The sequence below is a fragment of the Anaerolineae bacterium genome (genome assembly GCA_035529315.1).
Lineage (GTDB): Bacteria > Desulfobacterota > Desulfobacteria > Desulfobacterales > ETH-SRB1 > Desulfaltia.
This window is the reverse complement of the sequence record DATKWZ010000057.1, coordinates 1-57,671: the sequence shown is the minus strand read 5'-3', so window position 1 is coordinate 57,671 and position 57,671 is coordinate 1. Positions and strand designations below refer to the sequence as shown.

The window sequence follows — 57,671 nt, the reverse complement described above, 5'->3', positions numbered from 1 at the left end:
TGCCTCGAACTTGCACAGGATAAGCTGTCTTCTTATGACACCATTGCCGGCATCAAAAATCATGAAGCAGACATCAATATCTATAAAAACATGGATTTTTTGGAGAAACCAAAGAATATCAGTATACTGGATGAAAATTGCCTGACAAATTCGGATTATGTTAGAGCGTATAAATGCATTCTTGAAGGCAGATTGTTTTCAGAACATGCTGCTGCGGGTGAGGCAACACGGCTTGGCCTTGGCACTAAATACTTGATCAATATTGCCGAAGAACTGTCTTATGAGAAAATTGCGAAAATCATGACCAGAGAAAGAGATTTTGCTGTTCTGCCGGAAGAGGTTTTGAAAAAAGCCGGCTGCCGTCCGGAAAAATTATTGCCGCTATCCCTTGGCACAAGACATATGCTGCAGTTTTCATTTGATATTTATAAACTTGCGAAAACTTATGGATATGATCCAAAAAAAGTTCTTTTAAAGCAAAAAATGCTTGTTGTGCTTAATGAAGCTACTATCGACAGGATTATCATGGAGTTTATGCTCAATAGCTTCTTCGGTTTTAAGAGGGAAAATGTGTTGTTCATGGCCCAGAAAAAATACCACGGCATAAATCTGGTTGATGGAGAGTTTGTTTATGATAAGAATGCGCCTGAACGTCTCCACAATCATGGCCAGATGGTTATACAGCAAACAATGGATGACCAGATTTTCAGAGTTGATAAGAAAGGTCGCAGGACATATCTTACAAGCTGGGAATTCGGAGAAACCTTAAAAGAAATGGACGACAAGATCTCCTATAATATAGATGACATGGGATATCTAACAGGCTCAATTGATTATGAAAGCCTGGCTTTTGCATTAAAAAAAGCCAGAGACGGCTGCAGAATGATAATGGAAGTCGTCAGCAACGATCCGGAAAATCCTCAAAAAGGCGGGATGGCGGCTTTTGATGGTCTCCTTGGAAGAAATGTGATGATCGAGGCTTTTCAGCTCAAAGGCATAAAAAATCATGAAATAAAATATCTTAACAAGAACTTTAACCATTATCCGGAGCCTTATGAGTCATGGTCGATATTAAAGGAATATGGCTTAAACATGCCTGTATCCGTTAAGAATGGCTATCTCTATTTCCAGCCTGTCCAGGGTGACATTAATTTCCTTGTAAATACTGAATTTTTCAGGAGAAAAGTATTGAAACCCATAAAAGCATGGAAGTCTCCCGCAACAACACCTATTGCGATTAAGAATATGCGCTTGCAGGATAGACAGAAAGGCTTTAAGGGATATGCTGAATTTTTTCTGGACGACAAGCTTTTCTATCCCGTACTTTTTTCGGCTTGATCAAATGGGGTGAAAATTCATAAATCATATCTTTCTTTTGTGCCTTTGTGCCTTTGTTTTTACCAAAAAAAGAGGTTTAAGATGAAGAAAATAATGATCAAAACAGATTGCCCTGAAGCTTATAATGTGTTAATTAAAAACATGAGGATGCTGTTTCCGAGGTGTGAAATACAGATACTGTCGGCGGGAATTAAAAACTTTAAAGATGCTTCAACGGCTTTGGAACTTTCGACTGCGAATAAACAAACAAGTCTTTGACAAAAAGCCCGGTATGATTCTTTAGTTGTTGAGCAAAGCACATGGGAGGCTACATATCCAATATGTGCTTTAAAAGGGTGGTTCTTTCGCTTCTTGTTACAGCGCTGTATTGAACCGCCCTTTTCTTTTTATCTCCTTAAACATCTTAAACAAAAGAAAGGAAGATTGCCATGATAAAACAACTTTCCTTTACCAGGCATGAGCACAAAATCCTTCCAAACTTCAGGCAGATGATCAGCAAGGCAGAATCTACCGAGGATGTGAAAAAGTTTTTCGTCTATACTGCCATCGAACTGTTTGGAAATATTTTTGAAGGAAAAATGGATTTTGAGTATGAGGATATCGCTCTTATGCCGGATAGCGACCATCATTACAAAGTAAGCAAGAGGCTTCTTTCTTTGGAAGATTTTAATTCTGCCTGGAATAATTCCGACCTGCCGGTCATAATTGACCACTTGGCAGAATCGGCTATACACCGGTACAAACACCTTCAAAAACATCCAGAAAAAACCGATGCCAAGATCAAGTTCCCATGAATAATTCAGACCGGATCATACAGAATCCTGCGCCTGGAACACGTGTTCTTCTGTTTCAAGGCGATACAAAGAAATTTACCCTTTTGCTGCCTCGTAAACAAGAGGGGAGCGCATGGCTTCGTACCAACATCGGACATGCCGGAATCGCCAGGCAGGAAATATTCAGGGAGGTGCTTAATGATGAACCTCCGCTGGGACGGGACTGGTTCGACATTCCCATGTCCAGTGTTGATGACCGGCGCTTTCAGGTCACCCTCCCTGTTTGTGAAACAGGATATTTTGAAGCCAAATGTTTTTTCTTGAAAAAAGGTGAAGTTGACCCGATATGGCCGGATGGGCCTAACACGGCTATAAACGTTGAGCCGGCAGACACCTGTTGTTCAAACATAATCTACAATACATTCGTGCGGCAGTTCAGCCCGTATAAAGGCGGCCGCCTTCTTGATCCGGCTGAAAAGGACCGGATCATGGCCCTTGACAGGGCTGGTTATGCAGTAATCCCGCCATCCGGAACATTTCGCGAACTTATCAAAGAGCTCGATTTTATTGTGGGGGAACTGGGGTGCAGAATTCTTCAATTGCTTCCGGTCCATCCCACGCCAACCACTTACGCTCGCATGGGACGTTTTGGAAGCCCGTATGCGGCATTAAATTTTACCTCGGTTGATCCGGCTATGGCTGAATTCGATTCACGGGCAACTCCCCTGGAGCAGTTCATCGAGCTGGTAGACGCAATCCATGAACGGAATGCCAGGGTTTTTATCGATATCGCAATCAACCATACGGGCTGGGCAGCCGAACTCCACGATACCCACCCGGAATGGCTTGTCCGGGACCAGGACGGACATATTAAGGTTCCCGGAGCATGGGGGGTAATATGGGCGGATCTGACAAATCTCGATTTCACCAACAAAGACCTGTGGCAGTATGTGGCAGATATCTTTCTCACATGGTGTCGACGGGATGTGGATGGTTTTCGCTGTGATGCAGGATACATGATTCCTGTCCATGTTTGGAAATACATTATTGCCAGGGTCCGGGACCAGTATCCTGATACGGTTTTTCTCCTCGAAGGGCTTGGCGGAAAAATTTCCGTGACCAGGGAGCTTTTAAACAAGGCCGATTTTAACTGGGCTTACTCGGAACTCTTTCAAAATTATGACCGAAACCAGATTGAAAGCTATCTTCCGGGAGCTATTGAAATCTCTCAAAATGAAGGAATCATGGTCCATTTTGCGGAAACTCATGACAACAATCGCCTGGCTGCCCGCTCAAAGACCTTTGCCAGGATGCGTACCGCTCTGTGCGCTCTTTGTTCCAGCAATGGGGCCTTTGGTTTCGCCAATGGGGTGGAATGGTACGCAACGGAAAAGATCAATGTTCACGAAGCCCCTTCTCTTAACTGGGGGGCGGCAAATAACCAGGTTAATCATATACGCAGGCTCAACACTCTGCTCAAGCTCCATCCTGCTTTTCATGACCGGACCGAACTGAAACTTATGCAGCAGGGCGAGGAAAACCATATTGTTCTGCTGCGGCACCATATACCTTCCGGAAAGAAGCTTCTAATTGTGGTGAACCTTGATGATGAGAACCAGACCCGCGGGTCATGGAATCAGGAACAGGTGGGAATGCGAGGACCGGTGTTTACGGACCTTCTTGCGGAAAAGGAAGTAGTTGTCATCGAGTCCGGAAGGCAACAGACTTATCTCCTTGATCCCGGCCAGGTTCTCTGCCTTACTTCCGATCAAAGCGATATCGATCTCATTCAAAACAGGGATGATTTGAAGTTCGGGCTTTTGGATCGAATTAAAAAACAGCGCCTGCGCGCAAACGCCCTTGATGTGTTTCAATACTACAACGCCGCCGGTGATCTTGGGGAGTTTGATCCTGATTCTGCCGCGCTGCAATTAGCTGAAGATCCTGTTGAGTACTGCCGAAAGCTCAATCCTTTCAGCATGGAGCCCCGTGTGATAACCTGGCAATGGCCCAGTGACTTGAAGCGTGAAGTAATGGTGCCCCCGGATCATTTTCTTCTGATACGCGCCAGCTATCATTTCCGCGCCAAAATTATGAACAAAGACCGGTTCATGGCATATAAAGAAAGTTTGCCCTGCATTGACGGGTCGTTTTTTGCGCTTTTTCCCCCGCTCCAGCCTCCGGCGGTTCATCGCTCTCATACCCTGAAATTATCGGTTTACACACCGGAAGGCTGTGAACATGTTGATGCGCCTCTTTTTTTTCTGTCCAATGCAAAAGATGCAAAAGTGAAAAGAATCTTTCACCGATCGGAATTGTTGCATCACCCCCTCTCGCTGCTTGGAACAAACGGCCGTGGAGGTATGCTGCGGGCCAATGTTTTGTGGGGAAAATTAGGGAGCCGGTACGATGCCCTGCTTGCCGCAAACCTGAATCCTGAATTTCCGGAAGACAGATGGATCATGTTTGCACGATGTCGGGCATGGCTCGTGTTTCAGGGCTATTCTCAGGAAATCTGCTTTGATTGTTTTGATCGTTTTTGCTTTGACTACAATTCCCGTGGATTCTGGCTATACCATATCCCTGCCGGACAGGGAGAGTATGTATCGCTCAGCATAGGAATCGAGATGACAGATGATCAGAATGCTGTTCAATTAGTCTTTTTTCGCAACAAAGCCAAAGGCCAAGCCAGGATGCTGGCCGACTGCCAGCAGGTTCAAATCATTCTCCGGCCCGACATTGAAGATCGCAATTTTCACGAAACCACAAAGGCATATCTGGGACATGAACATTTATGGCCGCAATTTGTGACGGCTAATTCTCGTGGTTTTAGCTTTGTGCCAAAACCGGAACGTCAACTTCAGATTAAGATTTCAAAGGGCTCTTTTGTGTTGGAGCCTGAATGGCATTACATGGTGCATCGCTATATGGATGCCGAAAGGAACCTTGATCCTGATTCGGATCTCTTCAGCCCCGGTTATTTTTCCTGCTTTCTGGCCGGAGGTAAGGCTGTAAAATTGACAGCCAGCGTCATGGGCTCGCTGGAGCAAGTGCCCTTACAGCATGGTTCTCTGAATAGTTCTTTTGGCCGGCAGATAAAATCTTTTGCTTTTAAGGACAAATTTTCATATAAACCGGGTGAAGCACTTAAACAGGCGCTTGATCACTACGTGGTGAAAAGAGGAGCCTTAAATACCGTGATTGCCGGATATCCCTGGTTTCTTGATTGGGGGCGGGATGCACTGATTTTTGCCCGTGGTTTGATTGCAGCAGGAAGGACGAAAGACGCGCGGGCTATCTTAAAACAGTTCGGGCAGTTTGAAATAGACGGAACTCTTCCGAATATGATACTGGGCAGGGACCCTGCAAATCGTGACACATCTGATGCGCCACTCTGGTTTTTCGTAGCATGCTCTGATCTGGTCGAAGCCGAAGCAAACAAAGACTTTCTGGAAGAAAAATGCGGCAGCCGGACAGTGCGCCAGGTTCTTCTTTCTATTGGACGCTCCATGATTGCAGGCACTCCAAATAATATCCGGATGGATCCTGAATCAGGCCTGATTTTCAGCCCGGTTCATTTTACCTGGATGGACACCAAACACCCTGCGTGCAGTCCACGCGAAGGGTATCCTGTCGAAATTCAGGCGCTCTGGTTTTTTGCTCTTTCCTTTTTAGCAAATATCGATCATAAAGAGGCTGGAAACAAATGGAAAAATATGGCCGGCCTGGTTCGATCGTCGATCCTTAACCTCTTTTTGATCAAGAAAGATGGATATTTGTCGGACTGTCTCCATGCTGGTTCAGGCAAACCAGCCGGGCTGGCTGATCAGGATGATGCTCTGCGGCCAAATCAGCTTTTAGCAATTACACTGGGAGCTGTTTCCGACACAACAGTCTGCCGCAATATCCTGGCGGCCTGCGAAGAGCTTCTGGTGCCCGGCGCCATTCGGAGTCTTGCAGATAGACCGGTTAGTCGTCCAATAACGATTATGCATAACGGAAAAGCGATTAATGACCCGCACCATCCCTATCAGGGAAAATATTTGGGAGATGAGGACACGAAACGGAAGCCTGCGTACCACAACGGCACTGCCTGGACATGGCTCTTCCCCACGTTTTGCGAGGCATGGGTCAAGACATACGGAAAGAATGCAAAAGAAACCGCCCTGGCATGGCTTAGCAGCAGTACCAGGCTTATGGATCAGGGGTGCGCAGGCCACGTGCCTGAAATTCTGGACGGCGATTTTCCTCACAAGCAAAGGGGCTGTGACGCACAGGCTTGGGGGGCAAGCGAACTCCTGAGGGTATGGGAGCAAATCAGTATGATAACAAAGTGTGAAGTGAGTAAAACCGGTTACAAGTGACTCCCGCCCCGGCGGGATTAAATGAATAAAAGAAAGTTATTATTTTAAAAAATATTGAATATTATATAGAGGATATATAAAATGGAGCACTTGCAAACCTTTCAGGTATTTCCAAACATCCCTGAGAAGCTTTCTTTTCTCGAAGAGCTCTCCAGAAATTTGTGGTGGTCATGGAAACAGGATGCTATAGGGCTCTTTCGCCGGATTGATTCAAAGCTCTGGGAAGAGTCTAAACAGAATCCAATTATTTTGTTAGCGCGCATTTCTCAGACTCGTCTTGAGGAACTGGCAAAGGATGAGAGTTTTCTTGCACACCAGAAGCGGGTGAAAGAGGATTTTGCAAAACGGGTCTGCGCCAGTGTGGATTGGTCTGAATATTTATCAGGGGAAGAAGGGGTAATTGCCTATTTTTCCATGGAGTTCGGAATTCATGAGAGCCTTCCCTTGTTTGCCGGCGGGCTTGGCATCCTTGCCGGTGACCATCTGAAAGCCTCATCCAACATGGGCCTTCCTCTGGTAGGCATATGCCTTTTCTATCGACATGGTTACTTTCACCAATTTCTTGATCTGAATGGAAGTCAGCAGGAGGAGTATCCGGAAACCGATCTTTATAGTCTTCCTGTAGAAAAGGCCAAAGATATCCTGGGAAACGAGATACATATTTCTGTGACAGGACCGGACGGGGAAATCCATGCATGTGTCTGGATGGTCAGGGTCGGCTGCATTCCTCTTTATCTGCTTGACACTAATCTGCCGCAAAATCCCCCAAAAATCCGGGATATCACCTCCAGGTTGTATACCGGCGATCCGGAAATGCGGCTGGCCCAGGAAGTGCTGCTTGGAATCGGTGGCATGCGCGCTCTTAAAGCTATGGGAATCAATCCGGCAGTATGCCATATGAACGAAGGCCATTCTGCCTTTTGCAGTCTGGAACGGCTCATTCAAATCATGTCTAAGTATAATATAGATCTAAAAACAGCTCTTGAGATCATTCCGAGGACCAATATCTTTACCACGCACACACCTGTGAACGCTGGTTACGACAGGTTTCCTGTTGATCTCGTAAAACCGTATCTTGACCCGCTGCGGGAGCGCCTGGGGGCTACAGAGGATGAAATTTTATCCTGGGGGCAACCATCGATAGAGACTCATTCGAACGAACCCTTTTCCATGTTTGTTCTGGGGCTCCGTATGGCCCAGTACTGCAACGGCGTCAGCCGGCTGCACGGAAAAGTTGCACGAAGGATGTGGTCGCATGTCTGGCCTAAGAGATCAGAAGATGAGACCCCCATTTCCCACATTACAAACGGAGTGCATCTTCAGTCGTTTGTTTCAGGTAAGTATACCACACTTTTTGAACGCTACCTCGGGCCTGACTGGTTCATGAGTTCACGCATGATGGATAATATCAAACGGATCGATGGAATATATGATGAAGAGCTGTGGCAAGCCCATGAAATGAACCGTTCCAGTCTTATCGGCACTTGTCGCGAGCTGATAACAAAGCAGCACGGGCGGCGAAATATTCCTAAATCGATTATGGAGGCCATACAATCGGTTTTAGATCATGACATATTGACTATCGGTTTTGCTCGTCGATTTGCCACTTACAAGCGTGCCAACCTGTTGATGAACGATCCCGAGCGATTCGAGGCGATCATTAATTCCACGACACATCCTGTGCAGTTTATCTTTGCGGGAAAGGCTCACCCTAAGGATAATGAAGGAAAGGAACTGATAAAAAGAGTTTTTGAGTTTTGTCAAAAAACAAGCGTGCGTCACAGGGTCGTTTTTGTTGAAGACTATGATATGCATATTGCACGATATCTTGTACAGGGGGTGGATGTCTGGCTCAATACCCCGAGACGTCCTTTGGAGGCATGCGGCACGTCCGGCATGAAAGCTGCCATAAACGGCGTTCTTAACGTGAGTATCCTCGACGGGTGGTGGGATGAGGCGTATTCCGAGAATACCGGATGGCGTATCGGCAATGGTGAAGAATATACTGATTCCAGGTATCAGGATTCTGTAGAAAGCCAGGCCCTTTATAATATATTCGAAAACGAAGTAATCCCCTGTTTTTATGAAAGAAAGTATGGGTCCTATCCTGTCAGGTGGGTTAAGATGATGAAAGAGTCGATGAAGATGGCCATGCGTGGTTTTTGCAGTACTCGGATGACAGGTGAATATAATGAACGTTTTTATATTCCGGCAAAAAAACGGCTAAAATCCCTGATTGAAAACAATGCCGAAGAGGCCCGAAACCTTGCTGTCCAACATAAACGACTTTCCGCTAACTGGAACAGCATCCAAATTGAGTCTCCTGTAAAGGATTTGGATGGTCCTTTTCGAGCAGGAGAGACATTTTCCGTAAATTCTATCGTACATCTCGGAAAACTTAGCCCGGAAGATGTGGAGGTTCAGATCTTTTACGGAGAGCTGAAATCTACAGACAAGATGCCGGAAAGCCATATAAAGGAAATGACTATAAAGGAAGATCAGGGAAATGGAAAGTACCTTTACACTTGCGCCATAACTTGCGACGCTTCAGGCAGGTATGGTTTCACGGCGCGGGTAACAGCGAGAGGCGATGACAGAACCAGGTTTACTCCCGGGTTCATTACCTGGGCGCCGTAAGACAAGGAATTTGGGGATTTAAGCATGACAACTCCTTTAAAGAGCCCTCGTATTCTTATTGTGACCCCTGAAGTCACGTATCTGCCGGATGGAATGGGCAATATCGCCAATCATCTTTCCGCCAAGGCAGGAGGGCTTGCCGATGTTTCAGCGGCCCTGGTCAGTGCTCTGTTCGACCAGGGGGCCGATGTTCACGTGGCTCTTCCGGATTATCGCACTATATTCAGCAGAGGCGGCCCTGCGCCTCCCCCTTCACTCATCATAAGGGAGCTGAACACCATCAGGAGCAGAATGCCTGATGAAAGGTTCCACCTCGCCGAAGACAGAGCCTTTTTTTATATGAACCATGTTTACTCCAATTATGGTGGAGAAAATATTAAGATAGCCCTTGCTTTTCAGCGCGAGGTTATCAACAACATTATCCCGCATGTACAGCCTGATCTTATCCATTGTAACGACTGGATGACAGGCCTGATTCCGGCAATGGCAAGAGAGTTGGGCATACCCTGTCTTTTCACGGTTCATAACATCCATACTGTGAAAAGCCTCATGTCCCACATCGAATATGAAGGTATTGATGCGGCATCATTCTGGCGACATCTTTTTTTTGAGCGCTTTCCATCCTCCTATGAGCAAAGCAGAGACTCAGACCCGATAGATTTCCTTGCAAGCGGAATATTTGCAGCCCACTTTGTCAATACAGTAAGTCCGACCTTTCTAACGGAAATAGTTGAAAACAGGCACGATTTTGTGGAAAGACCCCTGCAACAGGAATTGACCAACAAATGGAATGCCGGATGTGCTGTCGGAATACTCAACGCTCCTGACCCCTCTTTTGATCCTGCATCCGACAAGGCTCTGGCTCGCCGGTACTGCGCAAAAGATCATGTTAAAGGAAAACTGGAGAACAAGATACTTCTCCAGAAGAGATTAGGGCTTATTCAGAATACAAGCGCTCCGATTTTCTTCTGGCCTTCCCGTCTCGATATGATTCAAAAGGGATGTCAGTTGTTAGCCGAGATCCTTTATGAAATTGTTTCCCGCTACTGGGACCAGAACCTGGAAATTGTTTTTGTGGCCAATGGTGAGTTTAAGAGACATTTTGAAGATATTGTAAGATATCATCATCTGTATAACAGGGTTGTAATATGCGACTTTGATGAGGATCTGGCGCGCCTTGCCTATGGAGCGTCGGATTTTGTGCTGATGCCTTCACGTTTTGAACCATGCGGCCTTCCCCAGATGACAGGCCCGATTTACGGGTCACTTCCAGTAGCTCATGATACCGGGGGAATCCATGATACGATTATACACATGGATGTTGATAATAACAGGGGCAATGGCTTTCTTTTTAATGTATTTGATTCAAGGGGGCTGCTCTGGGCAATTGAACAAGCCATGCTTTTTTATAAATTTCCCGGGAAAATAAAAAAGCTTCAGATAGAACGGATTATGAACCAGAGCCTTGCCAGCTTCAACCATGCGGTTACTGCCCGTCAGTATATAGATCTGTATGAAAAGATGCTGCAGCGGCCCCTGGTTTAGTCGAGTGGAAAATTGGTCGAGTAGTTGAGTCGTTAACAACTTGACTGCTCAAGTGGAGGATTTCAGGCAACGTGATAATGAATAAAGGATCAGTTTTTGTTGGGATAGAGGATCTCTTGCAAAATCTTTTGAAGAGCGATCCATGGCTTAGGCCGTATGAAGAGGCCCTTAGAAAGAGGTTGGCACACGTTCAAGAGACGGAAAGCAGGCTCACTATGGGCAGGATGAGTCTGAGTGAATTTGCGTCAGGCCATGAATATTTTGGACTTCATTTCAAAGACAATCAATGGATTTTTCGGGAGTGGGCTCCGAATGCAACCGCAATTTATCTTGTCGGAGAGATATCTGACTGGCAGGAGAAAAAGAGGTTTGCTCTTGACTCTGTTGCCGGCGACGGTGTGTGGGAAATACGACTGCCTCAAAAATCTCTTAAACATGGCGATCTTTACCGGCTTCGCATACACTGGCCCGGCGGAAATGGGGATCGGATACCTGCCTATGCAAGGCGGGTGGTTCAGGACCCTGAAACATTGATTTTTAATGCTCAGGTCTGGCTGCCTCCTTCACCATATCAGTGGAAATGCAACGATTTTCAGTCTCCATCCAGCGCTCTGTTCATCTATGAAGCGCATGTAGGCATGGCCCAGGAAGAGGAGAAGGTCGGTTCATACCGGGAATTTGCCAGGCATATCCTCCCGCGGATCGTTGATAGCGGTTATAATACACTACAACTAATGGCGATCCCTGAACATCCCTACTACGGGTCGTTCGGGTACCATGTGTCGAGCTTTTTTGCTGCTTCCTCCCGGTTCGGAACACCGGAGGAACTAAAGGGGTTGATCGACGCGGCCCATACAGCAGGCCTTGCAGTGATAATGGATATAGTCCATTCCCATGCTGTATCCAATGAAGTGGAAGGCATCAGCCGCTTTGACGGTACGTACTGTCAATATTTCCACGAAGGCCCCCGTGGGTTTCACGAAGCCTGGGATTCCAGATGTTTTGACTTTGGAAAGCCTCAGGTTCTTCATTTTCTTCTTTCAAACTGTCGCTTCTGGCTCGACGAATACCATATTGACGGGTTTCGTTTTGACGGAATAACCAGTATGCTTTATTTTCACCACGGCCTGGGCAAGGCATTTACTTCGTATGCCGACTATTTTGACGACAGCGTTGACGAGGAAGCCTTGGTTTATCTCGTCCTTGCCAACCGACTCATTCATGATGTGCGTCCTGATGCGATTACAATTGCGGAAGATATAAGCGGCATGCCTGGGCTGGCTGCCCCGCTTTCAGTGGGTGGAGTCGGTTTTGACTACAGGTTTGCAATGGGGGTCCCTGATTACTGGATACGGCTGACCAAGGATACGGCAGATGAAAACTGGGATATGGGGAATCTTTGGCATGAGCTGACCAACCGGAGAGAGGATGAAAAAACCATCAGCTATGCGGAATCCCACGACCAGGCTCTCGTGGGGGACCAGACCCTTATATTCAGGCTTATCGGCTCAGGCATGTACGACCATATGGGTATTCATGATAAAAATATCAGAGTGGACAGGGGCATGGCTCTGCACAAGCTCATCCGCCTGATAACCCTTGCTACTGCCGGGAGCGGTTATCTTAATTTTATGGGCAATGAATTCGGTCATCCTGAATGGATCGATTTCCCCCGCAAAGAGAACTCATGGTCATATCGCTATGCGCGTCGCCAATGGCATCTTGTTGATGATCTTGAGCTGAAGTATACTCTTCTTGCGGGTTTTGATCGCGATATGATCTCTTTGGCACAACATTACCGGCTGTTAGAGATTCAAGTACCGGCTCTTTTGTTTGAACATTTCGATGACAAGGTAATAGCTTTTAAACGAGCAGGGCTATTGTTCGTGTTCAATTTCCATCCATCCAAATCTTATGTCGACTATCGATTCAAGACACTGCCGGGAAAATACCGCATGGTCTTTGACAGCGATGCCAAAGGATACGGCGGCCACGGACGGTTGCTTCAAGATCAACACCATGAGACATCCATTGATGTTTCAGACGGCAAAAACCAGCATCTGATCAGTCTCTATCTTCCTACACGCACAGCCATTGTTCTGGAGAAGGTTGCAAGCCCTCCCTTTCCCGGCAATACATGCCCTGCTCAATAGAGGTGACAAAGCCGTTGACATTTTATCGACCATTTCATAGACTAATTGTAAATTATCCTGGGATTTCATTCCCAGCCCCTTGGGGCGTTTAATGCTTTTGAAGATCCCCCGCTTCTTTTGGCGGAGTAGTTCATTTAATCAACCGGAGCTGTTTTTATGATTCAGACTGATTTGATCCACATGATATCCAATGCCTGCCTTATGGTGCAGTTTGTGTTGCTTGCCCTGCTTTTTTTTTCCATTACATCATGGACTATTATAATAATTAAATATCGATATATCAAAAGGGCATTTAAAGAATCGGCATATTTCACAAATTTTTTCTGGAAAAGCAGGGATCTTTCCGATGCTTTTGCAAAAGCCAAACATCTTCAAGGAAGTCCTGTTGCAAGAATCTTCCGTGTAGGATATTCTGAGCTTAAAAAACTAAGTCAGTCAGGTGTTTCAGTAACATCTCAATCTCAACAATCATCTGAGGCTGAAAGCTCATCATTGAACACCAAGTTCGCGGGCATAGATAATCTCAAGAGAGCTTTGAGACGGGCGATTAATACAGAAACAACCCGAATGACCCATCTTGTTCCTTTCCTTGCAACAACAGGGAATACAACCCCCTTTATTGGTTTGTTCGGCACAGTGTGGGGCATCATGAATTCTTTTCATGGTATCGGGCTCAAAGGTTCGGCCAGTCTGGCTGTTGTAGCTCCTGGAATTTCCGAGGCGCTCATTGCAACAGCAGCTGGTTTGGCTGTGGCAATACCTGCTGTTATTGCTTTTAATTACTTTGTGCAGAAAATAAGAATTATTGAAACCGAATTGCAAAGTTTTTCCGCAGATTTTCTTAATATTATTGAGCGGGACATATTAAGTAAAAAGGAGATTGGCAAATGACATCCGGCGATCACAACAGACTCATGTCGGATATAAATGTGACGCCGTTTGTTGATGTCATGCTCGTGCTGTTGATCATTTTTATGGTAACCGCGCCGATGATGATGCAGGGAGTAGATGTTTCTTTGCCGAAAACAACTTCGGAACCCCTTTCTTCTAAAGAAGATCACATTGTTATTACTATTGACAGCAATAATCGGGTATATATTAATGATTACCATGTAACGCTTGATTTTCTTAAAGAAAAACTTATAAAAATTTTTGAGGGCCGTATCGACCGTGAGATATACCTTCGGGCTGACGAAGAAACCCCTTATGGGGTAGTAGTTCGTGTTATGTCGGAGATAAAAGGGGCAGGGATTGATAAGGTGGGCATGGTGACAGAGCCGATTATTGATGAGAACAAAACGAAAAAAAGCTAATGGCAAATGAAAGAAAATTTAAACCATCATGCTTATTTGCTTTATATGATGGAAGAGGAGCCCCGCGCCCTGATTCTTACTTTTGCTGTTTCCGCAATATTACATATGATCTTTTTTGCTGCTTTGATTTTTGTGCCCGGCCCAAAGCCATATAAACGTTTTTCACCTTCTGTTATAAATGTCAGCATGGTTACATTACCCGGCCAAAAGAAAGCGCCGGGCGTCGGCAGGCCAACCGGTTTTGAGCTGGAAGAGAAAATCGCAAAGTCCGAAAAGGCGCAGGCTTCCAAGATTTCATCTACCGTAAAAGTGGATCAAGACACCTCGAAAGCTGTTTCTGTAGCCCCTAAACTAAAAAAATCGCTCAAGAAAAATACTTTTAAATCTTCCAGTGTTGTAAAGGGCGCTATCGCGCGGATCGAAAAAAAGATTGAAACGTCAAGACCTAATCCTGTTGCCGAAGCAATTGACCGTTTAAAAAACAAAGTGGCAACAGGCCGTCAAGAATCTCAAGCAGGAACCGGAGTTGCGTCACCTTCTACCGGGGGACAGGGTGGCTACGGCGCTGTCGGCAAAAGAGAGCTCGAAATAATGGATATATACAGAGCCCAAATTTCATATTATATTGAAAAAAACTGGGCTTTTTCAAAACAGCTGGCCGGCCAGCATACTGATTTGGCGGCTGTGGTGGTGATTAGGATTATGCAAAACGGCGACATTAAAGATGTCTGGTTTGAAAAAAAGTCAGGCAATACATATTTTGATGAGTCTGCCTATAAGGCTGTTATCAAATCGGATCCGCTTCCCATGCTTCCAAAAGCATATTTGCGCCCGGATTATAATCTTGGTCTGGTTTTTACTCCATCCGGCTTACGTTAACAGCTTATTTATAAAGGTATGATGACTGCCCAATGCATATACTTAATTTAACATCCCATTCAAAATGTTGTAAGACCTGTATATTATCCGGGTTTGTTAACAGGTTGAGGTCATGTCCTGCTTATATAATTTTTCTGCTTGCAATGGTATGCTTTTTAACTAATCCAACTTTTTGCCGTGCTGAGTATGATTATATTGATATAAATAATCCTTTTTTGAAAAAAATACCTCTTGCGATTCCATTATTTAAGACCATGACTGAAAGTCCGACTGAGAAAGACTTGTCTGCCGAGGCTTCTAATCTGCTCTCTGAAACTTTGGGGTTTACAGGTTATTTCAAAATGCTTGACAGGAATGCATTCCTTGTTGATCCTGAAAAATCGGATATAATTCCTTTAAACATTAATTTTCAGAACTGGACAGGTATCGGCGCTGAATTTTTGATAACAGGATATCTTGAGGTTAAGAATGATATAATTATCATGGAGCTCAGATTGTATGATACTTTTAAATCAAAATTGCTTATTGGTAAAAGATACAAGGGGCTTATAAATGATAAACGGAAAATGATACGTCGTTTTTGCAGCGATGTTATTTATTGCTTAACAGGCAAAAGGGGTGTTTTTGACAGTAAAATAGCTTTTGTTTCAACAGGATCAGGGAATAAGGAGATATATATATGTGAATTTGACGGTTACAATCCGATCCAAAAAACTCATAATAAAAATATCACCCTTTCTCCGGCATGGTCGTGTGACGGAAAATGGATTGCTTACACTGCTTACAAAAAGGGCGGGCCTGATCTTTACATAGAGCATTTAAAGGAAAAACGCGGCTTTGTGGTCGCAAAAAAAGGGATTAATATTACACCGGCATGGGTTCCGGGTAAATTTGCATTGGCTGCGACACTTTCATTTTCAGGTGACCCGGAAATTTATATGTTGACCGGAACCGGTAAAATTATTAAGAAATTAACCAGCAAATTGGGAATCGACGTATCTCCTTCATGGTCTCCGGACGGTAAAAAGATGGCCTTTGTATCAGACAGGTCTGGAACGCCACAGATTTATATTAAGGATATTGATTCCGGAAAGGTTGAAAGATTGACTTTCCATGGTCAATACAATACATCTCCAAGCTGGTCTCCAAATGGAGACAAGATAGCCTATTGCGGCGCGGAAAACGGAGCGTTTAATATCTATGTAATCGGTTTTGACGGCAATGATCCGCTTCAATTGACCTTTAATGAGGGAAACAATGAGTCTCCTTCATGGTCTCCGGATGGAAGCCTCATTGTTTTTAGCTCTAACAGAGAAGGTTCTTGTAGCATTTATGTTATGAGCGCCTATGGGACAGATCAGAGATGTTTGCTTTCCCTGCCTGGTGAGCAAACAAATCCAAGATGGTCGCCAAGCACGGTAAGCAATTAAAATATGACAGATTTATAATAAAGGAGGGGAAAATGCGAAAAAAATTATGGATAAGTTTGGTTTTATTGCTGGTAATTCCCGGATTACTGTGTATTGCTTCATGCGCTAAAAAGACTGTTAAGCCTGAGCCTGCTGAGGTTTTGTCAGCTGAGGATCAGGCGGCAAGAATGGCCGCCGAAGCAGATCAGAAAGAGACGGCACGGCAGCGGGTTATTGAGGAGCAGGCGGCGCGTGAGAAGATGGCCGCCAGGAATATGTTTATTAATGAAAATATTTATTTTGACTTTGACAAGTATAATCTTCTTCCTGTGGCCCAGCAGATTTTACAGAAAAAAGCAGAATGGCTGCGGAATAATCCCGACGTATCCGTGATTGTTGAGGGACATTGTGATGAACGCGGCACCAATGAGTACAACATTGCCCTTGGAGACAGGCGGGCCGAAAGCGCAAGGACATACCTGATCAATCTCGGCATTGCCGATTCTCGATTGACAACTGTAAGCTATGGTGAAGAACGTCCTGTAGATTCCGGCCACAATGAAGGTGCCTGGGCAAAAAACAGGCGCGCCCATTTTGAAATAGGATAAACTAAGGGGTCAGGGATTCAAGGGGCCGAACGTTCCAGCGCGGACCCCTTGAATCCTCGAATCCTTTGCATCCACTAATCGGGAGAAGCACCAAGGTTTAATATGTCTGCCATGAAAATTATTGTTTTATTTATTGCCTGTCTTGCCATTTTGTGCGGGTGCGCCATGCAGCAGGATGTTATAGCGCTCTATGATCGCATGGCTGTTCTTGAACAGCGCAATATTGAGCTGGAGAAGGATGAGACTCAGCTTAAATCCCTGACGCAGGAATGCATAAAAAAACAGGAAGAAAAGGAGCATTACCATAGAACCATGTCCGCAGATATCCATGTCATGTTAGACGGGCTCAGAGAGGAAATGCGGATATTAAATGGAAAACTTGAAGAGACCGGATACCTGTTAAAACGAAAAATAGCGGCGCTTGAAGATGTGGGAGCAAAGAGTAAAGATATTTTAGGTAAAGTTGAAGAAAGATCGGCTTTAAATTATGATTGCATTGTAAATATACAGCAATATCTTGATTTAGAGTCTTCAGGCTCTGATTCAAAAACCAAGGCTGTGGGCAAAACCGATCCGCCAAAGCGCTCTGGCGGATCGGAAGATGAAATTTACGCATCAGCTAAACAGGCATTTGATAATGGTGATCTTGAGGCCGCTGGTGAGGAGTTTCAAAGAATAATAAAGCAATATCCAAAGTCACAGCATGTTGATAATGCACAATTTTGGATCGGTGAAATATACTATCGTGAAAAATGGTATGAAAAAGCTATATTGGAATACCAGAAGGTAATAGAAAAATATCCGAAGGGCAATAAGGTACCCGCTTCATTTTTGAAACAAGGGCTTGCCTTTTTAAATCTCGGAGAAAAGGCAAACGCCCGTCTTGTTTTAAAGGAACTGATTCTAAAACATCCGAAATCAAATGAAGCAAAGATAGCAACAGAGAAATTAAAGGGGTTGAAATAAAAAACACAGCGATTAAGGCCATCGGAATAGATCCAGGCCTGTCATCAACCGGCATCGGCATTGTCAGGGGGACGGAGCTTAAGGTTGAAGCTTATTCCTATGGCAGCATAACTACTTCAAAAAATATTCCATTGCCAAGTCGCCTCAACAAAATCTTTTCAAAACTTATTATTATTTTAAAAGATGAAAACCCGGATCTCATGGTTGTAGAGGATATATTTTCTGTTCAAAAATATCCGAAGTCCGGTATAACTCTGGGTAAGGTGACAGGTGTAATTCTTCTTGCCGGGAACCAACTTGATTTGCCTGTTATCGAGATACAGGTGCGTGAAGCTAAGCAGATTTTGACAGGCAACGGTAATGCCAGTAAAATGCAGCTTGAAAGGGCGGCCAGACATTTTCTAAATTTGGCGACACCGATTAGGCCGTACCATGCTTCTGATGCAATTGGTTTAGCGCTTATAGGTCTTTTTCGATATCAGGACTGTTTAAAAAAACTTAAACGATGAAACCCCATAAGACAAATAAATGATAGGTTATATTGAAGGAAAGCTGCTGAAAAAAGAGGATGAGCGCATACTTCTTCTTGCCGGCCAGGTAGGATATGAGGTTTTGCTTCCTGCGTTTGTGATGGACAGTTTTAAGCCAAAGGTGATCGGTGACGAGGTTTCTCTGTATATTTATTATCAACAAACCGAACGGCAACCAAAACCTGTATTGATCGGTTTTAATCTTGAGGTAGAAAGAGAATTTTTTCAATATTTTATCTCTGTTGAAGATATAGGTCCCATGAAAGCGGTTAAAGCCCTGAGCCTTCCTGTTCGTGAAATAGCCAGGGCAATTGAATCAAAAGATGTTGCCAGGCTTAAGCAATTAAAAGGTATCGGGAACAGAACAGCACAGAAAATAATTGCAACACTTGAAGGCAAGATTAATAAGTTCGCATTAATCCGCGAAACAGAAAAGGAGCGGGAAGAGATGCCTGTTATGCGGGACTTTTCAAGACAGGTGCTTGATGTGCTTGTTGCTCAGCTGGGTTACAGGGCTGGTGATGCCAAACAGATGATTTCTGAAGCCATGAAACGCAATATAAAGATATCAACCCCTGAAGAACTTATTGAAGAGGTATATCGCGGCGAAAAAAACTAATAAACATCAAACTTCAAGCCAGATACAATTATTGCGGTAAAAATTATGGCAGATAATATACTGACACATTCTTCTGATAAAAACAGCATCCTTTCCAAATCAAGTTTGCCTGTTGATCAGGAACCGGAAATTATGACATTGCGTCCGGGAAGGCTTTCGGAATATGTTGGCCAGACAGAGCTGGTTGAAACCCTTAAAATAGCGATAGAAGCCGCTATGCAGCGTAAAGAGCCGATAGATCATGTGCTTTTCCATGGACCTCCGGGCCTTGGAAAAACCACCCTGGCCTATATTATTGCCAATGAAATGGGGAGCGATATTACCGTGACTTCAGGGCCGGCACTTGAAAAAGGCGGAGACCTGATAGGGATTCTGACCCACCTTGAAGAAGGGGATGTCCTGTTTATAGACGAGATTCATAGAATGCCAAAGACAGTAGAAGAGTTTCTGTATTCTGCAATGGAGGATTTTGCCGTTGATTTTATGTTTGATAAGGGGGCGTATGCCCGTAGTCATAGATACCGTCTAAACACTTTTACCCTTGTCGGCGCAACTACTCGTGTTGGGCTGTTATCAGCCCCTTTGCGGGATCGATTCGGCATATTAAGAAGCCTTGATTTTTATGGAAAACAGGATCTTGTGAAAATCGGCATACGTTCCGCAGAATTACTTAAAGTTAGTATTGATGATAAAGGCGCGATTGAGCTTGCAAAGAGATCCAGAGGAACTCCAAGAATTATAAACAGGCTTCTTAAACGTGTAAGAGATTATGTCCAGGTTCGGGCAGATGGAAAAATTACAAAGAAAACGGTTGAAGAGGCTCTGGCTCTGGAAGGGGTTGATGAAAAAGGGCTGACCCGTCTTGATCGCCGATACCTTAAAACAGTAATCGAGTTTTATCACGGCGGTCCGGTCGGCATTGAAGCAATTTCTGCGACACTTCAGGAAGAGGCGGATACGCTCGTTGACGTTGTTGAGCCGTATCTTCTTAAAATCGGTCTGATTATAAGGACCCCTTCAGGAAGAAAGGCTGCTGAATCAGCATACAGACACCTTGGTTTTAGTGTTCAGAAAAAAATATTTTAGTGCTATGATTGACGGCTTCGTAAAAAGTCTCGAAATCGTCATGCCGGACTTGATAAGCCTGCCCCGTACTTGATACGGGGGCATCCAGAACGCATTGAATTTACTGGATTCCTCCCGGACCTGATCCGGGATCTACCGGAATGACGGGAAAGAGAACTTTTTGACTTTTTACGAGTTCATCATGATTAGTTTGATATAAAACCATGTCAATAATTACTCTTATTACCGATTTTGGTGTTGATGATGAGTATGTCGGCGTTATAAAGGGTGTTATCCTTTCCATTAACCCTGCCGCAACTATCGTTGATATTACCCACCATATCGAGCCTCAGGACTTAATCCAGGCCGCATATATAATAAAACATTCTTTCAAATATTTTCCTGAAGGAACAGTTCATGTTGTCGTTGTAGATCCTGGAGTTGGGAGTGAGCGTGCAATAATCGCTCTTGAAGTAACAGGACATATTTTTCTTGCACCGGATAATGGAGTTTTAACCCTTTTAATGGACAAAGCTAATATCAACTCAATTGTTCGTGTTGAGGAATCACGTTATTTTTTAGAATCTGTGAGCCCAACTTTTCATGGAAGAGATATTTTTGCTCCTGTTGCCGCCCACCTGTCTAATGGGGTTGAAATTAAAGCATTAGGTGCTACAATAATAAACAAGGCGGGTTTAAAAAAGCTGTTTGTCGAACATGCCTCCATTTCAGACAGTGGCGAACTTGTGGGAGTCGTTGTATTTATTGACAGATTCGGCAACCTGATTACGAATATAGATGCAAAGAGCCTTGATAAATTTTGCAAATCATGCAAAAAAGAAAGATTGGAATTCAGGATAGGTAAAAAGAAAATTATTGGACTATCAAAAACATATGAAAACGTATTATCACAAAGCCCTCTTGCCATTATCGGCAGCAGAGGATATCTTGAAATAGCTGTAAATTGCGGCAACGCAAAGCGCTATTTTATGGCCGACAGATGGGATACCGTTACAGTGACATCGAATAACTTATAGATTTTTTTTAGAGAAGGTAATGGCTCGTTATATCAAGATGCGGATATTTTATATATGGCTTGCGGTGATTATGTTGCCGTTAATTAACTCTGGAGTTTCAGCATCACAGCATAAGGAAGCCGGGTTGAAGGCCGCAACCCATGAACCAAGCATGGTAAAAACGCCAGACGTGCTTATTTCATTTGATAATGACAGCGATACAAAATATGCGGTGGTGGTTGAAAAGGATACTCAGCAATTACTTGTCTATTCTTATGATGATTATGATGATTCCTTTAAGAAAATGTATAGTTTTAAATGTTCAACCGGCGAGACGGCCGGGAGGAAATTCCGCTCTGGAGACAAAAAAACTCCTGAGGGGCTCTACTTTTTCACCGACAAGTATAAAAAGAGGGATCTTTCGCCAATCTATGGCAGCATGGCCTTTCCGATAGATTACCCTAATTTTTTTGATCGCATTGAAGGCCGCAAAGGCCATTCAATTTGGCTTCATGGAACCAACCAGTCTATAAAAGCGATGGATTCAAACGGGTGTATTGTGCTGGCAAACCAGGATATTGATAAACTGGCAAAATATATTGTCTTGCATAAAACCCCTGTTGTCATTGTGGACAAGCTTTCGTATGCTTCTTTTGATGATAAGAGCGGGATCAAGAACTCTATCTTTAATTTTGTTGAACAATGGAACCATGCGCTTGAGAACGGCACTTATCATGAATATCTGGAGTGTTATGCTCCTGAATATTTGCCTGATATTTCCTGGTGGACAGAGTGGAACAAAGTTCAAAAGATTTATTCTGCGTCTAATCTGGATCTGTCTGTTGAAATAAAAAAAAGATCAATTTTAAGGCATAATGGGATTTATGTTATCTTGTTTGATCAGTTTGTAAGATCATCAGACAAGGAATTACATGCGGGAAGTAAAAAACTTTTTTTGACATATAAGGGGGGCTTCTTCAGAATACTCGGCGAAGAATCTCATGGAGCTCCAACAAATCAAAAGGATAGCAATCCGCTTGTTTCAGCAAGCCTTAATCTGAAAAGATTGCTTGAAGATAAGCATGAAATTACAGGCTTTGTTGACATGTGGTTGAAAGCATGGTCTACAAAGGATATTAAGCAATATGGAAGCTGTTATTCAAGCGATTTCCGTTCCCAGGGAATGAATCTTAAAGCATGGCTTAACTACAAAGAGAGCTTGAATAGTAAATACGATTTTATTCGTGTTTCAAGAGACAATCTGATTATTAAACAATTAGGAAATAAAACTACAATTTCATTTATTCAGACTTATATCTCGAACACATTCAAAGCAAAGGGAATAAAAAAACTTATATTAATACAGGGAAAAGATGGATGGAAGATCTTTCGAGAAACTTGGCAAAAGTTATAAAGGAACACATACCGCCAAAGCCGTCAAAAAGAGATAGGTCCTGGAGTATTTTGTTTTTAGAGGATCGCGGGCATATGATATCGATAAAAAAGCCCAAAATGGTGGTGATTACATTAGCGATTATACTGGTTATCGCCATAGTTTCTTTTTTCTGGTCATTAATTATTTTCAGAAGCATGATAGAAGATAATAAGAATTTGAGCAATGCTTTGGATATTTCGCGCCAGGAGGTTGTGTCTTTGCGTGATGAAAAGGATCTGCTGATGGTGCGTCTTGTTGTGGCGGAAGCCAAGATTAAAAACAGAGACGCCGATATATTAACCTCGGATTCCAAAGCGATTGACAAAACAGCTTCTTTGCCGGACAAGAAGCAGGTCGGAGAAAAAACAGATCTTGCCGGGCCTGAAAAGCTTCAGAAAACCACTATGGCGGATTTTAGTATTTTATTTGAACCAGATACCGATGTATTGAATGTTCAATTTAAAATAATAAATGCCTCTCAAAATGACCCGCCTGTTTCAGGACATGCGTTTGTAATACTAAAACAAAACAAAGATGATCAAAGTACCTGGCTGACATTCCCATCAGTATCTCTGGTTTCAGGGAAACCTGCCAATTTTAAAAAAGGGCAGTATTTTTCAATATTGCGTTTCAAAATCATCAAATTCAAAGCACAGAATGAATCTGATCCAAAACGATTTAAAACAGCCACGGTATTTGTATTTGCTACAACAGGTGAACTGCTGATTGAAAAAAGTTTCCCTGTAGAGATTAAAGAATCTGTTCCAAACCAAACATGATGGCGTCGTAAGGGTCCATATTGTTCAAGAAAAACAAACAAACCGGATTTTACTTGGGCTGCATAAGCATAATTGTTGCTTTTTTAATTATTGCTGTTTTTTTTCTACCAGGTATTGCCGCAGCACAAAAAAGAATTCATACAATATTTTTTGAGGGCACAGATCATGAACTTCATGTGTACAAAATTTACGGTGAAATTCCCGGTAAAACGCTTCTGCTTATAGGCGGCATACAGGGAGATGAACCAGGTGGCTTTCTTGCTGTTGACCATTATGCAGATATCAATCTGGCCGAAGGGAGTTTGATAGTCGTGCCAAGAGCTAATTTTCAGTCCATTGTTTTAAATCGCCGGAAAATAAATGATGATATGAATCGGAAGTTTGCAGAAGACCGTAAAAACAACTATGAGACTAAGATCGTTGAAATTTTAAAAAAACTGATAAATGAAAGTGATTGCCTGCTTAATCTGCACGATGGATCAGGTTTCTATTCTGACAAATGGGAGGGGCCTGAAAGAAATCCAACAAATTATGGTCAATCGATCATTGCTGATTGTGAGTCTCTTGTAAATTCTGAAACAGGGCAGACCATTCATCTTGGCACCATGGCAAGATCGGTAGCTACAAAGATCAATGAGGATATAAAGGATTCCTCTTATTACTTTTCTTTCAACAATCACAAAACAATCGAAAAAACCTCGTTGCATAAGGAGCAACGCAAATCTGCGACCTATTATGCTTTGTATAAACGCGGGATACCGGCATTTGGGGTTGAGACCAGCAAATCGCTGCCTCTGCAGATGCAGGTGCGACATCATCATCTTGCGATTAATGCATTTATGGAAAAATTCGGAATTGTTCCTGAGACGCCCGGCTTGAACCTTGATAAACCTGTGCTTGATTATCTGATTATTTCGGTAAATGATTCTTTTCCGATAGTTGTTAAAAATCAGCAGACGCTGAATATTAATTCAGGAGATACTGTTTTAATATCGCATATGGAGGCTAATTATGAGAGAGGCCTTTCTGTAGATATTATCGGCTGTGGAACTCTTCACGATATGCGAAAGAAAATTAGAATAACCGGGCCTACACGAGTTGTCGCAAAAAAAGATTTCTTTTCATGTGGAAGTGTTTATATAGCAATTAATAAAAGCGAAAAAAAGATGGCTCAAGGTGTATCAATCACAAAAAGGCCGTTTTTGACTACGCATATAGACTCCTTTAAAATAAAAATTAACGGCAAGGAACATATATTCTCAAATAATGATCATGTTAAACTGATCAAGGGGGATAGGTTTGAAATTGTTGATGTAATCGGTGGGCCCGGAGACCCGGCAGATATGATCGTGAATTTTAAAGGCTATGTCGGCAATACTGGCAATAATACCGGAGAAGACAGAGGGTATGTAATTAACACGGCCAGAGATCTCTGGAAACGCTATTCTCTGAACAAAAACGGGATCGCCTATCAGGTGATAGTTACCTACAATGAAAAACAGGTGGGCGAATTGATTGTCGATTTAAAAGAGCCTGTTTTACTTTTACAATAAGATACATGGCCATGGCCATGTTATATGAACATACTTTTATAAGAGTAGCCCCTACAAGCCATGTGGAATGGGCTTGCTTTTATGGTTCAGGAGAGGCGTCATGTGGAACAAATCGGATAATATATCTATTATTGATGAGGGGCTGACGGTTGAAGGTACGATTTCTGTTAAAGGGAAATTGGTTATAAAGGGGACTGTGAAGGGAAGCCTTGTAGGAGAAACCGTGATTGTTGCCGAAGGAGGGGTTGTTTGCGCTGACACTAAAGTCGCAAGCATAACAATGGGCGGAAAATTTGAAGGGAAGCTCAACGCGTCTAATGAGTTGATTATACTTTCAACAGGAAGCTGTAACGGCGAGGTCATATGTAAAAATCTTGTTGTTGAGGCCGGTGGAATATTAAATGCTAATGTAAATTGTATTTCAAAACAGGAACCAACAAAATAAAGAGTTTTTTTAGACTTCATCCTTTTCCCATTTGAATTTTGCATAAACCGGGTAGTGATCTGATGGATAAACCCCATCAATTGTATCATATATTATTTTGCACTCCTGAGGAATAATCCCGCCGCGATAAAGAATCCAGTCAATATGATTTCCGTTTTTATTTCCTGAAAACCCATGGTGTGTTCCAGGGAAAGGTTCCCTGAAGACGTTTTTAAAATAGAGCTTATTTGTTGAATTTGATTTTTTATCCTGACCGGTTAATATCTTATAACAAGAAGAGGAAGGGGTCGCATTAAAGTCTCCCATGAGAATTACGGGCGGTTCAGGCAACAGGTATGATAGCCGTTCCATAATCAGCCTGACGCTTTTGGTCTGGACTGCGGTATCAAAATCAAAGTGGGTATTTATATATATCAAAAACCGGTTTTTATTTTTGAATATTCCAATAGTGCATTGCCTGGGCCAACGACTTTCACGGGAACGGCTGGGCATCATTGGCGTTGGGCTCAGGAAAAAATGTTCCTTATGAACACATTCCCATGTTTTTTTATAGAAAATAATATTGTTTTGCCAAAAGGACGGAGCAGGGCTTCTCTTTCCAATAAAGTTAAATTCAGGCAGGATGTCTTTAAGAAAATCTGTCTGGAAATCGTTTGCTTCCTGAAAACCGATAAAGTCTACGCTATGGTTTTTGAAAAGACAGGGAAAGCATTTTTTTCGATGATTCCAGCTGTTGGAGCCGTCATCTGCCAGGCCAAAACGCAGATTGAGTGTTAATACAGAAAACATATTATCCATAAACCGATTTAGGCCTTCAATTTTACTTCAGTTTAAAGATTCCCTGTAGCAAGCTACGGGAAATACGCTCGCTATTGCGGTTCAAACAGCTTTATTTTGCAAAGACTTCTCAAAACGCTAAGCTTTTCGATTATTTCTAACCATTTCAGTAGATAATAGTCAATCTAAAAAAAATATTTTACCTGGTTTTTATTCTTGACACAATATAATATTTTAATTTATAGATAATGTTTTAAGTAAGGAGGAAAGATAGGGTGAAAAAATATACATATAGTGCGACTCAGGCAGACAACAAGGGTAAATGGTGTATTGTTGATGCAAAGGGAGCGGTTCTCGGCAGGCTGGCTACTTTGATAGCTTCACGCCTTAGGGGCAAACACAACCCCTTGTTTACACCTCATGTGGATACAGGCGATTGGATTGTAGTTATAAATGCCGACAAAATTGTTCTTACCGGAAGGAAATTGGACCAGAAATGCTATTATCGGCATAGTGGTTATATCGGAGGGTTAACGACAATTACCGCAAAGAAACTATTGGAAAAGAGGCCTGAAGATCTTATCCGTTTTGCTGTCAAAGGGATGCTTCCTAAAAACAGGCTTGGGAGCAAGTTGTTTAAAAAGTTGAAGGTTTATACGGGCGATAAGCATCCTCATACAGCTCAGCAACCAGAGGCTGTTTAGCATTTTGCAACTAAAAGGTGAGTTTAAATTTAATTATCATCAGGAAATAGTATATGAATAAAGAAAATGTTTATTATGCAACAGGAAAGCGAAAGAACGCTATTGCCAGGACCTGGCTAATGCCCGGAAAGGGAGCAATTGTCATTAATAATCGTCCAGTGGAAGATTATTTCAAGATTGTATCTCTAAAAACAATTATGACTCAGCCGCTTGCTCTAACCAATACTATCGGGTTGTTTGATATAAAGGTGCATGTTAAAGGCGGAGGTATTTCAGGGCAGGCCGGCGCAATCAGACACGGCATTACAAAGGCGCTAATGTTATCCGACCCTGAACTTAGACAGGTTCTGAAAAAAGCCGGTTTTGTCAAACGTGATCCCAGGGTAAAAGAAAGAAAAAAATACGGTCAAAAGGGTGCAAGGGCTCGTTTTCAGTTTTCAAAACGTTAATATTTATATATACGAGGCTATGGATTTAGCAGCTTGAATCCTGTTCCGGATTCAAATGTTCTGATACCGGTTGTTTCCGTTAATTCAAAAAGTATGACTTCCATTATGTGCCACACCTTAACACCATTACGGATGCATCCGGTTGTTGTAAACGCTTTTCTACCACATGCCATATGCATATGGAGCATCGGATTACCCTCATCGTCAGGGAAAATGGTTCCCGCACCTGCTACCTCATGAACATCGTTAAGGATATGCTCCATTGGCACTATGGTTTTCATGCGTCCCTGCTCCGGCCCTACCACCAGCTTGCTGTCTTTGTCAGCTCCTCCGATAATGATTAGCGCTGCAGCCTTAATGGACTGGTCACGCGCAAACCTTTCAATCTCTTCATGAACAATATCTCCGTCTTCAAGACGTATAACAAAAATACGCCCCTGTTTTGCCTGTGAATATTTCATATTGAATCCCCTTGATAAGCCATACGTCCCCTGATACGGTAAATCAGCATCTTATGAGAGTTGTTCTTTTCTAAAAACACGTTTTTTCCAAAGTCAATAATATTGCAATCATATTTGATAGCTTCGCAAAAAGTCCCTTTAGCCTGTCATTTCGAGTGAAACGAGAAATCTTTATTCTGCAACCCATTGAAAAGATAAGGTTTCTCCCTGCTGCCAGAGTGACACATTCGACAAATCCGACTTTTTATGAGTTCATCATGGTTAAATATATTTTAAATAACAATAACAAGTTGTCGATTAAAAAACAAATGATAAGTTTTAACTTTAGAGGCGTTTTGCAAAGGTCTCCTTTAGTGACTAAAGCGAGCTAATGGTGGGAAATGATGGACAAAAGAGGCGCCCTAGTAACGATTAACGGAGCAATGGGCGAGGGAGGGGGGCAAATACTGCGCACATCCCTCGCTCTTTCGTTATGTTCAGGCAAACCTTTTCGTATCGTAAACCTGCGCTCACGACGCAAGAAACCGGGCTTCAGATACCAGCACCTGGTCTGTGCCAATGCCGCAGCAAAGATCGGTGACGCCAGGATCGAAGGTGCGGCACTTGGCTCTCAGGAATTGATATTCATTCCAACGACCATCAGGCCCGGTCATTACCATTTTGACATCGGGACTGCCGGCAGCACCGCTCTGGTGCTGCAATCGGTACTTCCTGCCTTGCTGATCGCAAACGGGCCGTCAACACTGATACTCGAAGGCGGCACACATAACCCTTTTGCCCCTACCTTTGACTTTCTGCAACAGGTCTTCCTGCCCATCATCAACCGGATGGGACCAACGGTCGAAGCACGCCTGGAACGTCCGGGGTACTATCCCAAAGGGGGAGGCAGGTTGAGCGTGACAATCCAGCCTGCTAAAAACCTTCAAGCCTTCTATCTCCATGAGCGAGGAAAAATTCTGGAGCAGCGCGCCACTGCCACTGTGGCCGGCCTGCCCCGTCATATTGCACAACGAGAAATCGGTGTAGTCGGGCAAAAGCTTGGATGGGGTGAAGAATGCCTCTATATCAAGGAAGAACCGGCTGACATGGGTCCCGGCAACATTGTCACAATTGAGATTAAAAGCGAATACATCTCAGAGGTATTTACCGGTTTTGGCGAGAGAGGCGTAAGAGCGGAAACCGTGGCTGACAAGGCCGCTAAAGCAGCTCTCCGCTATCTGGATGCCGGTGTGCCTGTCTGCGATCATCTCGCTGATCAGCTGCTCCTTCCCTTTGCCCTGGCCGGCGGCGGATCCTATAACACCCTTAAACCAAGTGCGCACACCAGGACAAATTCCGAAGTATTAAAGCTTTTCATGGACATTGGAATCAGCATGGACCAGATCAGCAAGGACATCTGGCAAATTACTCTTTTGCAGGAAAGTTTGCGGAGCTTTAAATTTAGACCACCTTTTGAGTAGATTGTGCCAGTGTTTCGATATTCAACGGAATCCCTTTTTCAGCATCCAATAACAGCGAGATATTTTCTTTTTTACATTTACTTTCGCATATTCCGCAACCAAAACATCTCTCAGAAATAATCTTAACCTTTTTCTTTTCTTTGCCGTTATCCAAAATCGAGATGATTTCTATTGCATCGAATTGACAATATTTTGCACATTCACCACAACCGATACAATCCTCTCCGACAACCGCACTATATCCTGATGGAAGAACTGTTTTCATGTTGTATTCAAACATGAATTCCAATCCCAAACAGCAGCACTTACAACAGTTGCAAATCGCGTAAAAACGATTTAGCATAGCTTTTTTAAACCACGCCGTATGGACGTGACCCCTCTGATCCTCTTCTTTCAGAATCCTTAACGCCTCTTCCGGAGTTATTCTGCGGGAACGAAACGGCTGAACCATACGGGCCAGATCAGCAAAAGGCTCACCAACAACCAAACATACATCTGTTGGTTTGCACGGATCACTTTTTTGAGCTCTGCAAGGGCATTCATAAACTACGATATTTTGAGGATTTTTGAGTATAATGTCCTTTGCATATTTATATGGAAGTACCTGATCCAGGTTCCTGAGTTCAATATTCCTATTAATGGTAATGAATTTGGCTGCATCATCCAATCGAACCACTTTGCCATGATACGTTTCGCATGTATGGTTGCGAAAGGATTTGGGATTTAGCTTTACAAGTTTTTTCAAGACCCTCAAATAGGTTGCTGTAGCCGCATATAACGTACCATGGATTATGGTTACAGGATTATATTTAGCTTCTTTCAAAGCATAAAGAAGAGACTTAAGCAAAGACATATTAACTTCCTCTTTGATCCCATTATTAAGCCATCTTGTTGGAATATCAGCATGTTAATATCGACACTTAAGTAATAAATATCAAAGAAGAAGCTGAAAAGCAATATGCATGTTTTTGTATGGTTTTTGAACCCAAACAGCAAGCGAATCCAAGGGAAGGCAGTGGGACGCCGGTGTTGCAGTAGACGTTTATTATCAAAATCAAAAAAAACTTGACACTATGTATAAGGTTTGTTAGAGAATTACTTTAAAACTAATAATAAAGATTATGAAAAAATTATCAGCTATTTATAGCCTTATTGGTCTAATTATTGTCCTCGTCGCAGGTGTCCTAACCTGCTGCGAGCACGGGGCTTAATAATGGCTTAATTATATTATTATAAAGAATATAAAATCCGTTATCAGCTCCTAAATCTGGTAACGGATTTTTTTTTGAACTGCAAAAAATCTTTTTTCAGGAGGCTAATTAGAATGAAAAGCGATATTGTTAAAAAAGGTATCGAAAGGGCGCCTCATCGAAGCCTCTTTAAGTCAATGGGATATACTGATGCCGAGCTGAAAAGGCCTCTTATAGGCATTGCCAATTCAGCCAATGCGATTATTCCGGGTCATATCCATCTTGATAAAATTGTAGAAGCTGTAAAGGCCGGAGTTTATATGGGGGGCGGCACCCCTGTAGAATTCGGTACTATCGGTGTTTGTGACGGCATTGCCATGAATCATACCGGAATGAAGTATTCTCTCGCGAGCCGTGAACTTATCGCCGATTCAATTGAGGTGATGGCTACCGCCCATGCATTTGATGCCATGGTTATGGTTGTAAATTGCGATAAGATCGTGCCTGGAATGCTGATGGCTGCCGCACGCCTGGATCTTCCCACAATTGTAATAAGCGGAGGCCCTATGCTGGCCGGAGATAATCCAAATCAAACAGGGACAGGGAAAATCGACCTTATCACTGTTTTTGAAGCTGTCGGCGCAGTGCTTTCAGGCAGGATGTCGGAAGAGGACTTGACCTCTATTGAAAATGCCGCCTGTCCAACCTGCGGGTCATGTGCCGGCATGTTTACCGCCAACTCCATGAACTGTTTGACCGAGGCCATAGGCATGGGATTGCCAGGCAACGGCACAATTCCTGCCGTGATGGCCGCGCGTATCCGTCTGGCCAAAGAGGCTGGAATGCAGATAATCAGCCTTTTAAAGCAGCAGATTACTCCGAAAAAAATCATGACTGAAAAGGCGTTTAAAAATGCTCTTACAGTTGACATGGCGCTTGGCTGTTCCACCAACACAGCCCTGCATCTTCTGGCAATTGCAAATGAAGCAAAGGTAAATATCGACCTTAATATGATCAACGAAATCAGCAAGGCGACACCTCATCTTTGCTCGCTCAGCCCTGGAGGCAAACACCACATAGAGGATCTGAATCGTGCGGGAGGCATCAGCGCTCTAATCAATGAGCTGTTACATGCGGGCCTTATCAACAATGACTGCATGACTGTAACCGGAAAAACGATCCACGACAATGTTGCAGATGTTCAAACGCTGGATAAGGATATCATACGGCCTGTAGACAACCCGTATCATAAGTATGGAGGTCTTGCCGTACTTTTCGGAAACCTTGCACCTGATGGATGCATTGTAAAACAGTCTGCGGTTTTAGATGAGATGTTGCGCCATGAAGGGCCTGCCAGGGTTTTTGATTCTGAAGAAGATGCCGTCCAGGCTATTATGAACGGCAATATAAAAAAGGGGGATGTTATCGTCATACGTTATGAAGGGCCCATGGGCGGCCCTGGAATGCGGGAAATGCTAACTCCGACTTCTGCAATTGCCGGCATGAAATTAGACGCTCATGTTGCGCTTATCACAGACGGCCGTTTTTCAGGAGGCACTAAAGGCGCATCCATAGGGCATGTTTCGCCGGAAGCCATGCAGGGAGGGCCTATTGCAATTGTTAAAGAAGGGGATCTTATATCAATCGATATTCCAGGCAAAAAAATAACTCTCAAGGTTACTGAAGAGAAAATCAAGGATAGATTTGCCTTGTGGTCGCCTCCTGAACCAAAGATAACACATGGATATATGGCCAGATATGCTCGAATGGTTTCTTCTGCCGACAAGGGGGCTATAGTAAAATAAAGTGCGCTAAAGTGCCTAAAGTATATTAAAGTGCCTAAAGTTGTGGTACGCTTTCGGCATGCCAATTTTAATGTTAGCTCACTTACAACAAACAACGAGCAACCGGTAACCAGCAACCAGCAAAAGAAAGGATTTATCATGAAACTTACAGGCGCACAGATCCTTATGAAAATGCTAAAGGAAGAAGGTGTTGACACTATCTTTGGATTTCCTGGTGGTGTTGTCATAGACATTTATGATGAACTGGCTAAAACAGATATACGGCATATACTGGTCCGCCATGAGCAGGCAGCGGTTCATGCCGCGGATGGTTACGCAAGGGCCAGCGGCAAGGTTGGTGTCTGTCTGGTAACATCAGGACCCGGGGCTACCAATACAGTGACCGGAATTGCTAGTGCTTATATGGACTCCATTCCCATAGTTATATTTACCGGTCAGGTTCCTACACACCTTATCGGGAATGATGCTTTTCAGGAAGTGGATATAGTCGGAATAACAAGACCATGCACCAAGCACAATTACCTTGTTAAGCGCACCGAGGATCTTGCAAGAATCGTTAAAGAGGCATTTATTATAGCTGCATCCGGCCGACCGGGGCCTGTGCTGATCGATCTTCCAAAGGATGTGTCAAGCACGGCAATAACTTACAAAGCGCCCCAAAAAATTGAGCTGAAGTCATATAAACCTACTTATAGCCCAAACATGAACCAGTTGCAAAAGGCGGTAAAACTTATAAAGAATGCCAAAAAGCCGATTATTTTTGCAGGCGGCGGGGTTGTTCTTTCAAGAGGTTCAAAAGAGCTTACTGAATTGGCCCATAAAACCCAGGCCCCTGTAACATGCTCCTTAATGGGGCTTGGAGCATTTCCGGGCACAGATCCTTTGTGGTTAGGCATGATCGGCATGCATGGCACATATCGAGCCAACATGTGCTCAGGAGACTGCGATCTTATGATTGCCGTTGGAGTCCGTTTTGACGACCGTGTTACCGGAAAAACAGATACATTTGCACCTAATGCAAAGATTGTGCATATTGATATTGATCCCACATCAATACGCAAGAATATTCCTGTTGCCGTCCCTGTGGTGGGTGATTGCAAAACAACCCTTGGTCTTCTTAACAAGCTTTTAGACAAGGAGGACCTGGGCGATCTGAAGAAAAAGAGGAAAACCTGGTTGGATCAGATAGAAAAGTGGAAAAGCACGACTCCGCTGGCATATAAACAGAAAAATATTATCAAGCCGCAATATGTTGTCGAGAAACTTTACGAATTGACTAAAGGCAATGCGATTATAACTACTGAAGTTGGGCAGAATCAGATGTGGGCCGCGCAGTATTATCATTTTAACAAACCCAATCATTTTATTACATCAGGCGGGCTGGGGGTTATGGGGTTCGGGCTTCCAGCAGCAATCGGCGCTCAATTGGCCTGTCCTAAAAAGCTTGTAGTGGATATTGCCGGAGACGGCAGCATTCAGATGAACATACAGGAAATGGCAACTGCAAAACAATACGGTCTTCCAGTAAAGATCGTTATCCTGAACAACCAGTATCTTGGCATGGTCAGGCAGTGGCAGGAATTGTTCTACGACAAACGTTACACTGCTACAGGCATGGAGCATGCCCCTGACTTTGTAAAACTGGCAGAGGCATACGGAGCCCTTGGTTTAAGGGCTACAAAGCCTGAAGAGGTTGAACCGGTACTCATAAAAGGCCTTTCTTCACCTAGAACAGTAATTATGGACTTTGCTGTCGAGAGGGAAGAATGTGTTTATCCAATGGTGCCTGCCGGAGCTCCTATAACGGAAATGCTTCTGGCCTGACAGCAAACGCTAAAGTATAATTAACCGATTAAATTAAGGATATAAATCATGACTGAACAAAAACATATACTTTCGATTTTAGTTGACAACCAGCCGGGGGTGCTGTGCAGGATCACAGGATTGTTCAGCGGAAGAGGCTATAATATTGAAAGTCTTTCTGTTGCCGAAACTACCGATGCTCTGGTGTCCAGGATTACCCTTGTTACCAAGGCGAACGCTCCGGTTGTCGAGCAAATCATGAAGCAGCTTCACAAGCTTATAAATGTGATAAAAGTACATGAACTTACAGAATCAAGTTATGTTCAAAGGGAGATGGCCCTTATCAAGGTTCAGGCCAGATCTGAACACCGGGCTGAAATCCTCAGAATCGTAGATATTTTCAGGTGTAAAGTGGTTGATGTCGGGCAGGAGCATTACACCTTAGAGGTTACCGGAGATGAAGACAAAATGCATGCAATTTTGAATCTTCTAAAACCGATAGGGATTAAGGAAATCGCAAAAACAGGGGTTATCGCCCTTTTCCGGGAATCAAAATGAAAATTACCATAGGAGTTTTTTGCATAGGGCTAAATATTACAAAAATGTAATTATAAATCGGGGAGAATAAAATGGCAAATATCGATTTCGGCGGTGTTGTAGAGGAAGTAGTTACATCTGAAGAATTTTCTCTTGAGAAAGCCAGGGAAGTACTTAAAGATGAAATTGTTGCAGTTTTAGGTTATGGCGTGCAGGGACCTGGGCAGGCTTTGAACCTGAGGGATAATGGTATTAACGTTATAGTAGGGCAGCGTGAAGGTGGTGCATCATGGGATCATGCTGTTGCAGACGGTTTTATTCCAGGCAAAACACTTTTTCCTCTTGAGGAGGCGGCACGGAAAGGGACCGTTATTCAGTTTCTCCTTTCAGATGCTGGTCAGGTTGCAACATGGCCTCAGATAAAAGAATGTCTTAATGAAGGAGATGCTCTATATTTTTCGCACGGATTTTCAATTGTTTATAAAGACCAAACAGGTATTAAGCCTCCGGAAAATGTTGATGTCGTTTTAGTGGCCCCAAAAGGATCGGGCCGCACAGTGCGCACTAACTTTCTGGCCGGCAGCGGCATTAATTCCAGCTTTGCAGTTCATCAGGATTTTACGGGAAAGGCAAAGGAGAGAACTATTGCATTAGGAATTGCTATAGGATCGGGTTATCTTTTTCTGACTACTTTTGAGAAGGAAGTCCGTAGCGATCTTACCGGCGAGCGTGGCGTTCTAATGGGATGCCTTTCCGGTGTAATGGAAGCACAATATAATCTTCTTCGAAAACATGGTCACAGCCCGAGTGAAGCGTTTAATGAGACCGTAGAGGAGCTTACTCAGAGCCTCATACGACTTGTGGCGGAAAATGGCATGGACTGGATGTTCTCAAACTGCAGTACCACTGCTCAGAGAGGGGCTCTGGATTGGGCTCCAAAGTTTCGTGACGCCGTGGTTCCTGTCTTTGACGACCTCTATGAAAGTGTTCTGTCGGGCAAAGAGACAAAAAGAGTTATCGAAGTCAACAGCGCTCCTGATTATCGTGAAAAATTGCAAAATGAACTTGATGTAATCAAGAATTCAGAAATGTGGAAAGCCGGCGCAGCAGTTCGATCATTAAGGCCTGAAAACCGAAAAAAATAAGAAAGAGCAATATTATGGAACCTATCCTGCTATATGATACCACCTTAAGAGACGGAGCCCAGGGAGAAAACATCAGTTTCAGCGCTGAAGAAATGATAAAGATCGCACAGAAGCTTGATGATCTCGGGATACATTACATAGAGGGCGGCTGGCCCGGTTCCAATCCCAGGGACGAACGCTTTTTTGAGCTGGCGAAAAATATTAAATTTCAAAATGCCCGTCTTGCTGCATTCGGCGCAACCCGCAAGCCAGGAATCAAGCCTGATGATGATCCTAACTTAAATGCGCTTCTTGAAAGCGGCGCTCCTGCTGTCACAATTTTCGGAAAGACATGGGATCTCCATGTCGAGCAGGTTATGAGAAATACTTTGAAAGAGAATCTCGCGATGATATGCGACTCTGTCGAGTATCTGAAGAAGAATGATCGTGAAGTTATCTACGATGCCGAGCATTTTTTTGACGGGTATAAGAAAAATCCGGGTTATGCATTGAAAACCCTGATGGCTGCTGTAGAAGGCGGCGCAGACACTATTGTTCTCTGCGATACAAATGGCGGCACCCTGCCATTTGAAATAGAATCCATCATAAATAATGTACAAAAAAGCATTGCTGAAAAACAGAGCACAAAAACAGATGACCTGGCGCTTAAAATCGGAATTCATACACATAACGACTGCGGCTTGGCTGTGGCCAATTCCATAGCAGCGATCCGCGCGGGCGCTGTTATGGTTCAGGGGACTGTCAATGGATATGGAGAAAGATGCGGCAATGCGGACCTTACCTCAATTATACCGATTCTTTGTATAAAAATGGATTGTCCGTGTATTTCAAACAAGAACCTTGCAAAATTAAAAAAGGTCTCCAGGTTTGTCAGCGAGACTGCGAACATGATTCCATTAAGCACCAGGCCCTTTGTGGGCAAAAGCGCTTTTGCCCACAAGGGCGGTATTCATGTAAGCGCTATCATGAAGGTTCCGGGGGCATATGAACATATGGATCCTGAGTATGTGGGGAACAAGCGCCGTGTTTTGATATCGGATCTTTCAGGCAAGAGCAATATAGAATACAAGGCCAGGGAACTGGGCATTGAGCTTAATGGCAAGGGGCTTGACAGCCGCAAAATCGCTTCTGAAATAAAACGGCTGGAAGATCAGGGTTATCAGTTTGAAGCGGCTGACGGCTCCTTTAAAATACTTATGGAAAAATTTACAAAACAGTTCAAACCGTTATTTGAACTGAAATCTTTTAGAGTTCACGTTGAAAAGGAAAAAGATCATCCGTGTTCGTCTCATGCTACTATCAAGGTTTCTGTCGGCGATAAAGAGGAAATTACCGCCGCCGAAGGACATGGGCCGGTTGGCGCTCTGGACAATGCCTTGCGCAAGGCTCTGGAAAAATTTTATTTAACAGATCTTGATTCCATGCGTCTTGTAGATTTCAAAGTCCGGGTAATAGATGGCGACAAAGGAACTGCGGCAAAGGTAAGGGTTTTAATAGAATCAAGAGACGAAGATGATATCTGGAGTACAATCGGCGCTTCAGAGGATATCATTGAAGCAAGCTGGCAGGCGCTGGCAGACAGTTTTCAGTATAAGCTGGCCAAGGAACGGAAAAAAGCATTGGAAAATAGTCGAGTAGAGAAATAGTTGGATAGTCGAGTAGTCAACCACTCGACTAATTTCCTACTCAACCACTTGACCAATATTACTGATAGCGGAGCAAAATCATGAATGAAAAAGTAATAATATTTGACACAACCCTAAGGGATGGTGAGCAGTCTCCCGGAGCAAGCATGAACACCGCTGAAAAGCTGCGGATTGCCGTGCAACTGGAAAAACTCGGTGTAGATGTGTTGGAGGCAGGGTTTCCTGCCGCATCTGAAGGAGATTTTGAGGCGGTTTCCAGAATAGCAGGCAGGTTGAAAAACACAGAAGTCGCCGCATTGGCGCGAACTTCCAAAAAAGATATCGATCATGCCTGGGGCGCTATCCGTAATGCCGCTAAACCGAGGATACATACCTTTATTGCAACTTCGGATATTCATATGGACTATAAGCTGAAAATGACACGGGATGCGGTTGTAAAAAAAGCAATTGAAGCGGTTAAATATGCGAGATCTTTTACTGACAGCATAGAATTTTCTGCTGAAGATGCATCAAGGAGCGATCGTGATTTTTTGTGCAGGGTTTTTGAGGCCGTAATTGAGGCCGGCGCCACAACTATTAATATTCCTGACACAGTAGGCTACGCTATTCCACAGGAATTTGCGGATCTTGTTAAATATGTAATAGCGCATACACCCAATATCCATAAAGCAATTGTGAGCATACACTGCCATAACGACCTTGGCCTTGCCACAGCCAATACTCTTGCGGCAATAAGCGCCGGCGCAAGACAGGCTGAAGTTACAATAAACGGGATCGGAGAAAGGGCGGGAAATACGTCTCTTGAAGAGATTGTAATGGCTCTGCATACAAGACCCAATTATATCCCGGTATCAACAGATATTAACACCAAGCAGATTTATCCGACAAGCCGGCTTGTCAGCATGATAACAGGAATTATTGTGCAGCCGAATAAGGCTATAGTCGGCGCCAACGCATTTGCGCATGAAGCAGGTATCCACCAGGACGGCATGTTGAAAAACCCGATGACATATGAGATTATGAAGCCTGATACCATAGGTCTCGGCGCCGGCAAGCTTGTATTGGGCAAACATTCAGGAAGGCATGCCCTGCGCTCACATCTAAAGGATTTGGGATATGATCTTTCAGACGAAGAATTAAATCTTATCTTTAAAAAATTCAAGGAGCTTGCGGATAAGAAAAAAGATATTGTGGATGAGGATCTTGAGGTTCTTGTTACAGAAGGTATATTACGAACTACAGATATTTTCTGCCTGGAGTATTTGCATGTGATAAGCGGGACAACGGTTCTTCCCATGGCGAGTGTTAAACTCATAATAAACGGACGCTCTGTGCAGGGCGCGGGTTATGGGAACGGGCCGATTGATGCGGCTTTTAACACAATAGCAAAACTTACCGGGACCGGATCGGAACTCTTAAGATTTTCTGTGAGTGCCCTGACCGGCGGCACGGATGCACAGGGAGAGGTAACCGTGCGCTTAAATGAAGACGGGCTTATTGCTCTTGGCAGAGGAGCTGATCCGGATATCATCACAGCCAGCGCCAAGGCTTATATTAACGGGCTAAACAGGCTGGAATACTTAAAAGCCAATCCTGTGATATCACCTGAAACATTGTAGCCCTTTGAAAAAACTGTCTAAATTCATCAGGTTTGCAATGTTCCAATAATATCTGTTAGCCGCGGGATATTTCTTTTTATAAGAAAGGCTTCTATTCCTTCAATAATGTCAATTGTGGCATGCGGGTTGATCAAATTCGCCGTTCCGACCTGAACCGCAGCCGCCCCTGCTATTAAAAACTCAAGCGCATCCTCTGCGGTCATTATGCCTCCGACCCCTATTACAGGGAGCTTAACATTTTGAACTACCTGCCATACCATGCGCAAAGCTATTGGTTTAATTGCCGGGCCGGAAAGCCCTCCGGTTATATTTGCAAGCTTCGGCCGCCGGGTTTCAATGTCTATAGCCATGCCGGTTATCGTATTTATTAATGATATGGAATCAGCGCCCGCATCCTCCACACCGCGGGCAATAAGAGTAATATCGGTTACATTGGGAGTAAGTTTTACCATAAGTGGTTTGCCGGTATTGTTTCTGACAGCCTTTACTATTTTGCAGGCTGCATCAGGATCGGTTCCAAATGCCGCGCCTCCCGCCTTTACATTGGGGCATGAGATATTGACTTCAATGCCGGCTATTTCTTCAATTTCATCAATGCGTGATGCCATCTCAGCATATTCCCGGGCATCTTTTCCGTAAATGTTTACAATGATGGGCGTTGATAGTTTTTTGAGGAACGGAAGTTTTTCTTCAATAAATGATGCAAGCCCGACGTTTTCAAGGCCGATGGCATTGAGCATGCCGCATGGGGTTTCAACTATCCTTGGAGGTGGGTTACCCATGGAGGGTTTAAGAGACAAACCCTTGACAATAACAGCGCCAAGCCGGTTCAAATCAATAAGATTTTCAAACTCCCTGGCATAACCGAATGTACCGGATGCCGTCATTACCGGGTTTTTTAGCTCTATTCCTCCAATATTTACTGATAGGTCGGCTTTGTTTTCCATAATACCCGTCTATTACCTCCGGCATGCGATTATATGAGACCGCGGATTAAAATTTAAGCCTGAATTCCTCACATCTTTTCTATGATTTCGTATGCCTTTTCAAGCGCCTGATCAAGTTTCTCGGGTATGGAGCCGCCGGCCTGCGCCATATCAGGCCTTCCGCCTCCGCCGCCACCGACTATGGCCGCAACCTGCTTTACAATGCTTCCCGCATTAAAACGATTCATTAAATCCTTTGTAACAACCACGATAAGCAGAACATTGGGACCTGCAACACTGCCAAGCACAACGATTCCAGATTTCATTTTTTCCTTGAATCTGTCAGCCAGATCTCTAAGAGCCGCGGGCGTGTCAACCACGACTTTTTTTACCTGAACCTTTACATTGTCTATTAATTTAATATAACCTTCGGAGCTATCCGCCTTTGTTGCAGCAATTTTTGCTTTAAGTTTTTCTATTTCCTTTTCAGCGGACTTATGCTCGCTGATTATTTTGTTAATTCTCTTTAGAATATCTTCCGGCCTTTCCTTTATCAGGCGGGCTGTTTCCTGAACTATTTTTGAAGCCTTCTGGATATATTCAAGTGCTGCTTCGCCGGTCAGGGCTTCGATCCTTCTTATTCCCGATGCTACGCTGGATTCTCCGATTATCTTGAAAAGGCCAATCTTGCCGGTGTGGCTGGCATGAATTCCTCCGCAGAGTTCCTTGCTGAAAGATGCAAGGGAAACAACCCTGACCCGGTCTCCATATTTTTCTTCAAAAAGGGCTGTAGCCCCTGATTTAAATGCTTCTTCAGCATCCATTTCTTTTGTTTCAACCAAAACATTTTCGCGTATTCGATTGTTTACAATACTTTCAATTTTATTTAAAGTATCGCCGTCAACCTGAGAAAAATGGGTAAAATCAAAACGGAGTCTGTCCGGTGATACAAACGAACCAGCCTGTTTTACATGGTCGCCCAGCGTTTCGCGCAATGCAAAATGGAGTATATGTGTGGCAGTGTGGTTGCAGGCAATAGCCTCACGACGCGTTTTTTCAACAACAAGCTTTACATTATCCCCTTTTTTAATGCTTCCTGAAATTATTTTACCTTTATGTATTATAAGACCTGTCGGGTCCTTAATGGTGTCAGAAACATCCATTTCAAGCATTCCAGGATTCAGACCTGTTATTTTTCCTTTATCCCCTACCTGGCCTCCGGATTCAGCATAAAAAGGTGTAATTTCTGATACAACTTCAACAATTTTGCCGGTTGTTGCCTCTTGGACTTCATAGCCGTTTTCTACTATTGCAAGGATAGGTGAGGCACAATAATCCGCCTGATAGCCGACAAACTCCGGTTTTATTCCATCGGACGAAAGTCTTTTATAGGCATCACTGACCTCTGAAAAGGTTGCGATAGATCTGGATCTGGTTCGCTGCCCTTCCATGGCCTCATTAAAACCTGTCATATCCAGGGTCATGTTTTCATCCCTGACCACATCTTTTATGATATCGACCGGAAATCCATAAGTGTCGTACAGTTTAAATATTACATGACCCGGCATCTGGTTTTGGTTTTTTGCTTTTATATCTGCAAGTGTTTCGTTTAAAAGCTTAAGCCCGTTATCCAGGGTTTCTGAAAATCTGATCTCCTCATTTTGAATTACATTTGTGATAAAAGCGGCGGCATTTGAAAGCTCAGGATAGGCCGGTTCCATGATATTAAACACCTTTTTTGCCGTTTTATGAAGAAACGGCTTTGAAAGACCTATATTGCGGCCGTAACGTATTGCTCTGCGTATGATTCGGCGAAGCACATATCCTCTTCCTTCATTAGATGGAAGTATTCCGTCGCCTATAAGAAATGCGGCAGCCCTGGTGTGGTCGGCAATTACCTTCATGGCTATGTCGTTTTGCAAAGAATTGCCGAATTTTTTTTCTGAAAGAGTTTCCACCATTGTAATAATCGGACGGATAAGATCTGTATCAAAGTTTGTGGGCACATTCTGCACAAGAGCGGCTATCCGTTCAAGACCCATACCCGTGTCGATACTGGGTTTTGGAAGGGAGGTCATCTTTCCTGAGATGTCACGGCTGTACTGCATAAAAACAAGATTCCATATCTCAAGGTACCTGTCGCATTCGCATCCTACCCTGCAACCAGGACTGTTGCAGCCGAATTCTTCGCCGCGATCTATGAGTATTTCGCTGCATGGGCCGCATGGACCTGTATCTCCCATTGACCAGAAGTTATCCTTTTCCCCAAACCTCACAATCCGGTCTTCCGGCACGCCGATATTCTTACTCCAGATATTATATGCCTCATCATCGTCAAGATAGACTGAAACCCATAGCTTCTCCGTTGGCAGGCCATAGCCGCGCACAAGCAGATCCCATGCAAACTCAATCCCTTTTTCCTTGAAATAGTCACCAAAGGAAAAATTTCCTAACATCTCGAAAAAGGTATGGTGCCTGGCAGTATAACCCACATTTTCCAGGTCGTTATGTTTACCTCCTGCGCGCACGCATTTCTGTGATGTTGCGGCCCTTACATACCCTCTTTTTTCTTCGCCCAGAAAGGTGCGCTTAAACTGGACCATACCGGCATTTGTAAACAACAAAGTAGGATCATCTGAAGGAACAAGGGAAGAACTTCTTATAATCCGATGGTTGTGTTTTTTAAAATATTCAAGGAATTGACTGCGTATTTCGTTGCTCGTCATCGATTACTTTGTTCCTTCTTCCACCTTTGCGGAAAGACCAAGCGCTTCTCTGACCTTTGCAACCGCGGAATTATAAATATCCGGATTTTCGCTTAAGAATTTTTTTACATTTTCACGGCCCTGGCCTATTCTCTCTCCATTATATGAATACCATGACCCGCTTTTGTCAATTATGCCTGCTTCAACGCCCGCGTCAACAAGGTCGCCTGTTTTTGATATGCCTTCACCATACGTGATGTCAAATTCAGCCTCCTTGAAGGGGGGCGCCATCTTGTTTTTTACAACACGCACCCTTGTACGGTTTCCAGTAATATCCTGGCCCTCTTTTATAGCTCCGATGCGTCTGATATCAAGCCTTACAGAGGAATAGAACTTGAGCGCATTCCCGCCGGTAGTTGTTTCAGGATTGCCGAACACCACACCTATTTTCATGCGTATCTGGTTTATAAAAATAACCGATGTCATGGTTTTGCTTATTGAAGCGGTCAGCTTCCTAAGCGCCTGCGACATGAGTCTGGCTTGAAGCCCCATGTGGGAATCACCCATCTCCCCTTCGATTTCCGCTCTGGGAACAAGGGCTGCAACCGAATCTATAACCACGATATCTATTGCTCCGCTTCTAACCAGCATGTCTGCTATTTCAAGCGCCTGTTCACCTGTATCAGGCTGTGCAAGCAAAAGCTCATCACAATTCACGCCAAGCTTCTTTGCATACCCGACATCAAGAGCATGCTCAGCATCTATAAATGCGGCAATGCCGCCCTTTTTCTGAGCTTCTGCAATAACATTAAGGGTCAGGGTTGTTTTGCCGGATGATTCCGGGCCAAAAATTTCTATAACCCTGCCCCTTGGCAGGCCTCCTATGCCCAGCGCCTTGTCAAGAGCGAGGGATCCGGTCGGTATTACCGGAACATCAACAATCGGCTGGCTGCCCAGCCTCATAATAGAACCTTTGCCGAACTGACGTTCAATTTGAACTATAGCGGCATCTGCGGCTTTTTCCTTGTCCGGTGAAATGCTCATAATATCCTCCCAAAATGCTTTTATCTAAAGTGATCCGTTTAAGGTTCAGGGTTCAAAGGTTATAGCCTGCTGATATCTTTAACTTTATAACACAATACTCAGATTAGTCTCTTTCACCCATTGGGTGAAACATAACATGCGCCCCTATTAAGGCCTTAGGCCACCTTTAGCCAATGGCTAATAGCCAATAGTCAAAGGTAAAGCGAAGCTTTCTAAGGCTCTTCAACCGTGAACGTTGAACCGCTCAACCCAGGTTTTTCTATAATGATATGCTGATCAGCTTCGTGTAAACAGCGCCGTTTGATTTTAAATCGCTTTTAAATAAAATAATATTATCTGCAATAAATGGCTCTGATTCAAGTTCTTTATATTTTTTTATTGCAGTAATAAGTTTTGTCCGGTCAAGCTGTTTTTTTACACGAGCCAGCGTCAGATGACCCTTAAACGGCCTGTTCTCCCTTGAAAAACCGATCTTTTCCAATTGATCTTCAAGACTCTTTTGCAGTTGAATAAGCATGTCAATTTGCCCTTTGATGCCGACCCATAAGACATTGGGACGATTAATGTCTGGAAAGGCGCCTATCCCTTTTGCAGCCAGAGATATCGGAGCATGATCTGCAGCGGATTTAAATATCGCTTTGCCAACCCTTTGTGCATCCTCTTCGTTGATGTTGCCTAAAAATTTCAGTGTAAGGTGGATGTTTTTTACCTGAACCCACCGCGCATCCAATTTATTAGACTTCAGGTCTTCCTGAATACTGCTTATAAAGGATCTTATTTTTTCCGGCAGTTCAAAACCTATGAAAGCGCGTATGATATCAGGCATTTGGAAGAGTAAACTGCGGTTCGCCCAGCGTGAATTTACCATCTGAAATCCAACTTTTCAATATTTCAGCTATCTCACGTGCCTTTACCATGCTGGAAATAGGCACGGTTGGGACAGTCTCTCCCTGAAATTTTATATGGCCGCTTTTAAGCTCGGCATAACTGACCTGGCCGTAGCTTTTTGAAATGCCATTTGGATAATCATGCCCATAATCGACTATCTGGGTAAAAATTTCCTCGTCAGATATAGCAGTGTGTTGCGCAATTTCTTCGTTCAATATCGGGATCGGAATACCCAGACCTACGGCCAGCGAACATCCGTAACCCTGGAGACTAACGCCAACCAGCCAGCTCGGACTCATTGTTTTCATGTCTCCCATAACCCACAATGTTCCGGCAGGTGCGACAGGAACACCCCTTTCAGTCCTATTTACAGAAGGGTTATGCTGGGTTCCGTGCCATGTAACATAGCCTATGCCGCCGCCTAAAAAGATCCTGGTTCCAAGTCCGATGGTTTTGTAATAAGGATCATTAAAAAGAGGGCTTAATTGTCCTGCAGAGCAGTAGTTTGCATTGCCTGCTTTTGGTTTAAGAGCGCCCATATAAGTATAAACGGTTTTGTTGGTAAGATTTATGGCACAGTTATAATTCTGATACCCGTTTCTTGGGTTGCAAAGCGTTGCGCTGGGAAGGGTGCGCAGAGTTATCTCCTTTTCTATCATCCTGTTCGGATAGCATGCTGTCCCATAAGAGGTTGCTTTTAAATATACCTTCTTTTTTGCAAGCAAATCCTGGATTACATGGCCCCCTCCGTATCTGAATTCACCTGGATATACCTTGTTTAACGGATCATCCTCGCACAGCTCCGTGGCCCCGAGATAGCAGTCTACAGCGGCGATTCCAGCATATGCAGGCACCTTGTTCACCCAGACCTTGGAAGCCTTAATTCCAGGAACAGAATGCCCAAAATTAATAAAGGCTCCTGAAGAACACATAGGGGAAAAAGTTCCTGTGGTTACAACATCAACATGTCTTGCAGCTTCAATCGGGCCTTCATTTTTGACGATATTGATGATTTCCTCTGCTGTAACCACAACTACTTTACCGGATTTAATTTTTTCATTGATTTCCCTATAAGTCTTGTTAACTTTATATTTTTTCATTCCAAAACGCTCCAGGCCAAGTCAGATTTCCAGCCTTTATCTTAAATTGTAACACCTAATTTAACTTTGGCTCAATCAGGGTTTAACAGCCTCAATCTTGCTGGTTATATTGTTGGTTATCCATGCTGCATCCCACCATTCAAGAGGGTTTACAAAGGTGTTATGGATAAAAATACCGAAATGCAGATGATCGCCGCCTGCAAGGCCTGTCATGCCTGTGCGGCCCACGATTTCACCCTTTGATACAAGCTGATCCTTTTGCACATTATAACTGCTTAAATGAGAATACATGCTAAGCAGCCCAAATCCATGGTCGATTATGACGGTTTTCCCATAAATACCAAGATGATCGGCAAAAACCACCTTTCCCCTGTTGGATGCGGGTACCGGCGAATGCTCAAGAGAGGCCAGATCTATGCCAAGGTGAACCTGGCGGTCGATTATTTGTTCTTTGTATTTATATGTTCGATGATCAGCAAATCCAGCCCTGTTTGCCGACTTTGGCAGCCTTTGAAATGGCCCGTTCCAGTATAACGCGTTGTCGGTTTTTTGCCCTAGTTCTGTTACCTGTTTGTAGTTGCTTTGACGAAGATTATGATTTATTTTTAAAAATTTATCCAGCACGGATGTTTTGGAATCTGACGGAGCATCAATTTCGAATTCCGGCATCTTATAGTTTAGAAATTTATCTGAAATGTTAATCACATCTTTTCTAAATTCCTTCTTTTTTATATAATAAGATAATCCGGCTATTGCATTGTTGCCTGCCCGGTCGGTTGCTTTAACAAAAATTTCGGTTTTTGGCCCCTTGTCGTAACTGAGTGCAAAAAAAGCCATGAATATATCAGGATCCTTAAAATATCCTGAATAGCCCGGAAAGAAATTTTCTCCAACATATATTCCGCTTTTTGGGCATGGCTCAGACAGCCTGTATATAGCCAGGGCTGCCCCCCCCTGGCTTATATTGTGGGCTCTGCTCAAAATATCTATATCAGGCGACAGGGTGTCGATGGTTATATTTTTTTCAATATATGTTTTATTGCCGTGCCACCATCCGCGCCAGGAAAAATCCCGCGCAACAATACGCAAAATTGCCTTGCCGTCGCTAACTCCTATTTTCCTTGGTTCTATCTTGATCTTAAAAGTCTCTTTATGAATTTTTTCGCCCTTATACTCTGGTGCCTGAAAGTCCTTATCAAGCATCACAACCTCTTTGCCATCTTTATAAAGACCGATCCACATCATTCGTATACCACTTTTAGTGTCAGACACTGAAATGGAAAGCTCTTGAGATGCTTTTATTGACAAAGAGGGGAGTTCCAGCACAACAGACGGGTTTTCGCCCTCAAATAGAGTTGAGAAAAACCACACTATTGGAACAATCAATATAAAACAGATTAGAACAACAAGGCGATATTTTGTATTGGTTTTCAATGGGTTATATCCAGTCTTTAATTTTAATATATTAAAAAAATATAACAGTTAAAAAGCGTGTAATCAAGGTAAAGTTTTCGTTTGTTGACTTTTAACCATGCGTAAGATAAATTCTTTTTATTTTACTCGATTACTTGGCAGGGTCTGACACATTATGGGTAATATGGTCAAAACAGGTAATATATCAATCGGGCAGGGAGCGCCTCTTGTGCTTATTTCAGGTCCATGTGTGATAGAGGATTATGAAACCTGTTTTGAAATAGCTTCATTTCTTAAAGAACTTACGCAAGAATTGGGCATCCCCTTTATCTTCAAGGCGTCCTATGACAAGGCTAACCGCACATCAATAAATTCTTTCAGGGGCCCTGGACTGGTTGATGGACTTAAAATTCTTGCGCAAATAAAGTCAGAACTCGGCATAAAGATTCTTTCAGATGTGCACAGAATAACTGAAGTGGAAAGAGCCGCACAGGTGCTGGATATAATACAAATTCCTGCTTTTTTATGCAGGCAGACCGATTTTATTTTAGAAGTTGCCGGAACCGGAAAGCCGGTAAATATTAAGAAAGGGCAGTTTCTTGCTCCCTGGGATGTTGTCAATATTGTTAAAAAGATAACCTCTGCGGGAAACAAACAGATCATGATTACGGAACGGGGCACAATGTTCGGCTATAACAATCTGGTTGTAGATTTCCGCGGCATAAAGATAATGCAGGATACAGGCTGGCCGATAATATTTGACGCCACTCACAGCATCCAGCTTCCGGGAGGGGTTGGTTCAAGTTCCGGAGGGCAGCGTGAATTTGCGCCGATCCTTACAAAAGCTGCGGTTGCCGCAGGTGCGGATGGAGTGTTTTTGGAGGTTCATAAAGATCCGGACAGGGCACCTTGTGACGGACCCAACTCGTTAAAACTTGATGATCTTTACGAGCTTCTTTTACAACTCGTGGCAATTAGAGGTGTATTAGTTTAATTTTTTGTAATATTTTAGGTTGGTTAAAATATTACGATTTTTTCAGGTTTAAAACAGGATGATGATTATTGATAAATTAAAAGGGATAAAACTTCTTCTCCTTGACGTAGATGGAGTTCTTACCGACGGCAGTATAATATATAATGACAATGCCGAAGAAACCAAGGTTTTTAATGTAAAAGACGGGCTTGGGATAAGGCTTCTTATCGAAGAAGGAATAGATGTATGTGTCGTAACAGGCAGAACTTCAAAGGCTCTTTTGCACAGGTGTAAAAATCTTGGAATTTCATATATATTCGACGGAGTCGGCAACAAGGCCTCTGTTATGAATTCCATTATTACGCGGACAGGCGTGCTGCCCGAAGAAATCGCATTTATCGGCGACGATTTGCCCGATCTTCCCTTAATGAAACTGGTCGGTCTTTCCATTGCCGTAGCCGATGCACACGAAAAACTGCTGGAAAAAGCCGATATGGTTACATCTGCAAAGGGCGGCTTTGGCGCTGTAAGAGAGGTTTGCGAAACCATATTAAAAGCTAAGGGGCTTTTAGAAAATATTATCAAGCAGTTTTAATGGCATCGTCAAAAGGCCCATCTACTGCGTTGTAATATTTTTTCAGACATTCGGCATTTTATATGTGTGGCCTCATTCCTGAAAAACTACTACGCCTTATATATAAACGTTTTTACTTAGCCATTGATAATGCTTTTTATTAAGAAAAAAAACACTGAAAATAAAAAACTGAAGATTTTTTTAGTCGTAATCATTCTTCTTTCCCTGTGCGTCATATCGGCGGTTTTTATAGGCTATCGATTAATTTTGAACAAAGAGGGCAAGTTTATTTCATCCCTTAACACCGAGGCAAACATATCAATAAGCAAGGTTTACCAAACAGCAACGCGTGATGGGATAAAGGAATGGAGCCTGGAAGCTAAATCAGCATCTTATATTGATGCAACCAAACAGGCAAATCTCCAGGATGTTATTGTAACATTTTTTCTTAAAGATGAAGAAAAGGTTTGTCTGACGGCTGACCAGGGCATTCTGAAAACAGATTCAAATGACATTGAGGTTACAGGCAATGTTGTTGTGCAAAATGAAACTTACAGGCTGAAAACCAAAAAGCTTAATTACGAACACACCAAACGTATTATTTTTTCAAAAGTTCCTGTGGAAATTGTCAGTGATTCACTCAATCTTGCAGCCGACTCGATGAGTTTTGATTTAAATACCAACAGGATCTTGTTTGAAGGAGGGATTGAGGGCAGTTTTAGTGAGACCATTATTTTATAATATAACAGGTTGTCGGGCATCCTATTCCTTGATTGTAATTTTGTTGTTTGCATGTGTTTTTAAGGTGTCTTTTGCATATGCCGACGATCCGGCAATAAATCCGGGAAAAGACAGCAAGAAAATTCATATTACATCCGACAGCCTGGTTGCCGACAACGAAGCCATGATCGCTGAATTTATTGGGAATGTTATAGCAATCAGGGAAACAGACGTTATTACATCCGACAGGCTGAAGATTTTTTATAAAAAGGGTATTGCTAAAAAGCAGAACCCGGCAGCCGGAGAGGAAATGATAAAAAAGATTGTCGCAAACGGCAATGTGGTAATAAAATTTGATGACAAGGTTGCAAAGGCACAACAGGCGGTTTATACGGCTGAGACTGGGATAATTGTTTTAACCGGTCCGGATTCGAATGTTACAAGCGGAAACAATTTTATTTCAGGCGAAAAAATAACCATGTACAGATCTGATGACCGCATGGTGGTTGAAAGCGGCAAAGAAAAACGGGTTGAAGCTGTATTTTATTCAAAAGATAATAACATGAAATAGTATATGCCCAACAAACAAAACCATGGCAAAATTGTCTCTTCAAAAATTGATTAAATTCTATAATGGAAAGCGGGTAGTAAACTGCGTAAGCCTGGATATTGAAAGCGGCAGTGTTGTCGGCCTTCTTGGTCCTAACGGCGCCGGCAAAACCACTACTTTTTATATGGCTATTGGAATTATAAAGCCTGATGAAGGTAAGGTTTTTATTGATGATGAAGATATCACCGATTACCCCATGTATATGAGGGCCCGCAAGGGTGTTGGATATCTTCCTCAGGAGCCTTCAATATTCAGAAAGCTTTCTGTAAAACAAAATATTTTAGCGATTCTAGAAGCGCTTTCTATCTCAAAGTCGGAACAAAATTATCGCGTAAACATGCTTCTTGACGAGCTGGGCATTAAGCACCTTGCAGATCAAAAGGCTAGTATGCTTTCAGGAGGGGAGAGACGGCGGCTCGAAATTACGCGTGCATTAGCTGCCAACCCATCATTTATTTTACTGGACGAACCTTTTGCAGGCATTGATCCTCTGGCTGTTATTGATATAAAAAACATCATTGAACATCTTAAAAAACGAGGAATTGGAATTTTGATATCTGATCATAATGTCAGGGAAACGCTTGAGGTTTGCGGCAAGGCATATATATTAAACGAAGGGCAGGTTATTGAATCGGGAAGTCCGGAAAAGATAGCTTCCAGTGAAATAGCACGGCGCATATATTTAGGAGATGAGTTCAGGTTATAAAACCATGCTTGAATTAAGGCAACAGCTAAAATTATCCCAGCAGCTTATCATGACACCGCAGCTCCAGATAGCCATTAAGCTTCTGCAGCTGTCCCGTCTGGAGCTTATGGATACTATCCAGCATGAACTGGAGGAAAATCCCGCGCTGGAAGAGGTAACTGATTTTGCTGGTGAAGAACAATCTTCGGAGCAATCTAAAGCTGTGGCGGCTGAAAAACCTCTCAAAGAGGTTACAATAGAAGAAAAAATTGATGATAATATTGACTGGAGCAATTATCTTGATGAATATAATTCGTCCGGCAGAATCCATTTTGAAACCGAAAAAAAGGATACGCCAAATTTTGAATCTTTTGTAGCACGCAAGGAATCTTTGAGGGAACACCTTCTCTGGCAGCTGCTTATGATATTTCAGGCAGAAGAGCAACAAAGGATTGGAAGCTTAATTATCGGCAATCTGGATAAAGATGGGTATCTAAAGGTTTCTGTCGAAGAGATTGTTGCGTCAAGCAACTCAACAACCGAAAAAGTAAATAAGCTTTTGTTATTAATGCAGACTTTTGACCCGATCGGAGTATGCGCCAGAGATCTCGGCGAATGTCTCCTCATTCAGGCAAGGCATTTGGGGCTTAATAATACTGTAGTAACCGATATTATCAGTAACCATCTCAAGCATCTTGAAAATAAAAATTATAAAGCCATAGCAAAAGCATTAAAAGTAAGCATTGAAGAGGTTCTTTCTGCTGTAACTGTTATTAAAGCGCTGGAGCCAAGACCCGGACGGCAATTTTCCGATGAAGAGCCTCAATATATTATTCCGGACATTTTTGTTTATAAATCGGAAAATGAATTTGTGATAATAATAAATGATGATGGCATGCCAAAACTCCGAGTCAGTTCTTTTTATAAAAATACAATAAAATGTGGGGGAAAGATCACTGGCAGTGCAAAGAACTATATGCAGGAAAAAATGCGTTCAGCAGCATGGTTAATCAAAAGCATTTATCAGCGCCAGAAAACCATCTACAGGGTTATGGAAAGCATCTTGAAATTCCAGCAAGACTTTTTCGAAAAGGGAATAGCATACTTAAGGCCGATGGTGCTAAAGGATGTGGCTCAGGATATAGGCATGCACGAATCAACAATCAGCAGGGTTACAACAAACAAGTATGTTCATACTCCACAAGGTATTTTTGAATTGAAATATTTTTTTAATAGTTCTATTAATCGAATAAATGGTGAGGCAATAGCCTCTATCAGCGTTCAGGAAAAGATAAAGAAGATTATTGCCGGTGAAAATTCCAAAAAACCTTACAGCGATGATAAAATCTCAGAACTTTTGAAGCAGATGAATATTGATATCGCCAGAAGGACAGTCGCCAAGTATCGGGAAAGGCTAAAACTGCTGCCATCAAACAAACGTAAACAATTTTAGGGAGGCTTTTACATGCAGACATCTGTAACTTTTAAAAATCTGGATTCCTCTGAAAATTTAAAATCATATGTTCAAGAAAAACTTAACCGGTTTGATAAATACTTGTACAACCCGGCAGAAGCAAAAGTTGTCCTTTCGGTTGAAAAATTTCGTCATATAGCGGAAATCAATATTATTGGCGACAGACTAAACATAAACGGCAAAGAAGAAACCGGCGACATGTATTCATCTATTGATATGGTTTTAGATAAGCTTGAAAAACAGATAAAGAAAAACAGGGAAAAAAACAGAGGATACAGGGGCGGTTCAAAAGTCAGCGTAAAAGATGCCTTTGTTGAAGACATTGCTCGTCGCGATGTAAATGTTGAAAGAGATGTCAAGATTAAAAACATCGAATATAAGCCAATGGATATAGAAGAAGCTATAATGCAGATGGATCTTATAAGCAGTGATTTTCTTGTGTTTACAAACGCCAGAACCAATCAGGTTAATGTTCTTTACGGTCGTAAGGATGGTCACTACGGCTTGATCCAGCCCGGCACAGTGTAAACTATTAACAAAAATTTTGGTGAATATTAAATGAAAATTCTTGAAGTTTTAGATAAAGAAGCAATCATTGTTGAGCTTAAATCAGATGACAAGAAGGGGGTGCTTGAAGAACTTGTCAGGCCTGCGGCCCTTATTGCCGGCGTAAATCATGAAGAAATTATGCGAGTACTCCTGGAGAGAGAACGACTCGGTAGTACCGGCATAGGCGGAGGAATCGGCATTCCGCACGGCAAACTAAAGAGCCTGAAATCACTGGTGCTTGGTTTTGGTCTTAGCCGAAAAGGGATTGACTTTGAATCTATGGATGGCAAGCCCACCCATATCTTTTTTCTTCTGGTTACACCGGAAAATTCTACGGGCCTTCATTTGAAACTGCTTGCCAGGATTTCCAGAATTCTTAAAAATGATCTTTTTAAACAAAAACTGCTGGAAGCTGCCAGCAGCGAGGAAATCCTTTCCATCATAAAGGAAGAAGATGACAGGTTTTAAACACTTTTTACGGATTCATCACCATTAAAGGGGTTTTATGATTGGCATAGTTATTGTTACGCACAGACAGCTTGGGGATTCATTTATTGATGCCGCTGAATTCATTCTTGGCGGCAGGCCGGAAGCCATGGAGTCGGTTTCCATAGATTTGAATGAAAAGGCAGATATGCTTCGATTGAAAATTGCCGAAGCAATAAACAGGGTAAAAACAAAAGAAGGGGTGCTTGTTTTAACCGATATGTTTGGTGGAACCCCTTCCAATCTGAGCTATTCATTTCTTGAAGAAGGAAGGGTAGAGGTTTTATCCGGTGTTAACCTCCCGATTTTATTAAAAGCCGTTAACACTCGAAAAGACAATGATCTTAGTAACCTCGGACAAAACCTGGAAGCTTTTGGGAAGAAGAGCATTTCCCTTGCAAGTGCTGTTTTAAAAGGAAACAAACGCGAATAATTTGACATGTTAAAATAAGGGGGCATTATGAGCATAAAGATAGGCATCAACGGTTTTGGAAGAATAGGACGTCTTGTTTTCAGAGCCGCTATTAATCATCCGGAGATTGAGGTCGTGGCTATTAATGATCTTACAGATTCAGCCACAATGGCTCATCTTCTTACCTATGATTCGGTACACGGTAAACTTGGCGTTGAAGTTACAGCCGGGGACGACTCAATTGAAGTAGGAGGCAAATCCATCGGTATTACATCCATAAAGAATCCGGATGATCTTGCCTGGAAAAACTTTGGAGTTGATATTGTCGCTGAATGTACCGGGCTTTTCCTGGATTCCGAAAGCGCGTCAAAGCATCTTGCCGCGGGGGCCCGAAAGGTTATTATATCCGCCCCTGCCAAGAATCCCGATATTACAATTGTCATGGGTGTTAATTCAAATCAGTATAAACCAGCGCAACATCATATTATATCAAATGCCTCCTGTACAACAAACTGTCTTGCGCCTGTTGCCAAAGTGCTTCTGGAAAATTTCGGCATCAGGTGCGGGCTTATGACTACCATACATTCTTACACAGGAGATCAGCGTCTCCTTGATTTTCCCCACAAGGACCTGCGCAGAGCACGAGCCGCTGCCCTGTCAATGATTCCGACTACAACAGGCGCTGCAAAGGCGGTCGCTCTTGTGCTTCCGGAATTGTCAGGAAAGCTCAACGGACTTGCGATCCGCGTTCCAACACCGAATGTATCGCTTGTTGATTTGGTAGTAACAGTGGAAAAATCAGGAGTTACTGTTTCTGATGTTAACCAGGCCCTTAAAACAGCCGCAGAAGGAGCCCTTTCCGGCATATTAGGGTATAGCGAACTTCCGCTGGTATCGATCGACTTCAATGGATCGCCGCTATCTTCCATTGTTGATGGGCCGACTACATATGTCGTCGATAACATGGTAAAAGTGCTTTCCTGGTACGACAATGAAACAGGCTACTCAAACAGGATGGTCGATCTTGCGGCCATGATAGGGAGACAGCTGTGATGCTGGAATCGAATATGAAGAGTCGAAAACCACTGATTGCCGGCAACTGGAAAATGTTTAAAACCTGCAAAGAGGCTGTGGAAACATCACGGCAGCTTGTTAAGCTAATAACTAATGATACAGTTGATGTTATGATTGCACCTCCGTTTACATCTCTTATGCCTGTTTCAGATGTTGTGAAAGGAAGTTGTGTTGCCCTTGGCGCCCAGAATTTTTTCTGGGAACCGGAAGGGGCCTATACAGGTGAAATATCATCGGGCATGCTCCTGTCAGCCGGATGCAGTTATGTTATAATAGGTCATTCTGAGCGGCGTCAATATTTTGGAGAAACCGATATAACTGTTAATAAAAAAATAAAAGCTGCGATTAAAGATAATTTGATACCTATTCTATGCGTGGGAGAATCTGAAAAGGAGCGTGAGTCAAGCCATACATTTTCCGTTCTTGACAAACAGATCGCAAATGGGTTAGAAGATTTGGTTTTAAGTGATCTTGAAACACTGATTATAGCTTATGAGCCTATCTGGGCCATCGGGACCGGGAAAACAGCGACAAGCAGCCAGGCTCAGGATGTTCATCGGTTTTTACGTTCATTGATTGAAAAAAAATTTGGTAATGATCTTGCCAACTCCGTAAGAATATTGTATGGAGGCAGCGTCAAACCGGACAATATAAAGGAGCTTATGTTAATGCCCGATGTTGACGGCGCACTTGTAGGAGGTGCAAGCCTTAATGCAGAGACATTTAGCAAAATAATTAATTTTCAAGTCTAAAATTATGATTTCAACACTATTGATAATAATACACGTTATAGTATGCATAGCCCTCATTATGATCGTTTTGCTGCAGACCGGAAAGGGGGCTGATATGGGCGCCGCTTTTGGAGGGGGTTCCAGCCAGACCCTTTTTGGCGGCACAGGCGCATCAACCTTTCTGACCAAGGCGACAACAGTTGCGGCAATTGTTTTTATGATAACATCGCTGGGGCTTGCATATATATCTTCTCATAGAATCGGCGATTCTGTTGTGATGGAACAAAAGGCCCCGGCGGAAAAACAGTCAGCGCCGGCTGCACCTGAAAAAACTGTTCTTCCCAAGGCCGGGGACTCGCTGCCGGCAAAACAGGCTCAATAAATTCTTGCTTTTTTCAGGTTCTTCAAAATGCCGAAGTGGTGGAATTTGGTAGACACGCTGTCTTGAGGGGGCAGTGGGGCAACTCGTGCCGGTTCAAGTCCGGCCTTCGGCACCACGTTTTCTTTCTAAAAAGCCTTTTTATCCAAAAGGCATGGCGGCTTTCTACATACTATCCGGGATCTGCACCATGATCCGGTCGTCTTCCAGCTTTACAGGATAGGTGCGAACCGGCCTTGGTGATTTGAGCATTTTTCCCAGGGTTGTTAAGAGCCCTGTTCCCTTTAGCCATTGGACTACGTTTCCGTCAGTAACATCAAATTGAGACCCATGCCGCGGGCAGGTTACTATGGCGCCATCAAGCAGGCCTTGTGATAGTTTTCCTCCCATGTGTGGGCAGCGATTGTCGGAAGCGTAGTAATTGTCGCCAACCCTGACTAAAAGTATTTCTTGTCCTTTGATTAGGACTTCTTTCATGGCTCCTTTGACAAACTCACCGGTCTTGCCGACTTCGACCCAACTACTCATTTATCTCACCTCCCGTGTTTACACCAAGCCGCTCACTAAGGTTTGCGGTCTGATTGCTCATGAATCTAAAAAATTATGGCAGAAATCAGAAGAAACGTAAAGAACAATCAACTTTTCGATCTTGACACAAATATTGATAGGCGGTTATTATGACACAAATTTTTTACACAACCGTCTTTTTTGGAGGGTCTTTACAATGGAAAAAGATTTCATGGACCTTGAAGATTTCCTGAAGAATCCTGAAGTGCAAAGTGTTACCGGCGATATAAACCAGGAGTTAATTGATAGAAGGAAATATGTTCCTTCTTTATGTAAAGCCCTGTCTCATAAATATACCGTGCTGGAGGATAATCCTTATTTTAAATTTTCAATCAATAAGGAGGCAGGCAAACAGTTACCATGCATTATAACTAACAAAGTGCAAAACATTATCGGCGTTGATTTTCTGGATGAATCTTTAAGGCAGAAATATTGCAAACAACGCAATATCGGAATCGTATTTTCAGGCGGGCCCGCTCCAGGCGGACACAATGTTATTGCAGGGCTTTTTGATGCCGCAAAAAAGGCCAATCCGGAAAATAAAATATACGGTTTTTTGCTTGGACCGGATGGAATACTTGAAAATGAAGCTATTGAGCTGACGAAAAGTATTATTGATTCTCACAGAAATCTGGGCGGTTTTACGATGATCAAGACCGGCCGTACAAAAATCGACACAAAAAAGAAGATGGCCCTTACAAGGGCGACATGTAAAAATCTTAATCTTGATGCCATTGTAATAGTTGGAGGTGATGATTCAAACACAAATGCGGCATTTCTGGCTCAGGAGATGTTTGATGACAGGCTCCAGGTTATCGGAGTTCCCAAAACAATTGACGGCGACATTCAGGTCAAAGATATAGACGGCAATGTTTTATGTGCGATATCGTTCGGTTTTCATACTGCTGCAAGAGCTTTTGCCAACGAGATAAGCAACCTGTGCACGGATTGCAGCTCCGATGTCAAATACTGGCATATTTGCAAGGTGATGGGCAGGGTCGCAAGCCACCTGGCTCTTGAAGTTGCCCTGCAGACTCACGCCAACATAACACTTATCGGTGAGGAGTTTGCCGACTACATAGACGAAAAAAGGCTCGAAAAAGCAAAAAAAGCAAAAATCGTGGATTACAGCGCTTACGGAATGACCCTTCGGCATCTTTCCAGGTTGATTTGCGATGGTATTGTAAGAAGAGCTGCTGTTGGAAAAAATTACGGCGTAATTGTAATACCTGAGGGTATTTTAGAATTTATTGATGAAATACAGGTGTTTATAATCAAATTAAATACAATTATCGCTGAATATAACAAAAAGCACGATATTGATTTTCATTCTGATTT

At 43.2% G+C, this 57,671-nt stretch carries 52 protein-coding genes and 1 tRNA gene (1 of these 53 running past the window's edge); 43 read left to right on the top strand and 10 right to left on the bottom strand.

Features of this window, described 5'->3' with window-relative positions; all coding sequences use genetic code 11:
* The 20 genes from VMW78_10465 to VMW78_10370 form a co-directional block, all read left to right on the top strand.
* Window positions 1–1,338: the 3' portion of a hypothetical protein gene (locus VMW78_10465; GenBank protein HUV51425.1), read on the top strand. The gene continues 108 nt to the left of window position 1, outside the view; 1,338 of the gene's 1,446 nt are visible here — the last part of the coding sequence; its start codon lies beyond the left edge, outside the window; the stop codon is at window positions 1,336–1,338.
* 428 nt (window positions 1,339–1,766) lie between these two features.
* Window positions 1,767–2,132: a hypothetical protein gene (locus VMW78_10460; GenBank protein HUV51424.1), complete on the top strand. Its 366-nt coding sequence runs from the start codon at window positions 1,767–1,769 to the stop codon at window positions 2,130–2,132.
* Window positions 2,129–6,475 carry an amylo-alpha-1,6-glucosidase gene (locus VMW78_10455; GenBank protein HUV51423.1) on the top strand — a complete coding sequence of 1,449 codons (4,347 nt, stop codon included), beginning with the start codon at window positions 2,129–2,131 and terminating at the stop codon, window positions 6,473–6,475. The genes VMW78_10460 and VMW78_10455 overlap by 4 nt, the downstream gene beginning before the upstream one ends.
* An 81-nt stretch (window positions 6,476–6,556) precedes the next feature.
* Window positions 6,557–9,112, top strand: coding sequence for an alpha-glucan family phosphorylase (glgP, locus tag VMW78_10450; protein HUV51422.1), 2,556 nt, complete (start codon window positions 6,557–6,559; stop codon window positions 9,110–9,112).
* Window positions 9,113–9,136: 24 nt separating this feature from the next.
* Complete coding sequence (locus tag VMW78_10445; GenBank protein HUV51421.1) at window positions 9,137–10,657, top strand: glycogen/starch synthase; 1,521 nt, start codon at window positions 9,137–9,139, stop codon at window positions 10,655–10,657.
* A 77-nt stretch (window positions 10,658–10,734) separates the two neighbouring features.
* Window positions 10,735–12,810 carry an alpha amylase C-terminal domain-containing protein gene (locus VMW78_10440; protein HUV51420.1) on the top strand — a complete coding sequence of 692 codons (2,076 nt, stop codon included), beginning with the start codon at window positions 10,735–10,737 and terminating at the stop codon, window positions 12,808–12,810.
* 156 nt (window positions 12,811–12,966) lie between these two features.
* A complete protein-coding gene (gene tolQ, locus VMW78_10435; GenBank protein ID HUV51419.1) occupies window positions 12,967–13,701 on the top strand; it encodes a protein TolQ in 735 nt (244 codons plus the stop codon).
* A complete protein-coding gene (tolR, locus tag VMW78_10430) occupies window positions 13,698–14,123 on the top strand; it encodes a protein TolR (protein HUV51418.1) in 426 nt (141 codons plus the stop codon). Before tolQ ends, tolR begins: the two co-directional genes overlap by 4 nt.
* Before the next feature lie 6 nt (window positions 14,124–14,129).
* Window positions 14,130–15,002 (top strand): cell envelope integrity protein TolA, encoded by an 873-nt coding sequence (locus VMW78_10425; GenBank protein HUV51417.1) that lies wholly within the window; start codon window positions 14,130–14,132, stop codon window positions 15,000–15,002.
* Between the two features lie 32 nt (window positions 15,003–15,034).
* Window positions 15,035–16,432 carry a Tol-Pal system beta propeller repeat protein TolB gene (gene tolB, locus VMW78_10420; protein ID HUV51416.1) on the top strand — a complete coding sequence of 466 codons (1,398 nt, stop codon included), beginning with the start codon at window positions 15,035–15,037 and terminating at the stop codon, window positions 16,430–16,432.
* 32 nt (window positions 16,433–16,464) lie between these two features.
* Window positions 16,465–17,019, top strand: a complete 555-nt coding sequence (gene pal / locus VMW78_10415) for a peptidoglycan-associated lipoprotein Pal (GenBank protein ID HUV51415.1) — start codon at window positions 16,465–16,467, stop codon at window positions 17,017–17,019.
* A 111-nt stretch (window positions 17,020–17,130) separates the two neighbouring features.
* Window positions 17,131–17,985: a tol-pal system protein YbgF gene (gene ybgF / locus VMW78_10410; GenBank protein ID HUV51414.1), complete on the top strand. Its 855-nt coding sequence runs from the start codon at window positions 17,131–17,133 to the stop codon at window positions 17,983–17,985.
* Window positions 17,967–18,494 (top strand): crossover junction endodeoxyribonuclease RuvC, encoded by a 528-nt coding sequence (locus tag VMW78_10405; GenBank protein HUV51413.1) that lies wholly within the window; start codon window positions 17,967–17,969, stop codon window positions 18,492–18,494. The genes ybgF and VMW78_10405 overlap by 19 nt, the downstream gene beginning before the upstream one ends.
* 19 nt (window positions 18,495–18,513) lie before the next feature.
* A complete protein-coding gene (gene ruvA / locus VMW78_10400; GenBank protein HUV51412.1) occupies window positions 18,514–19,134 on the top strand; it encodes a Holliday junction branch migration protein RuvA in 621 nt (206 codons plus the stop codon).
* A 45-nt stretch (window positions 19,135–19,179) separates the two neighbouring features.
* Complete coding sequence (gene ruvB, locus VMW78_10395) at window positions 19,180–20,220, top strand: Holliday junction branch migration DNA helicase RuvB (protein ID HUV51411.1); 1,041 nt, start codon at window positions 19,180–19,182, stop codon at window positions 20,218–20,220.
* A gap of 203 nt (window positions 20,221–20,423) precedes the next feature.
* On the top strand, window positions 20,424–21,236 hold the full coding sequence (locus VMW78_10390; protein ID HUV51410.1) for an SAM-dependent chlorinase/fluorinase: 813 nt from the start codon (window positions 20,424–20,426) through the stop codon (window positions 21,234–21,236).
* 19 nt (window positions 21,237–21,255) lie between these two features.
* Window positions 21,256–22,629 (top strand): L,D-transpeptidase, encoded by a 1,374-nt coding sequence (locus tag VMW78_10385; GenBank protein HUV51409.1) that lies wholly within the window; start codon window positions 21,256–21,258, stop codon window positions 22,627–22,629.
* Between the two features lie 74 nt (window positions 22,630–22,703).
* Window positions 22,704–23,429, top strand: coding sequence for a hypothetical protein (locus VMW78_10380; GenBank protein HUV51408.1), 726 nt, complete (start codon window positions 22,704–22,706; stop codon window positions 23,427–23,429).
* A 53-nt stretch (window positions 23,430–23,482) separates the two neighbouring features.
* Complete coding sequence (locus VMW78_10375) at window positions 23,483–24,982, top strand: M14/M99 family metallopeptidase (protein HUV51407.1); 1,500 nt, start codon at window positions 23,483–23,485, stop codon at window positions 24,980–24,982.
* 100 nt (window positions 24,983–25,082) lie between these two features.
* Window positions 25,083–25,427: a polymer-forming cytoskeletal protein gene (locus tag VMW78_10370; GenBank protein HUV51406.1), complete on the top strand. Its 345-nt coding sequence runs from the start codon at window positions 25,083–25,085 to the stop codon at window positions 25,425–25,427.
* A gap of 9 nt (window positions 25,428–25,436) precedes the next feature.
* Here VMW78_10370 and VMW78_10365 read toward each other — a convergent pair whose 3' ends face one another.
* Entirely contained in the window at window positions 25,437–26,225 is a 789-nt protein-coding gene (locus VMW78_10365; GenBank protein HUV51405.1) for an endonuclease/exonuclease/phosphatase family protein, read from the bottom strand.
* 254 nt (window positions 26,226–26,479) lie between these two features.
* Here VMW78_10365 and rplM point away from each other — a divergent pair, with 254 nt between their 5' ends.
* The gene (gene rplM, locus VMW78_10360; GenBank protein ID HUV51404.1) at window positions 26,480–26,908 is read left to right on the top strand and encodes a 50S ribosomal protein L13; all 429 of its coding nucleotides are present in this window, start codon (window positions 26,480–26,482) and stop codon (window positions 26,906–26,908) included.
* Window positions 26,909–26,961: 53 nt separating this feature from the next.
* On the top strand, window positions 26,962–27,357 hold the full coding sequence (gene rpsI, locus VMW78_10355) for a 30S ribosomal protein S9 (GenBank protein ID HUV51403.1): 396 nt from the start codon (window positions 26,962–26,964) through the stop codon (window positions 27,355–27,357).
* A gap of 17 nt (window positions 27,358–27,374) precedes the next feature.
* On the opposite strand, the gene VMW78_10350 is transcribed toward rpsI, so the two are convergent.
* Window positions 27,375–27,818 (bottom strand): PPC domain-containing DNA-binding protein, encoded by a 444-nt coding sequence (locus VMW78_10350; protein HUV51402.1) that lies wholly within the window; start codon window positions 27,816–27,818, stop codon window positions 27,375–27,377.
* 380 nt (window positions 27,819–28,198) lie between these two features.
* Here VMW78_10350 and rtcA point away from each other — a divergent pair, with 380 nt between their 5' ends.
* Window positions 28,199–29,278, top strand: coding sequence for an RNA 3'-terminal phosphate cyclase (gene rtcA / locus VMW78_10345; protein ID HUV51401.1), 1,080 nt, complete (start codon window positions 28,199–28,201; stop codon window positions 29,276–29,278).
* Here the strand turns inward: rtcA and VMW78_10340 are convergent.
* A complete protein-coding gene (locus tag VMW78_10340) occupies window positions 29,259–30,131 on the bottom strand; it encodes a 4Fe-4S dicluster domain-containing protein (GenBank protein ID HUV51400.1) in 873 nt (290 codons plus the stop codon). The two genes, rtcA and VMW78_10340, sit on opposite strands and share 20 nt — an antisense overlap.
* A 471-nt stretch (window positions 30,132–30,602) precedes the next feature.
* On the opposite strand from VMW78_10340, the gene ilvD reads away from it, so the two are divergent.
* The 6 genes from ilvD (at window position 30,603) to VMW78_10310 (ending at window position 39,023) form a co-directional block, all read left to right on the top strand.
* Complete coding sequence (gene ilvD, locus VMW78_10335) at window positions 30,603–32,273, top strand: dihydroxy-acid dehydratase (GenBank protein HUV51399.1); 1,671 nt, start codon at window positions 30,603–30,605, stop codon at window positions 32,271–32,273.
* 138 nt (window positions 32,274–32,411) lie between these two features.
* Window positions 32,412–34,097: a biosynthetic-type acetolactate synthase large subunit gene (gene ilvB / locus VMW78_10330; protein ID HUV51398.1), complete on the top strand. Its 1,686-nt coding sequence runs from the start codon at window positions 32,412–32,414 to the stop codon at window positions 34,095–34,097.
* A 48-nt stretch (window positions 34,098–34,145) separates the two neighbouring features.
* A complete protein-coding gene (gene ilvN / locus VMW78_10325) occupies window positions 34,146–34,634 on the top strand; it encodes an acetolactate synthase small subunit (GenBank protein ID HUV51397.1) in 489 nt (162 codons plus the stop codon).
* Window positions 34,635–34,705: 71 nt separating this feature from the next.
* Complete coding sequence (gene ilvC / locus VMW78_10320) at window positions 34,706–35,758, top strand: ketol-acid reductoisomerase (protein ID HUV51396.1); 1,053 nt, start codon at window positions 34,706–34,708, stop codon at window positions 35,756–35,758.
* Window positions 35,759–35,772: 14 nt separating this feature from the next.
* On the top strand, window positions 35,773–37,404 hold the full coding sequence (gene cimA, locus VMW78_10315) for a citramalate synthase (GenBank protein HUV51395.1): 1,632 nt from the start codon (window positions 35,773–35,775) through the stop codon (window positions 37,402–37,404).
* Window positions 37,405–37,484: 80 nt separating this feature from the next.
* Window positions 37,485–39,023 carry a 2-isopropylmalate synthase gene (locus tag VMW78_10310; protein HUV51394.1) on the top strand — a complete coding sequence of 513 codons (1,539 nt, stop codon included), beginning with the start codon at window positions 37,485–37,487 and terminating at the stop codon, window positions 39,021–39,023.
* 26 nt (window positions 39,024–39,049) lie between these two features.
* Here VMW78_10310 and VMW78_10305 read toward each other — a convergent pair whose 3' ends face one another.
* The 6 genes from VMW78_10305 to VMW78_10280 form a co-directional block, all read right to left on the bottom strand.
* Window positions 39,050–39,970, bottom strand: a complete 921-nt coding sequence (locus VMW78_10305; GenBank protein HUV51393.1) for a dihydroorotate dehydrogenase — start codon at window positions 39,968–39,970, stop codon at window positions 39,050–39,052.
* 68 nt (window positions 39,971–40,038) lie between these two features.
* On the bottom strand, window positions 40,039–42,675 hold the full coding sequence (gene alaS, locus VMW78_10300) for an alanine--tRNA ligase (protein HUV51392.1): 2,637 nt from the start codon (window positions 42,673–42,675) through the stop codon (window positions 40,039–40,041).
* A gap of 3 nt (window positions 42,676–42,678) precedes the next feature.
* Window positions 42,679–43,698: a recombinase RecA gene (gene recA, locus VMW78_10295; GenBank protein ID HUV51391.1), complete on the bottom strand. Its 1,020-nt coding sequence runs from the start codon at window positions 43,696–43,698 to the stop codon at window positions 42,679–42,681.
* Window positions 43,699–43,957: 259 nt separating this feature from the next.
* On the bottom strand, window positions 43,958–44,524 hold the full coding sequence (gene thpR, locus VMW78_10290; GenBank protein HUV51390.1) for an RNA 2',3'-cyclic phosphodiesterase: 567 nt from the start codon (window positions 44,522–44,524) through the stop codon (window positions 43,958–43,960).
* Complete coding sequence (locus tag VMW78_10285; protein HUV51389.1) at window positions 44,517–45,686, bottom strand: homocysteine biosynthesis protein; 1,170 nt, start codon at window positions 45,684–45,686, stop codon at window positions 44,517–44,519. The genes thpR and VMW78_10285 overlap by 8 nt, the downstream gene beginning before the upstream one ends.
* Window positions 45,687–45,761: 75 nt before the next feature.
* Window positions 45,762–47,120 carry a M23 family metallopeptidase gene (locus VMW78_10280; GenBank protein HUV51388.1) on the bottom strand — a complete coding sequence of 453 codons (1,359 nt, stop codon included), beginning with the start codon at window positions 47,118–47,120 and terminating at the stop codon, window positions 45,762–45,764.
* Window positions 47,121–47,274: 154 nt separating this feature from the next.
* On the opposite strand from VMW78_10280, the gene kdsA reads away from it, so the two are divergent.
* The 13 genes from kdsA to VMW78_10215 all read left to right on the top strand — a co-directional run bounded on the left by kdsA (window position 47,275) and on the right by VMW78_10215 (window position 55,884).
* Window positions 47,275–48,093: a 3-deoxy-8-phosphooctulonate synthase gene (gene kdsA / locus VMW78_10275; protein HUV51387.1), complete on the top strand. Its 819-nt coding sequence runs from the start codon at window positions 47,275–47,277 to the stop codon at window positions 48,091–48,093.
* A 58-nt stretch (window positions 48,094–48,151) separates the two neighbouring features.
* On the top strand, window positions 48,152–48,667 hold the full coding sequence (locus VMW78_10270) for an HAD-IIIA family hydrolase (protein HUV51386.1): 516 nt from the start codon (window positions 48,152–48,154) through the stop codon (window positions 48,665–48,667).
* A gap of 129 nt (window positions 48,668–48,796) precedes the next feature.
* Complete coding sequence (gene lptC, locus VMW78_10265) at window positions 48,797–49,387, top strand: LPS export ABC transporter periplasmic protein LptC (protein HUV51385.1); 591 nt, start codon at window positions 48,797–48,799, stop codon at window positions 49,385–49,387.
* On the top strand, window positions 49,368–49,937 hold the full coding sequence (locus VMW78_10260) for an LptA/OstA family protein (protein ID HUV51384.1): 570 nt from the start codon (window positions 49,368–49,370) through the stop codon (window positions 49,935–49,937). The genes lptC and VMW78_10260 overlap by 20 nt, the downstream gene beginning before the upstream one ends.
* Window positions 49,938–49,959: 22 nt before the next feature.
* Window positions 49,960–50,682, top strand: a complete 723-nt coding sequence (gene lptB / locus VMW78_10255) for an LPS export ABC transporter ATP-binding protein (protein ID HUV51383.1) — start codon at window positions 49,960–49,962, stop codon at window positions 50,680–50,682.
* A gap of 4 nt (window positions 50,683–50,686) precedes the next feature.
* A complete protein-coding gene (gene rpoN / locus VMW78_10250) occupies window positions 50,687–52,114 on the top strand; it encodes an RNA polymerase factor sigma-54 (GenBank protein HUV51382.1) in 1,428 nt (475 codons plus the stop codon).
* Between the two features lie 12 nt (window positions 52,115–52,126).
* A complete protein-coding gene (raiA, locus tag VMW78_10245; GenBank protein HUV51381.1) occupies window positions 52,127–52,663 on the top strand; it encodes a ribosome-associated translation inhibitor RaiA in 537 nt (178 codons plus the stop codon).
* Between the two features lie 30 nt (window positions 52,664–52,693).
* Window positions 52,694–53,152: a PTS sugar transporter subunit IIA gene (locus VMW78_10240; protein ID HUV51380.1), complete on the top strand. Its 459-nt coding sequence runs from the start codon at window positions 52,694–52,696 to the stop codon at window positions 53,150–53,152.
* A 37-nt stretch (window positions 53,153–53,189) separates the two neighbouring features.
* On the top strand, window positions 53,190–53,603 hold the full coding sequence (locus tag VMW78_10235) for a PTS sugar transporter subunit IIA (GenBank protein HUV51379.1): 414 nt from the start codon (window positions 53,190–53,192) through the stop codon (window positions 53,601–53,603).
* A gap of 27 nt (window positions 53,604–53,630) precedes the next feature.
* Window positions 53,631–54,635 carry a type I glyceraldehyde-3-phosphate dehydrogenase gene (gene gap, locus VMW78_10230; protein HUV51378.1) on the top strand — a complete coding sequence of 335 codons (1,005 nt, stop codon included), beginning with the start codon at window positions 53,631–53,633 and terminating at the stop codon, window positions 54,633–54,635.
* Entirely contained in the window at window positions 54,635–55,408 is a 774-nt protein-coding gene (gene tpiA / locus VMW78_10225) for a triose-phosphate isomerase (GenBank protein ID HUV51377.1), read from the top strand. Before gap ends, tpiA begins: the two co-directional genes overlap by 1 nt.
* A 4-nt stretch (window positions 55,409–55,412) precedes the next feature.
* Entirely contained in the window at window positions 55,413–55,769 is a 357-nt protein-coding gene (gene secG, locus VMW78_10220; protein ID HUV51376.1) for a preprotein translocase subunit SecG, read from the top strand.
* Between the two features lie 29 nt (window positions 55,770–55,798).
* Window positions 55,799–55,884: transfer RNA gene (locus VMW78_10215), tRNA-Leu, on the top strand.
* 47 nt (window positions 55,885–55,931) lie between these two features.
* Here the strand turns inward: VMW78_10215 and VMW78_10210 are convergent.
* Window positions 55,932–56,294 carry a non-heme iron oxygenase ferredoxin subunit gene (locus tag VMW78_10210; GenBank protein ID HUV51375.1) on the bottom strand — a complete coding sequence of 121 codons (363 nt, stop codon included), beginning with the start codon at window positions 56,292–56,294 and terminating at the stop codon, window positions 55,932–55,934.
* Window positions 56,295–56,490: 196 nt separating this feature from the next.
* Between VMW78_10210 and VMW78_10205 the strand changes: the two genes are divergently transcribed.
* The coding region (locus tag VMW78_10205) for a 6-phosphofructokinase (GenBank protein HUV51374.1) at window positions 56,491–57,671 on the top strand (1,181 nt) is incomplete at its 3' end.

Coding starts and splice junctions, on each gene's coding strand:
- VMW78_10460 (HUV51424.1), top strand. CDS start 1,767: ATGATAAAACAACTTTCCTTTACCAGGCATGAGCACAAAATCCTTCCA.
- VMW78_10455 (HUV51423.1), top strand. CDS start 2,129: ATGAATAATTCAGACCGGATCATACAGAATCCTGCGCCTGGAACACGT.
- glgP (HUV51422.1), top strand. CDS start 6,557: ATGGAGCACTTGCAAACCTTTCAGGTATTTCCAAACATCCCTGAGAAG.
- VMW78_10445 (HUV51421.1), top strand. CDS start 9,137: ATGACAACTCCTTTAAAGAGCCCTCGTATTCTTATTGTGACCCCTGAA.
- VMW78_10440 (HUV51420.1), top strand. CDS start 10,735: ATGAATAAAGGATCAGTTTTTGTTGGGATAGAGGATCTCTTGCAAAAT.
- tolQ (HUV51419.1), top strand. CDS start 12,967: ATGATTCAGACTGATTTGATCCACATGATATCCAATGCCTGCCTTATG.
- tolR (HUV51418.1), top strand. CDS start 13,698: ATGACATCCGGCGATCACAACAGACTCATGTCGGATATAAATGTGACG.
- VMW78_10425 (HUV51417.1), top strand. CDS start 14,130: ATGAAAGAAAATTTAAACCATCATGCTTATTTGCTTTATATGATGGAA.
- tolB (HUV51416.1), top strand. CDS start 15,035: ATGCATATACTTAATTTAACATCCCATTCAAAATGTTGTAAGACCTGT.
- pal (HUV51415.1), top strand. CDS start 16,465: ATGCGAAAAAAATTATGGATAAGTTTGGTTTTATTGCTGGTAATTCCC.
- ybgF (HUV51414.1), top strand. CDS start 17,131: ATGAAAATTATTGTTTTATTTATTGCCTGTCTTGCCATTTTGTGCGGG.
- ruvA (HUV51412.1), top strand. CDS start 18,514: ATGATAGGTTATATTGAAGGAAAGCTGCTGAAAAAAGAGGATGAGCGC.
- ruvB (HUV51411.1), top strand. CDS start 19,180: ATGGCAGATAATATACTGACACATTCTTCTGATAAAAACAGCATCCTT.
- VMW78_10390 (HUV51410.1), top strand. CDS start 20,424: ATGTCAATAATTACTCTTATTACCGATTTTGGTGTTGATGATGAGTAT.
- VMW78_10385 (HUV51409.1), top strand. CDS start 21,256: ATGGCTCGTTATATCAAGATGCGGATATTTTATATATGGCTTGCGGTG.
- VMW78_10380 (HUV51408.1), top strand. CDS start 22,704: ATGATATCGATAAAAAAGCCCAAAATGGTGGTGATTACATTAGCGATT.
- VMW78_10370 (HUV51406.1), top strand. CDS start 25,083: ATGTGGAACAAATCGGATAATATATCTATTATTGATGAGGGGCTGACG.
- VMW78_10365 (HUV51405.1), bottom strand. CDS start 26,225: ATGGATAATATGTTTTCTGTATTAACACTCAATCTGCGTTTTGGCCTG.
- rpsI (HUV51403.1), top strand. CDS start 26,962: ATGAATAAAGAAAATGTTTATTATGCAACAGGAAAGCGAAAGAACGCT.
- VMW78_10350 (HUV51402.1), bottom strand. CDS start 27,818: ATGAAATATTCACAGGCAAAACAGGGGCGTATTTTTGTTATACGTCTT.
- rtcA (HUV51401.1), top strand. CDS start 28,199: ATGATGGACAAAAGAGGCGCCCTAGTAACGATTAACGGAGCAATGGGC.
- VMW78_10340 (HUV51400.1), bottom strand. CDS start 30,131: ATGTCTTTGCTTAAGTCTCTTCTTTATGCTTTGAAAGAAGCTAAATAT.
- ilvD (HUV51399.1), top strand. CDS start 30,603: ATGAAAAGCGATATTGTTAAAAAAGGTATCGAAAGGGCGCCTCATCGA.
- ilvB (HUV51398.1), top strand. CDS start 32,412: ATGAAACTTACAGGCGCACAGATCCTTATGAAAATGCTAAAGGAAGAA.
- ilvN (HUV51397.1), top strand. CDS start 34,146: ATGACTGAACAAAAACATATACTTTCGATTTTAGTTGACAACCAGCCG.
- ilvC (HUV51396.1), top strand. CDS start 34,706: ATGGCAAATATCGATTTCGGCGGTGTTGTAGAGGAAGTAGTTACATCT.
- cimA (HUV51395.1), top strand. CDS start 35,773: ATGGAACCTATCCTGCTATATGATACCACCTTAAGAGACGGAGCCCAG.
- VMW78_10310 (HUV51394.1), top strand. CDS start 37,485: ATGAATGAAAAAGTAATAATATTTGACACAACCCTAAGGGATGGTGAG.
- VMW78_10305 (HUV51393.1), bottom strand. CDS start 39,970: ATGGAAAACAAAGCCGACCTATCAGTAAATATTGGAGGAATAGAGCTA.
- alaS (HUV51392.1), bottom strand. CDS start 42,675: ATGACGAGCAACGAAATACGCAGTCAATTCCTTGAATATTTTAAAAAA.
- recA (HUV51391.1), bottom strand. CDS start 43,698: ATGAGCATTTCACCGGACAAGGAAAAAGCCGCAGATGCCGCTATAGTT.
- thpR (HUV51390.1), bottom strand. CDS start 44,524: ATGCCTGATATCATACGCGCTTTCATAGGTTTTGAACTGCCGGAAAAA.
- VMW78_10285 (HUV51389.1), bottom strand. CDS start 45,686: ATGAAAAAATATAAAGTTAACAAGACTTATAGGGAAATCAATGAAAAA.
- kdsA (HUV51387.1), top strand. CDS start 47,275: ATGGGTAATATGGTCAAAACAGGTAATATATCAATCGGGCAGGGAGCG.
- VMW78_10270 (HUV51386.1), top strand. CDS start 48,152: ATGATGATTATTGATAAATTAAAAGGGATAAAACTTCTTCTCCTTGAC.
- lptC (HUV51385.1), top strand. CDS start 48,797: ATGCTTTTTATTAAGAAAAAAAACACTGAAAATAAAAAACTGAAGATT.
- lptB (HUV51383.1), top strand. CDS start 49,960: ATGGCAAAATTGTCTCTTCAAAAATTGATTAAATTCTATAATGGAAAG.
- rpoN (HUV51382.1), top strand. CDS start 50,687: ATGCTTGAATTAAGGCAACAGCTAAAATTATCCCAGCAGCTTATCATG.
- raiA (HUV51381.1), top strand. CDS start 52,127: ATGCAGACATCTGTAACTTTTAAAAATCTGGATTCCTCTGAAAATTTA.
- VMW78_10240 (HUV51380.1), top strand. CDS start 52,694: ATGAAAATTCTTGAAGTTTTAGATAAAGAAGCAATCATTGTTGAGCTT.
- VMW78_10235 (HUV51379.1), top strand. CDS start 53,190: ATGATTGGCATAGTTATTGTTACGCACAGACAGCTTGGGGATTCATTT.
- gap (HUV51378.1), top strand. CDS start 53,631: ATGAGCATAAAGATAGGCATCAACGGTTTTGGAAGAATAGGACGTCTT.
- tpiA (HUV51377.1), top strand. CDS start 54,635: ATGCTGGAATCGAATATGAAGAGTCGAAAACCACTGATTGCCGGCAAC.
- secG (HUV51376.1), top strand. CDS start 55,413: ATGATTTCAACACTATTGATAATAATACACGTTATAGTATGCATAGCC.
- VMW78_10210 (HUV51375.1), bottom strand. CDS start 56,294: ATGAGTAGTTGGGTCGAAGTCGGCAAGACCGGTGAGTTTGTCAAAGGA.